Annotated in this window: 53 protein-coding genes (1 of these 53 only partly in view); 21 read left to right on the top strand and 32 right to left on the bottom strand. The window is 56.7% G+C overall.

Features of this window, described 5'->3' with window-relative positions; genetic code table 11:
• Nucleotides 1-71: 71 nt before the first annotated feature.
• The 9 genes from C7H10_RS10515 to C7H10_RS10475 form a co-directional block, all read right to left on the bottom strand.
• Nucleotides 72-566 carry a gamma-glutamylcyclotransferase family protein gene (locus C7H10_RS10515; RefSeq protein WP_106694826.1) on the bottom strand — a complete coding sequence of 165 codons (495 nt, stop codon included), beginning with the start codon at nucleotides 564-566 and terminating at the stop codon, nucleotides 72-74.
• A gap of 135 nt (nucleotides 567-701) precedes the next feature.
• Nucleotides 702-1070, bottom strand: coding sequence for a hypothetical protein (locus tag C7H10_RS10510; protein WP_106694825.1), 369 nt, complete (start codon nucleotides 1068-1070; stop codon nucleotides 702-704).
• Between the two features lie 389 nt (nucleotides 1071-1459).
• On the bottom strand, nucleotides 1460-2056 hold the full coding sequence (locus C7H10_RS10505; RefSeq protein WP_208622826.1) for a transposase: 597 nt from the start codon (nucleotides 2054-2056) through the stop codon (nucleotides 1460-1462).
• Nucleotides 2057-2316: 260 nt separating this feature from the next.
• Entirely contained in the window at nucleotides 2317-2967 is a 651-nt protein-coding gene (locus tag C7H10_RS10500) for an HhH-GDP family DNA glycosylase (protein WP_106694824.1), read from the bottom strand.
• On the bottom strand, nucleotides 2964-3584 hold the full coding sequence (locus tag C7H10_RS10495) for a 7-cyano-7-deazaguanine synthase (protein ID WP_106694823.1): 621 nt from the start codon (nucleotides 3582-3584) through the stop codon (nucleotides 2964-2966). Before C7H10_RS10495 ends, C7H10_RS10500 begins: the two co-directional genes overlap by 4 nt.
• Nucleotides 3581-4912, bottom strand: a complete 1332-nt coding sequence (locus C7H10_RS10490) for a nucleoside 2-deoxyribosyltransferase (protein ID WP_106694822.1) — start codon at nucleotides 4910-4912, stop codon at nucleotides 3581-3583. Before C7H10_RS10490 ends, C7H10_RS10495 begins: the two co-directional genes overlap by 4 nt.
• Entirely contained in the window at nucleotides 4909-5301 is a 393-nt protein-coding gene (locus C7H10_RS10485) for a hypothetical protein (RefSeq protein WP_208622825.1), read from the bottom strand. Before C7H10_RS10485 ends, C7H10_RS10490 begins: the two co-directional genes overlap by 4 nt.
• Nucleotides 5302-5598: 297 nt before the next feature.
• Nucleotides 5599-7122, bottom strand: coding sequence for a dGTPase (gene dgt, locus C7H10_RS10480; protein ID WP_208622824.1), 1524 nt, complete (start codon nucleotides 7120-7122; stop codon nucleotides 5599-5601).
• Between the two features lie 49 nt (nucleotides 7123-7171).
• The gene (locus C7H10_RS10475; protein ID WP_106694820.1) at nucleotides 7172-7957 is read right to left on the bottom strand and encodes a hypothetical protein; all 786 of its coding nucleotides are present in this window, start codon (nucleotides 7955-7957) and stop codon (nucleotides 7172-7174) included.
• Nucleotides 7958-8176: 219 nt separating this feature from the next.
• On the opposite strand from C7H10_RS10475, the gene C7H10_RS10470 reads away from it, so the two are divergent.
• From C7H10_RS10470 to C7H10_RS10450, 4 genes are all read left to right on the top strand, one after another.
• Complete coding sequence (locus tag C7H10_RS10470) at nucleotides 8177-9517, top strand: hypothetical protein (RefSeq protein WP_244178256.1); 1341 nt, start codon at nucleotides 8177-8179, stop codon at nucleotides 9515-9517.
• A gap of 165 nt (nucleotides 9518-9682) precedes the next feature.
• Nucleotides 9683-10927, top strand: a complete 1245-nt coding sequence (locus C7H10_RS19340) for a type VI secretion system PAAR protein (RefSeq protein WP_244178255.1) — start codon at nucleotides 9683-9685, stop codon at nucleotides 10925-10927.
• Nucleotides 10928-10937: 10 nt separating this feature from the next.
• A complete protein-coding gene (locus tag C7H10_RS10455) occupies nucleotides 10938-11390 on the top strand; it encodes a hypothetical protein (RefSeq protein WP_106694819.1) in 453 nt (150 codons plus the stop codon).
• A gap of 120 nt (nucleotides 11391-11510) precedes the next feature.
• Nucleotides 11511-12332: a hypothetical protein gene (locus C7H10_RS10450; protein WP_106694818.1), complete on the top strand. Its 822-nt coding sequence runs from the start codon at nucleotides 11511-11513 to the stop codon at nucleotides 12330-12332.
• A gap of 179 nt (nucleotides 12333-12511) precedes the next feature.
• On the opposite strand, the gene C7H10_RS10445 is transcribed toward C7H10_RS10450, so the two are convergent.
• The 8 genes from C7H10_RS10445 to urtA form a co-directional block, all read right to left on the bottom strand.
• Entirely contained in the window at nucleotides 12512-12721 is a 210-nt protein-coding gene (locus tag C7H10_RS10445; protein WP_106694817.1) for a KTSC domain-containing protein, read from the bottom strand.
• Nucleotides 12722-12736: 15 nt separating this feature from the next.
• Nucleotides 12737-14512 (bottom strand): ATP-binding protein, encoded by a 1776-nt coding sequence (locus tag C7H10_RS10440; RefSeq protein ID WP_106694816.1) that lies wholly within the window; start codon nucleotides 14510-14512, stop codon nucleotides 12737-12739.
• Nucleotides 14505-15692: an SIR2 family NAD-dependent protein deacylase gene (locus C7H10_RS10435; RefSeq protein ID WP_106695164.1), complete on the bottom strand. Its 1188-nt coding sequence runs from the start codon at nucleotides 15690-15692 to the stop codon at nucleotides 14505-14507. The genes C7H10_RS10440 and C7H10_RS10435 overlap by 8 nt, the downstream gene beginning before the upstream one ends.
• Nucleotides 15693-16218: 526 nt before the next feature.
• The gene (gene urtE, locus C7H10_RS10430; protein WP_106694815.1) at nucleotides 16219-16917 is read right to left on the bottom strand and encodes an urea ABC transporter ATP-binding subunit UrtE; all 699 of its coding nucleotides are present in this window, start codon (nucleotides 16915-16917) and stop codon (nucleotides 16219-16221) included.
• Nucleotides 16917-17741 (bottom strand): urea ABC transporter ATP-binding protein UrtD, encoded by an 825-nt coding sequence (urtD, locus tag C7H10_RS10425; protein WP_106694814.1) that lies wholly within the window; start codon nucleotides 17739-17741, stop codon nucleotides 16917-16919. The genes urtE and urtD overlap by 1 nt, the downstream gene beginning before the upstream one ends.
• Nucleotides 17738-18874, bottom strand: coding sequence for an urea ABC transporter permease subunit UrtC (gene urtC / locus C7H10_RS10420; protein WP_106694813.1), 1137 nt, complete (start codon nucleotides 18872-18874; stop codon nucleotides 17738-17740). Before urtC ends, urtD begins: the two co-directional genes overlap by 4 nt.
• A gap of 3 nt (nucleotides 18875-18877) precedes the next feature.
• Complete coding sequence (gene urtB, locus C7H10_RS10415; RefSeq protein WP_106694812.1) at nucleotides 18878-20482, bottom strand: urea ABC transporter permease subunit UrtB; 1605 nt, start codon at nucleotides 20480-20482, stop codon at nucleotides 18878-18880.
• Nucleotides 20483-20555: 73 nt separating this feature from the next.
• Entirely contained in the window at nucleotides 20556-21854 is a 1299-nt protein-coding gene (urtA, locus tag C7H10_RS10410) for an urea ABC transporter substrate-binding protein (protein WP_106694811.1), read from the bottom strand.
• 341 nt (nucleotides 21855-22195) lie between these two features.
• On the opposite strand from urtA, the gene atzF reads away from it, so the two are divergent.
• The 5 genes from atzF (at nucleotide 22196) to C7H10_RS10385 (ending at nucleotide 30629) form a co-directional block, all read left to right on the top strand.
• Nucleotides 22196-24037: an allophanate hydrolase gene (atzF, locus tag C7H10_RS10405; protein WP_106694810.1), complete on the top strand. Its 1842-nt coding sequence runs from the start codon at nucleotides 22196-22198 to the stop codon at nucleotides 24035-24037.
• A 58-nt stretch (nucleotides 24038-24095) separates the two neighbouring features.
• A complete protein-coding gene (gene uca, locus C7H10_RS10400) occupies nucleotides 24096-27728 on the top strand; it encodes an urea carboxylase (protein ID WP_106694809.1) in 3633 nt (1210 codons plus the stop codon).
• A 471-nt stretch (nucleotides 27729-28199) separates the two neighbouring features.
• Nucleotides 28200-28883 carry a GntR family transcriptional regulator gene (locus C7H10_RS10395; RefSeq protein ID WP_244178254.1) on the top strand — a complete coding sequence of 228 codons (684 nt, stop codon included), beginning with the start codon at nucleotides 28200-28202 and terminating at the stop codon, nucleotides 28881-28883.
• 419 nt (nucleotides 28884-29302) lie between these two features.
• Nucleotides 29303-29575, top strand: a complete 273-nt coding sequence (locus C7H10_RS10390; protein ID WP_106694807.1) for a ComEA family DNA-binding protein — start codon at nucleotides 29303-29305, stop codon at nucleotides 29573-29575.
• 109 nt (nucleotides 29576-29684) lie between these two features.
• The gene (locus tag C7H10_RS10385; RefSeq protein ID WP_106695163.1) at nucleotides 29685-30629 is read left to right on the top strand and encodes a DMT family transporter; all 945 of its coding nucleotides are present in this window, start codon (nucleotides 29685-29687) and stop codon (nucleotides 30627-30629) included.
• 24 nt (nucleotides 30630-30653) lie between these two features.
• On the opposite strand, the gene gloA is transcribed toward C7H10_RS10385, so the two are convergent.
• Together gloA and C7H10_RS10375 are read right to left on the bottom strand one after the other, a co-directional pair.
• Complete coding sequence (gene gloA, locus C7H10_RS10380; protein WP_106694806.1) at nucleotides 30654-31196, bottom strand: lactoylglutathione lyase; 543 nt, start codon at nucleotides 31194-31196, stop codon at nucleotides 30654-30656.
• A 200-nt stretch (nucleotides 31197-31396) separates the two neighbouring features.
• Nucleotides 31397-32536, bottom strand: a complete 1140-nt coding sequence (locus C7H10_RS10375; protein WP_106694805.1) for an alkane 1-monooxygenase — start codon at nucleotides 32534-32536, stop codon at nucleotides 31397-31399.
• Nucleotides 32537-32793: 257 nt separating this feature from the next.
• Here C7H10_RS10375 and C7H10_RS10370 point away from each other — a divergent pair, with 257 nt between their 5' ends.
• The 3 genes from C7H10_RS10370 to C7H10_RS10360 all read left to right on the top strand — a co-directional run bounded on the left by C7H10_RS10370 (nucleotide 32794) and on the right by C7H10_RS10360 (nucleotide 35718).
• On the top strand, nucleotides 32794-33450 hold the full coding sequence (locus C7H10_RS10370; RefSeq protein WP_072676502.1) for a GntR family transcriptional regulator: 657 nt from the start codon (nucleotides 32794-32796) through the stop codon (nucleotides 33448-33450).
• A gap of 193 nt (nucleotides 33451-33643) precedes the next feature.
• Nucleotides 33644-34663 (top strand): DUF6160 family protein, encoded by a 1020-nt coding sequence (locus C7H10_RS10365; protein WP_244178253.1) that lies wholly within the window; start codon nucleotides 33644-33646, stop codon nucleotides 34661-34663.
• 107 nt (nucleotides 34664-34770) lie between these two features.
• Nucleotides 34771-35718: a YbgA family protein gene (locus C7H10_RS10360; protein ID WP_106694804.1), complete on the top strand. Its 948-nt coding sequence runs from the start codon at nucleotides 34771-34773 to the stop codon at nucleotides 35716-35718.
• Nucleotides 35719-35788: 70 nt separating this feature from the next.
• On the opposite strand, the gene C7H10_RS10355 is transcribed toward C7H10_RS10360, so the two are convergent.
• The 3 genes from C7H10_RS10355 to C7H10_RS10345 form a co-directional block, all read right to left on the bottom strand.
• Entirely contained in the window at nucleotides 35789-36520 is a 732-nt protein-coding gene (locus C7H10_RS10355; protein ID WP_106694803.1) for a DUF481 domain-containing protein, read from the bottom strand.
• 25 nt (nucleotides 36521-36545) lie between these two features.
• Nucleotides 36546-37565: an oxygen-dependent tRNA uridine(34) hydroxylase TrhO gene (trhO, locus tag C7H10_RS10350; protein ID WP_106694802.1), complete on the bottom strand. Its 1020-nt coding sequence runs from the start codon at nucleotides 37563-37565 to the stop codon at nucleotides 36546-36548.
• A gap of 298 nt (nucleotides 37566-37863) precedes the next feature.
• Nucleotides 37864-38595 carry a DsbA family protein gene (locus tag C7H10_RS10345; RefSeq protein WP_106694801.1) on the bottom strand — a complete coding sequence of 244 codons (732 nt, stop codon included), beginning with the start codon at nucleotides 38593-38595 and terminating at the stop codon, nucleotides 37864-37866.
• Between the two features lie 115 nt (nucleotides 38596-38710).
• Between C7H10_RS10345 and C7H10_RS10340 the strand changes: the two genes are divergently transcribed.
• The gene (locus C7H10_RS10340) at nucleotides 38711-39673 is read left to right on the top strand and encodes an NAD(P)H-dependent flavin oxidoreductase (RefSeq protein WP_106694800.1); all 963 of its coding nucleotides are present in this window, start codon (nucleotides 38711-38713) and stop codon (nucleotides 39671-39673) included.
• Here C7H10_RS10340 and C7H10_RS10335 read toward each other — a convergent pair.
• From C7H10_RS10335 to C7H10_RS10315, 5 genes are all read right to left on the bottom strand, one after another.
• A complete protein-coding gene (locus C7H10_RS10335) occupies nucleotides 39659-40255 on the bottom strand; it encodes an acyl carrier protein phosphodiesterase (protein ID WP_106694799.1) in 597 nt (198 codons plus the stop codon). The genes C7H10_RS10340 and C7H10_RS10335 overlap by 15 nt on opposite strands.
• 9 nt (nucleotides 40256-40264) lie before the next feature.
• Nucleotides 40265-41773, bottom strand: a complete 1509-nt coding sequence (locus C7H10_RS10330) for a DUF5666 domain-containing protein (protein WP_106694798.1) — start codon at nucleotides 41771-41773, stop codon at nucleotides 40265-40267.
• 38 nt (nucleotides 41774-41811) lie between these two features.
• Nucleotides 41812-42207, bottom strand: coding sequence for a DUF6502 family protein (locus C7H10_RS10325; protein ID WP_106694797.1), 396 nt, complete (start codon nucleotides 42205-42207; stop codon nucleotides 41812-41814).
• A complete protein-coding gene (locus C7H10_RS10320) occupies nucleotides 42204-43067 on the bottom strand; it encodes a DUF6502 family protein (RefSeq protein WP_106694796.1) in 864 nt (287 codons plus the stop codon). The genes C7H10_RS10325 and C7H10_RS10320 overlap by 4 nt, the downstream gene beginning before the upstream one ends.
• Before the next feature lie 77 nt (nucleotides 43068-43144).
• Nucleotides 43145-44569, bottom strand: coding sequence for a DUF5666 domain-containing protein (locus C7H10_RS10315; RefSeq protein ID WP_106694795.1), 1425 nt, complete (start codon nucleotides 44567-44569; stop codon nucleotides 43145-43147).
• Nucleotides 44570-44764: 195 nt separating this feature from the next.
• Between C7H10_RS10315 and C7H10_RS10310 the strand changes: the two genes are divergently transcribed.
• Nucleotides 44765-44941 (top strand): DUF6435 family protein, encoded by a 177-nt coding sequence (locus C7H10_RS10310; RefSeq protein WP_106694794.1) that lies wholly within the window; start codon nucleotides 44765-44767, stop codon nucleotides 44939-44941.
• Between the two features lie 36 nt (nucleotides 44942-44977).
• On the opposite strand, the gene C7H10_RS10305 is transcribed toward C7H10_RS10310, so the two are convergent.
• Both C7H10_RS10305 and C7H10_RS10300 read right to left on the bottom strand, forming a co-directional pair.
• Nucleotides 44978-45322, bottom strand: coding sequence for a chaperone modulator CbpM (locus C7H10_RS10305; protein WP_106695161.1), 345 nt, complete (start codon nucleotides 45320-45322; stop codon nucleotides 44978-44980).
• Nucleotides 45323-45333: 11 nt separating this feature from the next.
• Complete coding sequence (locus tag C7H10_RS10300; protein WP_106694793.1) at nucleotides 45334-46305, bottom strand: DnaJ C-terminal domain-containing protein; 972 nt, start codon at nucleotides 46303-46305, stop codon at nucleotides 45334-45336.
• Between the two features lie 280 nt (nucleotides 46306-46585).
• On the opposite strand from C7H10_RS10300, the gene C7H10_RS10295 reads away from it, so the two are divergent.
• The 7 genes from C7H10_RS10295 (at nucleotide 46586) to C7H10_RS10270 (ending at nucleotide 52312) form a co-directional block, all read left to right on the top strand.
• Nucleotides 46586-47365 (top strand): SGNH/GDSL hydrolase family protein, encoded by a 780-nt coding sequence (locus tag C7H10_RS10295; protein ID WP_244178252.1) that lies wholly within the window; start codon nucleotides 46586-46588, stop codon nucleotides 47363-47365.
• A 57-nt stretch (nucleotides 47366-47422) separates the two neighbouring features.
• Nucleotides 47423-48448, top strand: coding sequence for a hypothetical protein (locus C7H10_RS10290; RefSeq protein WP_106694792.1), 1026 nt, complete (start codon nucleotides 47423-47425; stop codon nucleotides 48446-48448).
• A 102-nt stretch (nucleotides 48449-48550) separates the two neighbouring features.
• The gene (locus C7H10_RS10285) at nucleotides 48551-49240 is read left to right on the top strand and encodes a DUF3348 family protein (RefSeq protein WP_106694791.1); all 690 of its coding nucleotides are present in this window, start codon (nucleotides 48551-48553) and stop codon (nucleotides 49238-49240) included.
• Nucleotides 49237-50181, top strand: a complete 945-nt coding sequence (locus tag C7H10_RS19335) for a DNA recombination RmuC family protein (protein ID WP_244178251.1) — start codon at nucleotides 49237-49239, stop codon at nucleotides 50179-50181. The genes C7H10_RS10285 and C7H10_RS19335 overlap by 4 nt, the downstream gene beginning before the upstream one ends.
• Nucleotides 50182-50295: 114 nt before the next feature.
• Nucleotides 50296-51036 carry a hypothetical protein gene (locus C7H10_RS19330; RefSeq protein WP_244178250.1) on the top strand — a complete coding sequence of 247 codons (741 nt, stop codon included), beginning with the start codon at nucleotides 50296-50298 and terminating at the stop codon, nucleotides 51034-51036.
• On the top strand, nucleotides 51036-51692 hold the full coding sequence (locus C7H10_RS10275; RefSeq protein WP_106694790.1) for an OmpA family protein: 657 nt from the start codon (nucleotides 51036-51038) through the stop codon (nucleotides 51690-51692). The genes C7H10_RS19330 and C7H10_RS10275 overlap by 1 nt, the downstream gene beginning before the upstream one ends.
• Complete coding sequence (locus C7H10_RS10270; protein ID WP_244178249.1) at nucleotides 51689-52312, top strand: DUF2894 domain-containing protein; 624 nt, start codon at nucleotides 51689-51691, stop codon at nucleotides 52310-52312. Before C7H10_RS10275 ends, C7H10_RS10270 begins: the two co-directional genes overlap by 4 nt.
• A 36-nt stretch (nucleotides 52313-52348) precedes the next feature.
• On the opposite strand, the gene C7H10_RS10265 is transcribed toward C7H10_RS10270, so the two are convergent.
• From C7H10_RS10265 to C7H10_RS10255, 3 genes are all read right to left on the bottom strand, one after another.
• Nucleotides 52349-53302, bottom strand: coding sequence for a transglutaminase family protein (locus tag C7H10_RS10265; RefSeq protein WP_106694788.1), 954 nt, complete (start codon nucleotides 53300-53302; stop codon nucleotides 52349-52351).
• A 10-nt stretch (nucleotides 53303-53312) separates the two neighbouring features.
• On the bottom strand, nucleotides 53313-55817 hold the full coding sequence (locus tag C7H10_RS10260; protein WP_106694787.1) for a circularly permuted type 2 ATP-grasp protein: 2505 nt from the start codon (nucleotides 55815-55817) through the stop codon (nucleotides 53313-53315).
• Nucleotides 55818-55906: 89 nt separating this feature from the next.
• Nucleotides 55907-57479: the 3' portion of a transglutaminase family protein gene (locus C7H10_RS10255; protein WP_106694786.1), read on the bottom strand. It continues 1745 nt past the right edge of the window; only the last 1573 of its 3318 coding nucleotides appear in the window; its start codon lies off the right edge, out of view; it ends in the stop codon at nucleotides 55907-55909.

The following is a 57479-nucleotide window of genomic DNA, read 5'->3' as shown; positions in this document are numbered from 1 at the left end:
GCGGGCGACTGCCTGGTTCTGTGCAGTCAAAGCAACGGGCGATCCTATTATTAAGCCATAGCGAACCGCTTTTAATCGTAGATGGCCCGTTCTCTCGCATCCCGTTTTCGATCAGGGTCTTCCTGGCTTGGCGTGGCTGAAATAGCAGCGAGGTAGTCAGCGGGAACGCCGGTTTCTTTCGCACCAACGATAACGTGATTCAAATACCACGAATAAGGCAGCAAAGATGGATCCGTTGACGTTGCGCAGTAGGTGAAAGCGTCAACGGCATTCCCAAGAGCATCCGTAACCGTGACCTGCTTTTCATCGTAACCGAAGCCCAAACCCTCAGCCCTGTCCAGCGGGCCTTTCTCGCTGCGCGGTATCTCAAACAGTGCGCCGATGACGACGTCCTTCGGATTGCCAGTAAACAGTGCGTCGCATTTGGCGGATTGGTCTTTCCTGCTCCACTTATGAAACCGAAGGGAATGCTCAACGAGTGTGAACCTACCGATTCGCTCCGCGCTTGGAACCCTCGCTCTTAATCTGAGGAGTGACATGTTCGAGCCGTAAGCGAAATACTTCATGCTGCCTCTGTGTCTGCGCTATTTACTCAGGAGCCTGGAATCATGATCTTAGCAAAACCGGGACGGGTCTATTTTGCCAAGTTCATCCTTGAACTTGTTACCGCCGGACAGAAAAATAAATCTGTCACCGTTTTCTTAGTCGAGATTATTGAAAAGAATTACCAGAACCAAAGGCACTATTACCCATAGTAAAATATGGAAAAGGGGGCTCCATGCTTGGTCTTGTGCGTCGGCTATCCGTGCAGCCTTCGAATAAGCATCAGTATCTATCTTGCGACCAAAATCAGACTCGTGACTCAATTCTGATTCGTCTTTAAGTGATCGTACTCGGAACTGTATGTAAAGTGCTTTCGTTTTTTCTGGGTTCCCGCCAGATTTTTCTATCGCTTTTGCATATAGGCCATGGCGGACGACGCCATTCTCGTACTCTTCGATCACTTTTGCGTAGAATCGCTCTTCCTCAATTCTCGCCTGAGCAGATCGCTTTTTAAGTGAATCGAACATTCCTATTCCTCCCACCACACCCGCCCGCAGCGTTTTGGTTCATCAACACCATTTGAATATACTAGCTCTTCGAACCGCCAATAGTATGACCCTAAGAATAGTTGATCGAGCCACTCCATGGCCAACTATGCCCTTAGACCGCTAGATATTTGAGATCGGGTATCAATATTATTAATTCGATACTGAGAAGACGATGCCCAAGAGCCTGTCATAGCTCGTTGGCGAACCACCAAATCTGCATCCACCTGCGCACGAACTAGCACCGATGGTTTCTGGGGCTTCGGCTAAAGCCACCTCAACGAGCACCATGAACGGACTTATTTCTGATGGGTGTCCCGGCCTTCTCTGCTCGACTTCTGCTAACATCACTCGCGAAAACCGGGACAGATCTATTTTTTAGATGCAGGCCTTCCGCGCTTACGAGTTTCAACTCTGATACCGATACGGTTTTCAATTTCATCCACGAGCTTGTTGCCGCCGGTCAGTTTATTGCTATTGATTGCAGTACAAATCAATTCATCTGACGACGAAGCATCTTCCTGCTCAACAAACTTCCGATAGGCTTCAATTTTCATCTGGTGACTGCCTGCCAGTGCCCGAAAGGTGTCGGGTTCATCCAGCCATTGGCAATGTGACACCCCGACCCGTGCACAATAGCTCGACCACTCATACAACTCAGGTTTATCCACCATCCCTGCTTTAACAGGGTTGAGCTCCACATAGCGACAACAAGCCAACAGGTAGGCATCAGTATCAATCGGGCTAATCTTGTAGCGACCTTCCCTGAGAGAACCACTGCGTTTTTCGAGGGAATTTACAAAGCGCGTTTGACGCCTAGCCAGACGCCTCATCAGTTGAGGGATTGCGGTCGGATTGTCGTTTGCCTGAACGACTAGATGAACATGGTTCGTCATCAGGCAATAGCTGAACACCTCCAGCTCATAGACCTGCTTCCATTCCTGAATGGTTTGCGAGGTAGTACTCAAAGTCGCGGCGCTCTACGAACACAGGTTGGCGGTTATGACCGCGTTGGACAATATGGTGGGGAAAACCGGGCACAATCACCCTGGCCTGCCTTGGCATACGCACCTCCTTGCTTTTAAACCACAGAATCCGTTCTGCGGGCCGGCAACCAGTATTAACCGAAGTGTGGAGAGGGTTGATAGTGACTCAGATTAGCTCTGAACCTTCAAAGAAGCCGTGAAAATAAATCTGTTCCGGTTTTCCGCAGGTTTTCCGAATGGCTCTAGACTACTAGAGCCAACTGCGTCCGAGTCGGCTCTGCGGCCCGACGCCAGAGCCAGGCGTCAAACTCCCGGCGTGGAAGTGATAGGAGATCAGCAGCACAGCAAAATGACGCACGCAGAAAGTGGTAGTCATCATTCTCAACACCAACAGTTTTTGCGAAAGTACGAACGTGGCGGTCAACTGCAACGGAGTCAACGCCGACAAGGCACGCCATATAATCTACGGTCTTAGGGCCGATACCTCTGACGGTTTGAACAGCATTGCAGAACTCTTCGGATGCCAAACACGCACACAAATCGTGCACATCCTCGACTCCCCATTTCTGTAAAAATGTTACTAGTTCCTCGAAACGCCTCACCTTCTGGTGATGACGCCAATTCAAGAATGCACCGGCCTGACCGCTCTGAATCAACGAGACCAATGAGGAAATAGTGTGGCGATCCGGGTGCCCCCTAAGAATGGCTAGTACCCGTGGGCGCACAACCGTCGTGTAATTAAGCCCTGCCTGTAGCACCGAATCCGCAAGAACGGCTCCCATATGCTCACAGGTAGCACGTGGGTGTTTCTCCTCAAAGAGCACGCCTTCATCCTTCGCGCGGTTGGCGATGCGACGTGCTACGAGCAACACCTCGATGGCGGAACTAGTCATACCAACTTAGCCTCTTTCAATGCATTCAGGCGTTCAACGCAGTTCGGGCAAGCACCACACGGAAATTTCGCGGAGGCTTGGCACGAGTATGTTCGTCCTATTGGTACGCCAAGCTCAACAGCCGCCCTAGCCACATCGGCTTTGGAAGAATAGCGGAACGGCGAGTGAAATCGCACGGGACCGATACTCGAAGTAAGCCCGTCAAGGCTGTCCATAAACGCGGCGGTACAGTCAATTTCTTTGGCGTGGTTACTGTTGATGAACCCAGTGTAGACATCCAGAACACCAACAGTCTGCGCTCGCGCCGCAGCGGCGGCGAAGAATAGCATTGTTCTGTACGGGATGTACAAATCGTCATCCTTAACCTCTTCGGTCCAGAGATCAGCTTCGCGAATTAGCCGCGACTGCGAACCTTGGAAGATGTCCGAAATATTGAAACGCTCAGGTCGATGCATATCGGAGGGTAGAACTTCGTTTACACGATCCCACTCTATGTCTACGCAATGTTGTCCATAGTCAAAAAAGATCGGTACAACCTCAACGCCTGCGTCCGCGAGCTGATATGCAACAGTTGTCGAGTCCAGGCCGCCAGAGGCCAAAAGGAGCGCGTTCTTCATCGCGATTCAGCCCTCAACTTAGCGATAACTTTGAACGTGCCATTGAGGCAGACATCAAGGTTAGACGAGTATACTGAACTTCCGGAAACCACCATCGTATTCTCATTTTCACGCCGAGGATCGTAGGTGATGACAGGCTTGCCCATTTCGATTGCCATGCCTAGTTCAACGAGCGTGCCAGCATCGCGGTCGAGAGGAATCGCGAAGACAACGTCGCATTCCCGTAACAATTGACAGTCCATCTGATATGTTAGACGAAGGTCTCCCTCGCTAGCGGGCCGCTTTAACTCTCCATTCTCCAAGAGGGGACGCCGAACCCGGAAATTGTGATATATGAGGCTATCCACAGCATGATCAAGCTCTTGCTTTTCGACATATGAGAAGTCCGGACCAGCAAGGTAGATTGAATAGCTTTGGCGGTCATGCCATGGGAGCATTGTGCCACCCAGAGCTTGCAGCACCTCCAACGAGAGTCGGGACGCGCGCTGCACATCCCGCTTGATATCGTCGGGAAACGTTGATTGGGAGTACACAGTAGCGGCTTGGCATCCGCGCCACGCTGCTTCAGTCCATCCCTTCTGAGAGAGGGCCACCATTACGCCAGAATAGACATCCCCAACGCCGACTGAATTGACCGTATGACTCAGCGTTGCCGGTATCTCTTCGACGCTGTTATTTCGCACGTCAAAGAGGCGACTGCCTCCACGATTCTCTTTGAGCAGAAATACGTCTGGCGAAAGCCTCTTTATCGTCTCGAGCAGATCGTCGACACTGTCCTTTCCAAGCCTCAGAAACAAGGAGGATGATGTCGAGATAATCACTGCCTCCACGCGACCTCTGAACGCATCGAGCGATGAGAGGTCCTCTAGATCGTACGCGATGTCGAATGAGAATCGTGCCTCCTCAGAAAACATGCTGGCGAGTGTGTTCATATCGAACCCGCCCGGGAAGACAACGATCTTCTCATATGTGTCGAGTTGCGGTAACGGGGCATGAAATGTCACTACCTTGGTATCGCGCATCAAGTCCTCGTAACCTTGGTGTGAAACCTCGGTCACGTCACCGATTAGGATAACGTTCGGCGCGCCGACTACGTCACCAAGCCAGATGAACTCTTGGCACCCAAGCTCCGCAAGGTAGCGCTTTGCCTCGTCAACTAGGTATTGCGGGCAAAAAGCTGCCACCGAATATTCAAGTTCAGCCGCCCATAATCCCCTTGCCGCATGACTGACGCCCCCTAAACGAAGTTTGGACATCACGCCACGCTGATTCAGCGTATAGTCCACGACTAGCTCGCCAACAATTAGGACAACATCCGTCTGGGTCATGCCTCTTGGGCCACGAAGTCGGCAGCGACAGTGGGGACGGGCGAGGCTGCGGAGGAGCTTACCAAACCAACATAAGTCACCCCGTCTTCGAGGCACGCTACTAGATAATTGAATGATGTTGGAAGCGCTCCAACCTTAACTCCATTCATATCGACTGCAAAGACACGTTTCGTGTCAAAAATAATGGCCAGTTGAGCGCCAACCGCTGGAACATTATTAAACTGCGAATAGAAGTCACTATTACCAACATCATCGAGCAAAACATGAAATGCCTGCTTGCATTTGTCGACGCCGCTGGCACCGCCTGCCATGCCTGTTCCATCTCCAGTGACTACTTTTGCTTTCGTACCTGGATAGTCTGAAAAATGACCCGAGCCCGAGCTTCCCATAGCAAATCCCTCCTACTTGGTTATTGACTTATTTACCCTCTAGCGTTGGTCGATGCGTTTCAAGGTTATCGTGTATTTCACATCCGCTTCTGATCGACAACAACTACTTCATAGTCCTTGCGAGCTCGTTCATTATTGCCCCTCGCGATTGAAGTATAAAACATATAAGTAATCGTTATTCCCGTATAGGACAGCCGCCAATCTTAGGCAGACTAATTTAGTGTTTTGAAAGAAGCCGCATTCACAACACTGTAAAAATTCGATTTTATCGAATGAAAAGCGCGCTCGGTGCTCAAGTCACTTCCCATCCAGAACGGATAGGGTACGAAATTCATCCAAAGCAAATTGGTCTGTCATGCCACTAACCATGTCTTGGATCAGGCGGCATCTGCAATAAAACTCCCACAATGGTTCACAGATATCAGCAGGAGCTTCATTCCTCATGGTCCTGTAAGCCTTCACGTGCTTAGCAGGCAACCGCTGAAACAACCGGCTCTCCACGAGAAAATTCCCGCTTTTCCCCTCAGTAAGTGAGTCAAACTGACTTTTACCCAGAGCCAACAACGGGCGATAGAATTCAAGCAGCCCGGAGATAATCCGATAGCCCTGCAGCTCCAGAGTCTGAACCTCAGGAAAAGAAAAGACCTCGTCAAAGGCAACCGTTTTGAAAGCCTTGATAACACTGTGGCATGGCGACTTGTCTTCCAGAAGGGCACGATTCAGACAACCGCGAAACACTTCATCAATGTTATCGATGAACGCTTCCGCCGCATGATTAACAAGGGGATGAATCAGCTTTACCCGTAACCAGACAAAAAATTCATGCTCAGGATTGATGTCTTCTCGTTCGGCCCTTTCAAGCACCTCATCCACTAGTTGATCGAATGAGTTTCTCTGCCCAAAATTAGCGAAATGCTCCTTCTGATAGTCCAACGGCCTGACCTGAGCAAATGCTGACTTAAGCTTGGCCGCTAGAGTCTCATAGTCGATGATTCCCTTATCGACGGCGTCTTCCAGGTCGGCAAGGCAATAGGAGATATCATCTGCAGCTTCCATGACATATGCCAACGGGTGGCGACACCCGGACTCCATTCCCAAAGACGCTTGCATTCGCTCAACAAACGACGACTCAGAGAAGTAATATCCAGGCTTCTTCTTCAGGTACGCCAATGGTTCATCGCTTTCTGGCTTGCCCTCCGTTGCCCTGCGCGTGTACTTGAAAACGGACGCGACCTGAACATAGGTCAAATTCAGCTTTTGTAGCCGACTGATTAGACGAATGGCCTGAGCGTTGCCTTCAAATGAACACAATTCCGACGCGAGCTCTTGTTTGAAGGCTTCGGTTTCATTGATCTCTTTAAACGGTGTGAGTTCGTTTAGATTAGAAGCAAACCAGCGAGAAATTGCAGCTTCACCGAAATGGCCAAAGGGTGGATTGCCGATGTCGTGCATCAAGCAAGACATCTCAACCAAGGTTTCAAACGCTCTATTCAGCCCTTGTAGCCCAAATTCCTCAGCCCTTCGACCGAGTTTTTCGTAGATCTTCCGCGTAATGAAGCGGCCGGTTTGTTGTACTTCCAGAGAATGCGTTAAACGACTTCGGACAGCAGCATTACGCTCCAACGGAAATACCTGTGTCTTTTGTTGTAAGCGGCGAACGGCGGCAGAGTTAATGATCCTCCCGCGATCACTTTCCAGCTGATTCTCGATTTTTTCAATACCACAGGCAGTCAGTTTGAACTGAGCGGGATCAGCGGTGCCTGCCCCACGGTTGTATTGACGTTCAATTGAAAAGCGATCTCTAAAATCAATCTCTTGCACTTACAACGCTCCATCGAGTTATCAAAATACCGTACTTCCTATTCCAGCTCTAAAAGAGCCGCCTCTGACTATTCTGGGTCTCAGCCTTTTCAATGAAGGTGAAGTCGTAACTTGCTGAGCCTACCTTTACGTTGAACTTGTAGAAGGACTCTGGCCGCTGATCAAACACCGTCATTTCTGACTGAAATCGCCCCACCAAACTTTGGCCAGGAAAAACGGTAGTCTTCTGAAGATATCCTGCGAGAGAACTAAGGTTTTGATCCAGGTCAGATTTAATATTCGCGATACCGGATTGGGCACTACTCTGAATTCGAGCCTGGGCCGCAGCACTAGCTGCAGGGTCATGTGAATAGGTAGTGGAAGTTCCGTAGTAATTCACCGTGCCACCGGCCCCGTATGCGGTACCGGAGCCATAGGAAGACGACGTGGCAGGCTGAGATGCACTTAGGCTCTGGGCCATTGCACCGAGAGCTAGAGCCGTGCGGCGAGATTGCGCCTGGCCAATGTACTGCTGTTCCAGTTCTTCGTAGGATCTTAGGGATACCTGGCGCTCGTCCTGATAGAAAACTATATCGTTGATGCCGACGGTTACTGGATCATCCGACCTATTCTCGACGTACAAAACTGCATTTACGTTCTCCCAAGGTTGTTTGCCCTCGCGCACGGCAAGCTCAACCACGTAGTCACTATCGCGATGGCTTTGGACGATCCACCCACTGGCGTAATACGTCTGAACACCGACCTTATCAGCCGCAATAAATTCAGTGCGGATGCTCTGGCTCGCGCAACCAGAAAAAACAACGCCAAGAAGGCACACCCCCCAGTTCGTTCTCATAACCACCCTCACGATCACCAATATTGATCAGAGTAGAACACGTATTTCTAAAGTGCATATTCAGTTGTTGGGTAATAGGTCAACAGCGCTCTAACAAAAGGCAAACGGGCAGTTAATTTTTCAAGGTTTTACAAAGAAATCCGGGGATACCCGGCGGCCCACGGAATTACTGCTAATATTCAGTAGGAAACTAAAACCAATAAAAGCATGGAGCTACCCATGGCAGTCCGTCCCGAATTCCTTATCGGCGGAGAACCCGCCCGCCTGATCCCTATCACTGCCGACAGCGCCAGGGAACAAAAGTCCGTCTCCATTATCCTCGCAGGCCTACGCTCCGTGCTTGAACTGCGACAGTCACTGTTGAAGTCCCTAAACGTACGAGTCGGAACCAGCGCAACCCTGGAGGCTTGGATAGAGCCGGTATTCCAGAACGAAGACAAGAAAGCCATCAAGAACAAAGATCGCCCAGACGGTCTCCTGATACTTCGCACCGGCAAACGTGAATGGCGGGCGCTGATAGAGGCCAAGGTGAACAACGACACCATCGGCGAGGAACAGGTGTCGCGCTACCTGCAGCAAGCCAAGACTCACAAACTCGATGCCGTGATCACCATCACCAACCAGTTCGCCGCGCTGCCAACTCACCACCCGGTAAAGCTTCCGAAGACCGCCACCAAATCTGTCGCGCTTTTCCACTGGTCTTGGGCCTTCATCCGCACCCAGTGCCAGCTACTGCTCAAGAACGACGGCGTTGAAGATGAGGACCAGGTATTCATCCTTAGCGAAATACTGCGCTACCTGGAAAGCGACCGCTCCGGCATCAGCCATTTCGACCAGATGAACGCTGAGTGGAAAGACGTCGTCAACAAAGTTAAGAGCAACGCAACGCTGGCGAAAACCAGTGATGAGGTACAGAACACCATCGCCGCCTGGCATCAGGAACAACGGGACCTTTGCCTGATTATGTCCCGAATGACCGGCAGCGACGTTTCCCTTAAATTGAAAAACGACCACCGCCTGGACCCCGCCAAACGCCTGAAAGATGATGCCGACGCATTTTGTAAAACACCAGCCCTGCACTGCGCACTCAACATCATCAACGCAGCGGCAGACCTGGAAGTAACCGCAGACCTCCAGCGGCGAATGATTTACTGCTCCATGCGCCTGGCCGCACCGAAGGACAAACAGAGCACCAAAGCCAGGGTGAACTGGCTCCTGCGACAACTGAAGAAAACAGAACCCGCCGGATTTTTTATCCGTGCCACCAGACCCGGCAAAGCAGAAACAACCTACAAGCCACTGAAAGACCCTCGGGATTCGCCGGAGTTGCTGGAATCGGAAACCTCCAATACGGCCGCCACAACGCTAGAAGTCGTTTACGAGGTGGATCTGGCCGGGAAGTTCAGTGGGCGGAAGGTGTTTGTTGAGGAATTGGAGAAGGCTGTGCCTCATTTTTATCAGGAGGCTGGGCAGTTGTTGAAGGCTTGGGCGCCACCGCCTCCGAAGATTTCGAAAACTGAGAGTAATCCGGCACCTCAGGATGAGGACACTAACTCATAAATACAGGTCTGTTTCAGGTTTACTAATCATCAGTCAAATTGACAGCCCGCCGCGTCTTGATAGACTTCCACCGGTTGCGATGGAACGGCGTGACTGAAAGGAAAGCTCGCAGTGCTATACCAATCCCCAGCACTGCAGTCATCAAGGAAGATAAAGGAAACAAGCATGAGCGGAAAAAAAGTCGTCTTGCTCGGCGACATGGGCACGGACCACAACGGATTTCCACCAACCCCGGTGATTGCCGGCTCGTCTGATGTGCTGATTGATGGCAAGCCAGTTGCCCGCGTTGGAGATCCACTCGCCCCTCACTCCAAGCCCAAGCACCCACCGCACCCTCGTGCTATCGCATCAGGTTCTTCAACCGTGTTGATCAACGGCATCCCGGCAGCCGTTACCGGAAGCACCGTCAGTTGCGGTGGCGTGACGATTGGTAGTGGTAGTGTTGTGATTGGTGATACATATTCGCCTGCCTCTTTTTCCGGGATTTCTCCTGCGCCAGTACGCTCAAGCCCTACCGACAAGCAAACATACTCCCGTGCCAATCAAGCAAGTTCATTACAGGCCGATAGCACTTCAGCCTCTGCTCCCGGCCCAATCGCAACAGCGGGCTCTGATCAAGAAGGCCATACCGCCAACCCCGCTGCGAGTGAACGGCCGGGCAGTCAGGCCACACCAGCGGCCAGCCACACCACTCCAGAAGCCGCTAGTTCAACGGAAGAGAGTTCTGACCGGGAAATTTTTGAACGTGCAATCCGTGCTCTGGAAGCTGAAATAGCAAATATCGGAACCCACGCCACCATTGACGGACAGGCTCGGCAGGCATACGCACAGCAAATACGGCGCATGGCAGACGAGCTGCGCACTGAAGCAATGTCAGGACGCATTACCTGGAGACAAGCTGCAGGGCAGGCAGAAGAAGCACGCAACCTCATCATGGATATGATACGTGGGAGGAGTACGCCAGTCGGGCGGGCATTGGCACAGCAGATCAAAAGTGAAGGCAAGACACTCAATGAGCTGATCGGGCGCAAGACACAACAGCTGTTCGGCCGTGGTACCAATTTCCAGGCGCTGACGAACTCTCAGCAACAAGCCGTTTACGGAGCCATCGTCGAGTCTGCCGGCAAATCCAACCCTAAAGTATCGGCGACGATGCGCAGGCTTTCTAACGCTGGAAAGGGCCTGATCGTACTTTCTCTCGGGCTGTCGATCTACCGCATTTCAAATGCTGAAGACAAGGTTGAGGCCGCCACCCAGGAAGCAGCGATTACGGGGGCTGGAATTGGGGGCGGGATGGCCGGTGGTGCTATCGCGGGGCTGGCCTGCGGACCGGGTGCGCCCGTGTGCGTTGGCGTCGGAGCGTTCGTAGGTGGAGCATTGGCCGCCTTCGGCGTCAGCTTTTTCTGGTAAGGTTTATTACATGCAACAATGCATCCGGGAAGACGCCAGTCTGGCACTGGCAAGGGAAGGCAACGATCAAGAACTCGCAACGAGCTTCGCAACCATTGCGGGGCGTACGTGTGAGGAACCACTCGAGGGTACCGTTCTCGAGGCCTGTATACAGCATGACAATCGATACCTTCTATTTCTGACCGACGACATCCCCTTCGAAGACTCGCTCCACATCCACTTGTTGGATGAAGACCTCAACAGAATCGATACAGTGACACTCGGCGCCCCCTACACCACCGGGCACTTTCGCAACCTGAAATGCGAGGATTCCAGTGGGATCACTTTTGAGTTTTTCGGGGATTGTGTGTGGGAGATCGTGGTGTTGCCGAAAAAACGGCTGCGGCTTCCTTTTATTTCCGGCCCGAGAGGTGTTTCCTGGCGGAAGGGGTGGTTTCACGCCTTGGAACTGAGAGCCAGATAATAGATCTGTCGCGGTTTCCTAGGTACCTGAAGGCCCTTTCAAAAACTCGTGCTGAGGTACCGAACGGATTAAGGTGGGAGTGTAAGGTGACGGGTGTTGGTTACCACAAAGGAAAAAGCGATGAAACGATCACCTGACAACTCGGTACTTGAGCAGTGCGAAGACATTCTCAGGGGCGAGCTTTCCTACAACCTAGACTGCAAAATACTCGCCAGTGAGAACACCATTATCAATCGACTCCTAATGCGATCCCAGGAACTTCATAGGGCTTATGCCGAACTGGAAGACAAGCTGGGTAACGACAATCGCGCATTAACCACGTTCTTGAGGACTTTGCTGTGTTCAGCGGCGTTCTGGTGTCCGGAGAAGAATGCTGAGGCACGGAAAGAGCGGAAGCAGTTGGAAAATGTGAACAAAGAGATAACATCGCTAGCCTCGCGGCTGGCGGATCTACTCAATGAACGATCAGAACTCCACAATCATACAGGGTTCTCGTGTGGCGAAGTCTACGATTTATGTTCCGCCACAGAGGCTGCAACCAAAGATCACTATATGTTTCAGTCGTATCCAAGGACGGAATACCGGAGACTGTTTGCCCAGTACGACGGCAAGTACTGGCCCTCATTATCTCAGGTTGTACGAGCATTGGGGCAGGACGCGGCGTCTACCGAGATTTATGCGACTGACCCGTTAACTGAGGCCGGCACCACTGGGCCAAGGGCCTCTCAGGCAGATTTTTTCCGAGCATGGTTTGCCTCGATCGAAGAGAACAGCATGAGTTATTCGGGTTTTCTTCCACAGGGCTTTCGCTTAAGCGATGAGTCGATGGCTATTCTGGCAGATTGTGCGCTGGACAATGATCCGGACAAGCCTACAGGGGCGGAGTACATCAAAAGGTTACGTCAGAGGGCCCGGCAGGCTAAGAGGGGGCTTGAGAGCTGACGGGAGTATAGCTCTCCTGAAAATCACCTGGCGATTATGACCGCGTTGCGCAATATCGCGAAAATAAATCTGTCCCGGTTTTCCCCGAGCAACCTGGTTTCAAAAGCCGACAATGTTAGGGAAGACCGGGGCTAGATCAATCCGTCCCGGTTTTTCCACAACTTCACTAATTACAACCTTCAAACTTGGGAATACGAAAAAACTCCCTTGACATGGGAATGTAAAAAACCTCCAATTGACTCCGAAGATAGTAGATCCGAATATATGTACTCAGGGACATTATAATATTGATATATCGCTCCTTTAAGAAACTCTACTTCGAGAATCATATTTTCCGAATCATAACCGACAGATAAGACATTACTAGAATTTACAGATGATCGATCCATACTATACTCACTCAGTTACTTATTATTTAATATTTGTGTAACCCAAGAATCTACAAGCACTGAAAAATCCACTTCTTTATAATCTCTCGCCCAGCTTTTCGAGACCTCGGGATCCTTACTATCTGGATATCTGCCATCCTTCGGAACTTTAAACCTGCAACGCATAGGAAGAGTAACAGCCTCACCGGTTAAGATCGCTTCACCTGTCCTCAAAACTGGGAGGCTGTCTACTATCCCAGACAAACCGTCTGACATAGCCGACTTAACTCGATTTCGATCAGCCGCATTATTGATTCTCAGAGCCATCAAGGTACCGCACTGAGAGAGGATTGTTTCATCGATTTCTGAAGGTCTCTGGCTGACCAGCATTGCGCCAACTCCAAATTTTCTACCTTCTTTGGCGATCCTCCTAACCATGTCCTTTGAAACACCATTGCTTTCATTGCCCAAGTACCGGTGCGCTTCTTCCATTACCAGTAAAAGAGGTAAATCTTTCATGCCACCTGAGAACCTTCTCCCCCAGACAGCTGCCTCAAATAAGATATCCAACATCGACCCTAGGAGCAAATCAAGTCGGGCTTCGGGCATCCCCGACAAATCCAAAATCGTAATCGGAGATTTATCGCCTATCCAATCAGAGATTAAATCCGCCAAACCTCTCTCAACTTGGTTTTCTCTATCAGGAGTCCAAGGTCCCGGGGAAAGACAGAAGGAGAACTGAGCATCTAATAGGCGTGAACGCATAAGCTCAAGCTGTTTCTTCCAAACTTGAGGCCCTCCCTTTACAGACAAAGATTCATTGGAGGTGTTAGGTGGCCTGAATGTCGGGGCCTCGAGTGTTTCGAAATCACCCTCGCTCAAATATGCCGGGGTAAGCTTCTGCTTTTCGTTCCAATTAACGTTGTCTTCATGGTAAAGATCGTACCAAATTTTCTTGATTCTATATGGAACTGGCGTGTACGGCGTAACCTTGTGGGGATCCATTTTAATATTATTAGAAACAATAAATTCTTGCTTCTCAACTACTACTAAGTCTAAGAACTTATTTTTCACCCCCTCGTGACCGCCACATAAAAAATCTACCAGCTTATCTGGAGAAATACACCAATAAGGGATTACCAGATCTTTCTCGTCGCCAGAAGGGTTAATAGAGAAAACAGATGAAACGTCACGTAGTGCAGACGAATATTCACCATGAATATCGAAAAGGACAATACGAGCTGAGGGCTTTATTATTACATCTTGATCATTCGACACTATAGACCGAAGCAAGCTCGATACACTTGTCGACTTACCGGAGCCGGTCGATCCCAATATTGCTGAATGACGGTTAACTAAACTGTCAAGATTCACTCCAACGCTTATACTATCTGCACTAGAAAGCTTCCCAACTAATACCTGCCCGTCTTCATTATTTCCATATATTCTTCTCAAATCGGTTTCTGTTACGAGGTGAGCCTCATCCCTAATACTTGGAAATTGACTTATCCCTCTTTCAAACTCATCCCCTATCCCTTCACCGACCAACTCTACTTTTACAACACGTCGATCCCAATTATCATTGCCACTATTATTCGAACCTTCAGACTCGCCAGTTTCCGATATAACGCCGTAAAGATCGTTATAACCTTGAGGTATTCTAATAAAACTTCCAACCTGGCCAATTCGATGTGCCCTACCCTCGATCATCAATAAGCCTGATTTAACTTGTGGAGTTAATCGGACAGTAACCGAAGCTCCAGACACAGAAACGACTTCCCCCAAGTAGGTAGGGTTAACGCGATTACTCATCTTCGCCAACCTTGTCTAAGGAATCGACACCATCAAGAAATGGTGATGCTGTCTTTCCACCACTCGATTGAGCTAAAAACTTGGTGAACGCCTTAAAGTCGCCCAAAATAAATTTACTATTTTCCCAATACTCATCACGTATTACTTCCCAGTTTCTAGCTGGCAAGTCTCCAAGTTTCCAAGGAGCTTTCACTCCATTTATTATCGCTCCATCCGAACAGTAAACGCTAATGTTTGGTCGACGCATTGCGATCTTTGTTGCCGGCTCTTCTTGATCAATAGTTTTAAATTGAAAGGCTAGGATAGAGGCGGATGCATTCTCAGCCAAACACTCATCTAATTTTGCAGTAATGTGAGCATCCGCGAATGAAAATCCCGAGGTTAGGAGAAGACTATCGGGCTCTAATAGAAAGCTTTTTAGTCTTTCAAAAAGAGATGAAAATGGAGCTGACTGTGTTTGATCATATTTTACATGAGATGGGTAAACCATCGTTCCTTCGTCACTTCCGACCCCTCGTACAACCTCACCAACCAAGTTCTTTGACCAGTTTATTGAGCCATGAATTTTCCATAAGCGAACCCACCTGGGAGGTAGGTCATTGCTGGATATGCTTGAAGGATCAAAAAAGGCCACTCTTGATCCGGAAAACCCATCAAAATACGGTGTACGAGCTCTCTCCATAGCCTCTTCTAGCAGAAGGTCATAATTTGTCGTGAAAATTTCTACTGCATGACTTCTGTTTATACCATTAATCCAAGAGACCATTAGTGAGTATGGATTCTCATCTTCTGGCAAATTAACTCCGACTACATCCTTTATTTTATTACATATCTTCTCTGATAGCGCGGTGTAACCTGATGAATCGAGACCTCCAACCTCATAATTTCCGATCACCTCAGCCAAAGACCGGACACGAGAAAGCACCAGTTCTATATTGCTTCCAGGTATTGAATTTTCTATTTTTTCAAATACTTCAAAATCTGTTCCTTCTAAACTGCTTTTTACGACCTTAGTCAGGCCGGCGACATCCGGAATTAGAGGCCTCCATGAACCCTCTCCTACATCAATGCTAACAGGTGCGCCGGCACCAATTAGCAAGCCAATTCTCTTTCGACCGCTACTAATGATATGCTTGAAGTCATACATGTATTGATCGGGATTGTGAACTGTCTCGGCCATAAAAATTTTCCCTCGGGCATCCATTCTCACGAATTTCTTAAAACTCTCCTCTATCAACTCAATCTGCCAGAAGTGAGGAACGCCCACTTTTAGTTAAAAATGAGCGGAATTTCAACCATATTGTTAAGATTTTAGCTCGAGCATGAGCGAAGATTTTTTATGGATGGCGCCGGATCAAGAAATCCGGGGATGGATTTTGGACGAGATTAGCAACCCTTTCTTCAAATAAAATCGATACTTTCAGAGTGCAGGTGATCTTTTGGTTCGTCGTGATCTAAACCTGACCTACATTGCAGCTCAGGTCTGATGAGACAGAGTTCAGCGCCCCCCATCCAAAATAAGTCTGAGAATTTAGTAGACGCTGATCAAATTATATATCCAGTCAATCTGAAATTCAGACAAAGCATTCGTTCTCACTACAAATTGCGTGCGCCCCTGACTTTGGTCAGTAGGTTTCGCTGTATGCTCATGCCCGCAGTCGGTGCCGATCTCGCACATTGTTTTATAGGGCGAGCATGCCGCCTAGTCAAACAGTCAGGTGCTGTTTGATGAGTTCATCCGTCAACCCAGCAATCTCATCCTCAGCAACCCGCCGCCCCCGATCCAGAATCGCAAACCGATCCGCATACTTCCGCGCAAACGGCAACTTCTGCTCCACCAGCAACACCGTCAGCCCATCCTCTTCGATGAGTCGGCGAATAACCTCCCCAATCTGCGCCACAATATTCGGCTGAATCCCCTCCCCCGGCTCATCCAGAATCAGCAGCCTGGGCTCAATCACCAACGCCCGCCCTATGGCCAGTTGCTGTTGCTGCCCACCAGACAGGTCACCACCCCTGCGATGTTTCATTTCCTTCAACACCGGAAACAGCTCATACACCCGCTCCGGTATCTTCTTGCTGCCGTCCTTGCGCACGGCCAGGCCGGTGCGGAGGTTTTCTTCCACGGTCAGCAGCGGGAATATCTGCCTGCCCTGGGGCACGTAACCAATGCCGAGGCGTGAGCGGTCTTCGATTTTCTTTTTGGTGAGTTCCACATCCTGGGCGAATTCAATGCTGCCACTTTTGGTGGTTTCCTCGCCCATGATGCATTTCATCAGGGTGGTTTTGCCCACGCCGTTGCGGCCCATTACGCAGGTGCACTGGCCCTGGGGGATGTCCAGGTCCAGGTCCCAGAGGGTGTGGCTTTCGCCGTAGTATTGGTTGAGCTTCTGGATCTTGAGCATTACGCCTCCTCCCCCAGGTAAACCTTGATCACTTCCGGGTCGTTGGAGACCTGGTCCATGGTGCCTTCGGCCAGCACGCTGCCCTGGTGCAGTACGGTCACCTGGCGGGCGATGGAACGCACGAAGCCCATGTCGTGCTCTACCACCACTACAGACTGTTTGCCGGCCAGGCTGGTGAGCAGTTCGGCGGTGCGTTCCATTTCCTGTTCGGTCATGCCCGCTACCGGTTCGTCCACCAGCAGCAGCCGGGGTTTCTGCATCAGCAGCATGCCGATTTCCAGCCATTGTTTCTGGCCGTGGGAGAGGATGCCGGCGGGTTTGTCCCGCAGGGTTTTCAGGTTGATCATCTCCAGCACTTCGTCGATCTGGTCCCGGTATTCGGCTTTCATGATGGCGGTCAGGGTGGGCAGTATGCGTTTGTCAGCGGCCATGGCCAGTTCCAGGTTTTCGAACACGGTGAGGGCTTCAAACACCGTGGGTTTCTGGAATTTGCGGCCGATACCCAGGCTGGCGATGTCCGGCTCGCTCAGGGTCAGCAGGTTGTGGCGGCTGCCGAACCACACGGAGCCGGTATCGGGCCGGGTTTTACCGGTGATGATGTCCATCATGGTGGTTTTGCCCGCGCCGTTGGGGCCGATGATGCAGCGCAGCTCGCCGTCGTCGATGGTGAGGTTGAGGTTGTTAATGGCCTTGAAGCCGTCAAAGCTCACGTTCACGTCTTCCAGGTACAGGATGGGGCCGTGGCGCACATCCACCGGGGAGGCGGCGGGGGCCAGGAATTCAAATACCCGGTCGCGGTTGGCCAGTTGTTCGAACATGCTCATGCGGTGGCCTCCTGCCCGGTGGCGGTGTCGTCGTCTTTGGCTTTTCTGCGCTTTTGCAGCAGGCCGGCAATGCCCTTGGGCAGGAACACGGTCACCAGCACAAACAGCGCACCCAGGGCGAACAACCAGGCATCCGGCATTACGCCGGTGAACACGGTTTTGGCGTAGTTCACCAGGATGGCGCCAATCACGGCACCGTACAGCGTTGCGCGGCCACCGAGGGCCACCCACACCACGATCTCGATGGAGAACAGCGGCGAGAATTCGCTGGGGTTGATAATGCCCACTTGCGGCACGTACAGGGCCCCGGCCACGCCCGCCAGCATGGCGGACACCACAAATACGAACAGCTGCACCCGCTCTACCCGGTAACCCAGGAAGCGGGTGCGGGCTTCAGCGTCCCGGCAGGCCACGCTTACCCGGCCCAGTTTGCTGGTGACAATGCCCCGGCAGATCACATAGCCAATGGCCAGGGCGATGCCGGTGGCGATGAACAGCCCCAGGCGGGTGGCGTCGCTGCGCAGGTTAAAGCCGAGGATGTCGCGGAAGTCGGTCAGGCCGTTGTTGCCGCCAAAGCCCATTTCGTTGCGGAAGAAGGCCAGCATCAGCGCAAAGGTGAGCGCCTGGGTGATGATGGACAGGTACACCCCGGTTACCCGGGAGCGGAACGCCAGAAAGCCGAACACCAGCGCCAGCAGGCCCGGGGCCAGCAGCACCATGATGAAGGCAAACCAGGCCATGTCGAAGCCCTGCCAGTACCAGGGCAGTGTGTCCCAGTTCAGGAACACCATGAAGTCTGGCAGTACCGGGTCGCCGTACACGCCCCGGTCGCCGATCTGGCGCATCAGGTACATGCCCATGGCGTAGCCGCCCAGGGCAAAGAAGGCGCCGTGGCCCAGGCTGAGAATGCCCAGGTAACCCCACACCAGGTCTACCGCCACCGCCAGCAAGGCGTAACACAGGTATTTACCCAGCAGGGTGACCGTGTAGGCACTTACGTGCAGGGCGCTGTCCTGTGGCATGAACAGGTGCAGAAAAGTGACTACTATCAAAGCGCCGAACAGCACGCCCAGAAAGAGTTGGGTGGAACGCTCCTGCAGGGGCCGGAGCAGCCAGGTTTGTGATGAAGCCATAACTTACCCCTCTGCTGCGCGGCCCTTTTGCGGGAAGAGTCCCCGCGGCCGTTTTTGAATGAACAGGATGATCAGTACCAGCACCATGATCTTGGCCAGTACCGCGCCAGCCCAGGGTTCCAGAATCTGGTTGATGGTGCCCAGGGTCAGCCCGGCTACCAGGGTGCCCCAGAGGTTACCCACGCCGCCGAACACCACCACCATGAAGGAATCGATGATGTAGTTCTGGCCCAGGTTTGGCCCCACGTTGGTGATCTGGGACAACGCCACACCCGCCAACCCGGCCACGCCGGAGCCCAGGGCGAAGGTCATGATGTCCACTTTGGTGGCCTTGATGCCCATGGAGCGGGCCATGGCGCGGTTTTGGGTAACGGCGCGCACTTCCAGGCCAAGGCGGGTTCTACGCATGATCAGCATCAGCCCGGCGAACACCACCAGGGCAAAGCCGATCACGTACAGGCGGTTGAGGGTGAGGGACAATGCCTCGTTGATCATGATGGAGCCGCTCATCCACTCGGGGGTAACCACGGTGCGGTTGAGCGGGGAAATCACTGTGCGCACCAGTTGCTGCAGAATCAGGCTGATGCCAAAGGTGGCCAGCAGGGTTTCCAGCGGGCGGCCTTTGAGGTGCTGGATCACGCTGCGCTCGATGATGATGCCCGCCAGCGCGGCCACCATGAACCCGGCGGGGATGGACAGAATCAGCGCCAGGCCCGGTTGGCCGGGAAACAGTTGCTGCATGCCCCAGGTGGTGTAGGCACCCAGCATGATCAATTCACCGTGGGCCATGTTGATTACGCCCATTACGCCGAAGGTGATGGCCAGGCCAATGGCGGCCAGTACCAGTACGGAACCAAGGGAGAGGCCGAAGTACAGGGTCTCAGCGGCTTTGTTCAGTTTCAGTTTCTGCTCGATGCTCGCCAGGGCTTTTTCGGCGGCCGCGGCGATGGCCGGGTCGTCACTGCTGGCCGCGTTGTTCAAAGCAGCCCGCACGCGGGAGTTCAGGCTGCCAGAGAGTTGTTCGATGGCGTTGATTTCGCCTTGTTCCAGTTGGTGGATGGCCAGGGCGTTAGCCAACAAATCGCGCACCCGGTCGTTTTCTTCCACCTCAAGTCGTTCTTCAATCAACGGCGCGGTTACCGCATCCACCCGGCCCAGCAAATGGCGGGCGGCGGCGCGGCGGGTGCGGTGGTCGGCTACCGTCAGGTCTACCACCGAGAGAATGCCTTCCACCTGGCTGCGCAGGGCGTTGTTCACCCGAATGCTGTCCAGATCCCGGCGAGACATCTCACCCATGCTGTCACCGGTCACGGCGCTGGCCACTTGCCAGTTGCGCCCGGTGTTGTTGGTGACCAGCACCACGTAGCCGGAGGATTTTACGGTGGCGAGCTTGCCGCCGGCGAAGGCTTCCAGCCAGCTGCGGGCCCGTTCGTCGCCGCTTTCTGCAATCTGTTTCAGTACCTTGCTTTTCTCGGCGTTGTTGGCTTCTGCGAGCCGTTGCAACAGCGTTTGGGCGGTGTCGTCCTGCACCTGGGCAGTGGCCACCGCCGGCCCCAGGGCCAGGCACCAGGCCAAAGCGAGCCCGGCGAGCAGTCGGAAGATGCTCATGGTTCATTCCTGTTGGCGTTGAAATGAGGGTGGAAAAGCCGGGCAGGCAGGCTCACCTGCCCGGTTGGTTCGCTTAGTTGGAAGCCACTTCCGCAGAGCCACCACACTTGCCGGTGACCACGTTGAAGTTGCCGCAACGCAGCGGGGCGCGCCAGTCACTGATCAGGTCTTTGGAACCCGGCAGGAAGTCAGACCAGGCATCGCCAGCCACGGTAGACGCCGTTTCCCAGACCACGGAGAACTGGCCGTTGTCCTGGATCTCGCCAATCAGCACCGGCTTGGTGATGTGGTGGTTGGGCATCATGGTGGCAATGCCGCCGGTGAGGTTGGGCACGGCTACGCCGATGATCGCGTCTTTGATGGCGTCGACATCGGTGGTGCCGGCTTTCTTCACTGCCTCAACGTACATGTTGAAGCCAATGTAGTGGGCTTCCATGGGGTCGTTGGTGACGGCTTTTTCGTCGCCCTTGAACTCTACCCAGGCATCGATGAAGTCGTAGTTGGCGTCGTTATCCACGCTCATGAAGTAGTTCCAGGCGGCCAGGTGACCCACCAGCGGCGCGGTGTCGATGCCGGAAAGCTCCTGCTCACCCACGGAGAAGGCCACCACCGGAATGTCAGAGGCGGAAACACCCTGGTTACCCAGTTCCCGGTAGAAAGGCACGTTGGCATCACCGTTGATGGTGGAGACCACGGCGGTTTTCTTGCCGGCGCTGCCGAAGCTCTTGATGTCGGAAACGATGGACTGCCAGTCGGAATGCCCAAACGGGGTGTAGTTGATCATGATGTCCGCATCGGCCACACCCTGGTCTTTCAGGTAGGTCTCCAGGATGCGGTTGGTGGTGCGCGGGTAAACGTAGTCAGTACCCGCCAGAACCCAGCGTTCAACGCCCAGTTCGTTCTTCAGGTAATCCACCGCCGGAATGGCCTGCTGGTTGGGCGCAGCGCCGGTGTAGAAGACGTTTTCAGAAGATTCCTCACCCTCGTACTGCACCGGGTAGAACAGCAGGCCGTTCAGTTCTTCCACCACCGGCAGCACGGATTTACGGGACACCGACGTCCAGTTTCCGAAAATCACGTCTACTTTTTCTTTTTCCAGCAGTTCCCGTGCCCGCTCAGCGAACAGCGGCCAGTTAGAGGCGGGGTCTACCACTACCGGCTCCAGCTTGCGGCCCAGTACACCGCCTTCGGCGTTCTGCTTTTCGATCAGCATCAGCATGGTGTCTTTCAGTGCGGTTTCACTGATCGCCATGGTGCCGGAGAGGGAATGCAGAATGCCCACTTTGATGGGGTCTTCCGCCGCCATGGCGTGGAAGGAGACAGACAGTGCCAGTGCAGACAGGCCCATTTTCACGTGTTTTTTGATGCTCATGTTGTGCGTCCTTTTCGTTGGGTTATAAGTCGTCAAACGCAACGGGGTGATTGCATCTGCCGTTCCAACTCCTACAAAAAGCACCAAAAACCAACAAGTTATCTAGTATACAAGCTAACCAGAAGCCGCTATGGCCGGTAATTTACCCGGATTAAGGCCTGATTTTGGTGCCTTCTGGTGCAATTCTGCGCCTTACTGGTGCACGCCGGTTTTTCCCAATCATCACACAGAAACCATTAACTAACTGTTTTTATTGAAATAGTGACGTTTATCCGGTGTCTGGCACGCAGCTTGCCATTGCTCATGTATACAAGTTTGACCACACATGAGGACAACATCCCATGCCAACCACCCTTGGATGGACGATCGCAGACTGGCAACAGGCCTATAGAGAAGGCGCCGAGCCGGAAGCCCTGATCAGCAAACTGCTGGATGACCTGAAAGGTGACGACAACGCCTGGATCTCCCGGCTGGGCGCAGGCGGCTTCCACCAGGCCATGGCCGAACTGGCGGACCAGCTGGAAACCGTTGACGGTGATCTGGAGCAGTTACCGCTTTATGGCATTCCTTTCGCGGTGAAAGACAACATTGATGCCGCCGGCTTTGAAACCACCGCCGGTTGCCCGGCCTTTGCCTACACCCCCGAGCAAGACGCCACCGTGGTGCACAAACTGAAAGCCGCCGGCGCCGTGGTGATTGGCAAAACCAATCTGGACCAGTTCGCCACCGGGCTGGTAGGCACCCGGTCGCCCTATGGTGCGGTACCCAACAGCGTTAACCCGAAGGTGATCAGCGGCGGCTCCAGCTCTGGTTCTGCCTCTGTAGTGGCCCGGGGCCTGGTGCCCTTTGCCCTGGGCACAGACACCGCCGGCTCCGGCCGCGTGCCCGCAGGCCTGAATAACCTGGTGGGGCTGAAACCCACCAAAGGCCTGTTCAGCATTAACGGTGTGGTGCCGGCCTGCCGGTCGCTGGATTGCGTTTCGGTGTTCGGGCTGACCATTGCCGATGCCGCATTGGTGGCTGAGGTGATGGCAGGCTTTGATAAAGCCGATGCGTTTTCCCGGAAAGCACCCAGCGCCCTGCCCCTGGATGCCCCTGCGCTTCGCCGCCCCGGCCCGGTGCAGCGCCTGGCCATTCCTGAACACCCCGAGTTCTTTGGTGACCAGCAGGCGGAAGCGGCCTGGAATACCGCGCTGGGCCAGTGGCGCCAGTTGGATACCGCCGGTGTTGAACTGGTGCCGCTGGATTTCAGCCCGCTGCTGGAGTTGGCCGCCCTGCTTTATGAAGGCCCCTGGGTAGCCGAGCGCCACGCGGCCGTTAAAGGGTTTATGGCAGGCCACGCCGGCGATATGAACGAGACGGTGCGCTCCATTATCAGCAAAGCCGAACACTTCACCGCCACCGACACCTTCAACGCCCAGTACCGCAAGGAAGAGCTGCTGCGGCAGATCGACAGCCTCCTGGCAGAAGTAGACGGCCTGCTGGTGCCCACCGCGCCCATCGCCCCGACCATTGAAGCGGTGAATGCCGACCCGGTAGCACTGAACAGCCAGCTGGGCACTTACACCAACTTCGTGAACCTGGCGGATATGTGCGCCCTGGCGGTGCCCGCTGGCTTCCGGGACGACGGCCTGCCCTTTGGCGTGACCTTGATAAGCGGCGCCTGGAAAGACCGGGAACTGCAATCCCTCGCCAGCCAGTGGCTGAATGCCCACCCAACACCCCTGGGCGCCACAGACAAAGCCCGCCCGGAGGAAGTGGTTACTTACCAACCGGCCGTTCCGACCATTCAGGTGGCGGTGGTGGGCGCCCATTTGTCTGGCATGCCCCTGAACACCCAGCTCACCGAACGCAAGGCCCGGCTGCTGGAGCAAACCACCACCACCCCCAACTACCGCCTGTACGCCCTGCCCAACACCACCCCGCCCAAACCGGGCCTGAAGCGGGTGGAAGACGGCGGCGCCGAAATTGTGCTGGAAGTCTGGGAAATGGCCGCCTCGGAATTCGGCTCCTTCGTCGACTTGATACCCGCGCCCCTCGGCATCGGCAACGTCGAGCTGGCCGATGGCCGCTGGGTAAACGGCTTTATCTGCGAAGGCTACGGCTTCACCGGCGCCAGAGACGTCACCGAATTCGGCGGCTGGCGCGCCTTTATCAAATCCGGGGCCGCCGCCCCCCAATGATGCGCATCGGGGTCAGACCCTGCGGGTCTGACCCCACCTACTCCGGAGATTAAATAACATGTTCAAAAAAGTCCTCATCGCCAACCGAGGCGAAATCGCCGTTCGCACCATTCGCACCCTGAAAGCCATGGGCATCGGCAGCGTTGCCGTTCACTCCCATGAAGACCGCCACAGCCTGCACGTCACCACCGCCGATGAAGCCGTGGCGCTGGTGGGCAAAGGTGCCAGCGAAACCTACCTGGACAAGGCCCAGATTCTGGCAGCGGCCAAGCAAACCGGCGCGGAAGCCATCATTCCCGGTTACGGCTTTTTGTCCGAGAACGCCGACTTCGCCGAAACCTGCGAGGCCGAAGGCATTGTGTTCATCGGCCCCACCCCGGAACAGATGCGCGAATTCGGCCTGAAACACCGGGCCCGGGAACTGGCGGAAGCCGCCGGCGTGCCCCTGGCCCCGGGCAGCGGCCTGCTGGAAACCCTGGACGAAGCCCTGCAAACCGCCGAGCGCCTGGGCTACCCGGTAATGTTGAAAAGCACCGCCGGCGGTGGCGGCATCGGCCTGACACGCTGCAATAGCGAGAACGAACTGCGGGATGCCTTCGAAACCGTTCGCCGCCAGGGCCAGAGCTTCTTTAACGACAGCGGTGTGTTCCTGGAGCGCTTCATTGCCCGGGCCCGCCATGTGGAAGTGCAGATGTTCGGCGATGGCCAGGGCAATGTGGTGGCCCTGGGCGAACGGGACTGCTCCCTGCAGCGGCGCAACCAGAAGGTGGTGGAGGAAACCCCGGCCCCCAATCTGCCGGCCGCCACGCGCCAGGCCATGCTGAATGCCGCCGTCTCCCTCGGGCAGTCGGTGAATTACCGCTCTGCCGGTACCGTGGAATACATTTACGACGCCGACCGGGACGAGTTCTATTTCCTGGAAGTGAACACCCGCTTACAGGTTGAGCACCCGGTGACCGAGTCTGTCACCGGCCTGGACCTGATCGAGTGGATGCTGAAAATCGCCGCCGGCGAAAGCCCGGACCTGGCCAGCTTCCAGCCGGAACTGAACGGCGCGTCCATGGAAGTGCGCATTTACGCGGAAGATCCGCTGAAAGATTTTCAGCCCTCCCCCGGTGAACTGACCGATGTGTACTGGCCGGAACACGGCGTGCGGGTGGATACCTGGGTGGAAAACGGCAGTGAAGTGTCCGCCCACTACGACCCGATGATCGCCAAGCTGATTGTGCACGGCACCAACCGGGCCGACGCGCTGGCCAAACTGCGCCAGGCGCTTGCGGAAACCCGGCTGATGGGCATCGCCACCAATCTGGATTACCTGCGCCAGGTGGTGGCCCAGAAAAGTTTTGAGGATGGCATTGTCTCCACCCGCGCGTTGGAGAGCTTCGAGTTCAAGCCGTCAGTGGCGGAAGTGCTGAAACCCGGCACCTACACCACCGTGCAGGATTACCCCGGCCGTGTGGGCTACTGGAACATCGGTGTACCGCCCAGTGGCCCGATGGACGACTACGCCTTCCGCATTGCCAACCGGATTGTCGGCAACCACAACGACGCCGCCGGCCTGGAATCCACACTGATTGGCCCCAGCCTGAAGTTCCACAAGGACTCCGTGGTGGCGCTGACCGGTGCGCTGACTGATGCCACCCTGGACGGCAAGGCGGTGGAATTCTGGAAACCCATTAGCGTCAAAGCCGGCCAGGTGCTGGCCGTGGGCAAGGCCATCAAAGGTTGCCGTACCTATCTGGCGGTACGCGGCGGTTTTGACGTGCCGGTGTACCTGGGCAGCCGGTCTACCTTCGCCCTGGGCCAGTTTGGCGGCCACGGCGGCCGTCCGTTGCGCCCCGGCGACATGCTCGGCATCAGCCAGCTGGAACTGCCCGCCTGCACCACCCCGGGGCCAACCCACGACCCCGCCCCGGCAGACCCGGACCTGATTCCGGATTACCCCAACCACTGGGAAATCGGCGTACTCTATGGCCCCCACGGCGCCCCGGATTTCTTCTCGGAAAAATCCATTGAGAAGTTCTTCGAGCAGGACTGGGAAGTACACTACAACTCCAACCGCCTGGGCATTCGCCTGAACGGCCCGAAACCGGAATTCACCCGTGAAGACGGCGGCGAGGCGGGCCTGCACCCGTCCAACATCCACGACACCGAATACGCCATCGGCTCCATCAACTTTACCGGCGACATGCCCGTTATCCTCACCAAGGATGGCCCCAGCCTGGGCGGCTTTGTGTGCCCCGTGACCATCGCCAAAGCCGAGTTGTGGAAAGTCGGCCAGGTAAAACCCGGCGACACCATCCGGTTTGTGGCCATTGATAACGACACGGCGGTGCAACTGGCCGAACGCCAGGAACTGGCCATCAAGAGCCTGATGGCCCCGCCGGAGGTCACCCTGGTGGCGCCTGATCTGGCGCCATTGAATGGTTTGTCTGCCACCATCCTGGCGCACCTGGACGAAACCGACGGCCGCCCGGAAGTCACCTACCGACAGGCCGGTGACCAGTACATCCTGCTGGAATACGGCGCCAACGTGCTGGATTTGGGCGCGCGCATGCGCATCCACGCCCTGATGGAAGCCATCGCCGATGTACAACCCAACGGCCTGCTGGAACTGTCCCCCGGTGTGCGCTCCCTGCAGCTGAGGTACGACGCCCGCCTGCTGTCCCAGGAAGCGCTGATGACCTACCTGCTGGACCTGGAAGCCACCCTGCCGCCCACCGACGAACTGAAAGTGCGCAGCCGGGTTATCCACCTGCCCATGGCCTTCGAAGACAGCGCCACCCTGGAAGCCGTGGAGAAATACCGCCAGTCCGTCCGCGACACCGCGCCCTGGCTACCCAACAACGTCGACTTCATGCAACGCATCAACGGCCTGCCCAGCCGGGACGACGTCAAAGACGTGCTCTTCTCCGCCCGCTACCTGGTACTGGGCCTGGGCGACGTCTACCTCGGCGCCCCCTGCGCCGTGCCCCTGGACCCACGCCACCGGTTGCTCACCTCCAAATACAACCCGGCCCGAACCTACACCGCCGAAGGCACCGTAGGCATCGGCGGCATCTACATGTGCATCTACGGCATGGATTCCCCCGGCGGCTACCAGCTGGTGGGCCGAACCCTGCCGATCTGGAACAAATACCTGAAAAACAAACAATTCGCCGAAGACGCCCCCTGGCTGTTACGGTTCTTTGATCAGGTATGCTACTACCCGGTCACCGAAGACGAACTGACCGAGATGCGCGACCAGTTCCGCGCCGGCAAGCTGGAAATCAAGATCGAAGAAGAAACCTTCGATCTGAAATCCCACCAGGCCTTCCTGGACGCCAACGAAAGCTCCATCACCGAGTTCCGCAAACTGCAGCAGGCGGCTTATGCTAAAGAGGTGGCTTTGTGGAAGGAGAGCGAAGCCGAAGAACTCGACCGCCTGGCCAAGGCCCCGCCAAAACCGGATACCTCAGACTTGGAGCGGTTTGGGGAGTTGGTGAGCGCGGAGATTGCCGGGAATATCTGGAAGTGCCTGGTGAAGCCGGGGGATACGGTGGCGGAGGGTGATCCGTTGGTGATCGTAGAGGCTATGAAGATGGAGTTCGAGGTAAATGCGACGCTGTCTGGCACCATCAGTGCCATGCACGTGGAGCCTGGTAAGTCTGTTACTCCCGGGGAGCCCCTGCTAAGCATAGAGGTCTAACTTGGGAGATCGGCGCTTTTGGTGCTGGCCTGTTGCCTGGGAGGTTGCGCCGCTGTGCGGGACACCCTCCACAGACACGCCGTGAACCCATCCATGGGGGCTTGAGCGCAGCATCCCTGCTGCGCACAGTCTGTGGAGGGTGTCCCGCACAGCGGCTTGGTTGGCTCCAGTGATTGCGGCTTAGAACAAGTGATTACGATTGACTGAAGCTGGATGTGACATGACCTGTCTGCTCCACTTTATCGGCAGACGCCTCTAACAGGCCTGGGGAGTCGGGACGGATGTTGGGGTGGGCCTTTCAAAAGTGTGCGCAGCATGGATGCTGCGCTCAAGCCCCCATGGATGGGTTCACGGCGTCTTTTGAAAGGCCCACCCCAACAGCCGGCCCAGCGCCAAACTCCAAAACAAGAGGACACCCCCAAAAGAGGGCAAACTCCGAAAATGAAAACGACCACCAAAAGAAAGGCCTCCATGGCAGACAGGGTTTATGAAGCCCTGAAGGACGATATTTTTGAGTTCCGCCTGATTCCCGGGGACAAGTTCAGCGAGGGCGACGTGGGTGCCCGCCTGAACGCGAGCCGGACACCGGTGCGCGAGGCCCTGTACCGGTTGCAGCGGGAAGGCTACGTCGACGTCCTGTTTCGCAGTGGCTGGCAGGTTAAGCCCTTTGACTTTCAGCAGGTGGAAGAACTCTACGATTTGCGGATTACCCTCGAACGGGCCGCCATGCACAAAATCTGCGCCCTGCCCGAGGAGCCACAAACCCTGCGCACCCTGATTGCCATCTGGAACCCGGACCACCCCTCCGAACGGGCCGTGGGCAGCACCGTGCGGGCACTGGACGAGAGCTTTCACTGTGATCTGGTGGCCGCCGCCGGCAATCGGGAGATGACCCGCATTCACCGGGAAATTACCGACCGCCTGCGGATTATCCGCCGGCTGGATTTCACCCGGGATGACCGGGTGGATGCCACCTATATAGAACACGCCCAGATTCTGGAAGCACTTCGCACCGGCCACGCTACCGATGCCGCCGACCGGCTGACCCGGCACATCCGGTCCAGCCAGAAAGCGGTGCGGGAAATCACCATGGAGAAGATAAAAGAGGCCGCTGAAGCCCATCGTGGCGGGCAAGAAATTGCCCAAAAAGTGTAGCGAAACAATGAACTTAGGTTCACCAGCAGGCTCACAGCGCTGTAGGAAATATCGCACACACCGACAGGCAGATGTCCGATTCTTAATGAACCGGCCAAGCGTAGAATGAGCATTGTCAGGGATGACAAGCCAGCACGGACGTTGGCTCAGGGATGGAAACTCCACGGAACCGGAGTTGCCCGATGGAACAGGGCTTACAGGGACGAACGCAAGGACGAAGTGCTCAGGATGATGCGCGCCTGATGGATCAGGCAGGGGTCAGCCACGGAATTTGGGGACTACACGGACTGTGGTCCCGTTCCGTGCACTTACACAGCCTACCGTTTTACCGATTCTCTCATCGCTCCAACCCATTGCCCACACCCACGGTTTGTTACTCCTGACGTCTCATAACAACGTCTTTAAAAAGGAGTTCTCCGATGAAACACACAGGCATTCTGGCTACCCTCGTTCTGCTGTTCTCCCTGGTCACAGGCTTCGCCCACGCTGAACAGCCGGCTACCATTAACATCAACCAGGCGGACGTTGCCACGCTGGCCACCCTGAACGGCATTGGCGAAAGCAAGGCCGAGGCCATTGTGGCTTACCGCACTGAAAATGGCCCCTTCCAGTCTGTGGAAGACCTGGCCAATGTGAAAGGCATTGGTGCACGCACCGTTGAGCGCAATGCCGACAGGCTGTCTGCCGAGTAAGCGTTAAAGCCTTCCGGGCAGCCCTGGCTGCCCGTTCTTTCCCCTATAGCGCCAAGTGCCAGCCACTGTTACCCTTTTTGGCTTTACATTCATTGCGTTGGCCACTTTCATGATTCATGGCGCTTTACTCATCGCGTTTGCCGCCCTGCTGTGGGGCACCACCGGCATTGTTGCCAAGTTCCTGTTTACCGGCACCGAGCTGGCCGGCCTTACGCTTGCGCTATTGCGCCTGGCGGTTGCGTTGCCGTTTTTCTACCTGTTGATGCGGCGGGAACAGCAGCAATTGGCATTGCAGCACCCCGGCCAGAAAGTACCGGGCAGCTCCCTGAGGGGGCTCGGCGTCAAGGCGTTACTGCCTTTGGCCGCAATGGGGTTGTTCCAGGCGTTTTATCAGGGCAGTTATCTGGTGGCGGTGGACTTGACCGGTGCGGGCATTGCCACGCTGATCGCCCTGTGCCTGCCGCCAGTCCTGGTGGCGATTCTGGCGGCACCCATGTTGGGCGAAAAACCCGGCCCGCTGACACTGGCGGCGGCGTTTGCGGCCATCCTCGGCACCGGCATGCTGGTGGCCAGTGATATGGACACCGCCGGCACCCTGCGGCTTGCCGGCATTCTGATGGCGTTGCTGGCAGCTGCCGTGTACACCGGCTTTACCCTCACCAGCCGCTACAATTCCGCTGGCACACCGGTGTTCACCACCGCCTTTATCTGCTTTCTGACCGCCGCCCTTCTGTTGCTGCCAGTGGTGGCCTTTACCGGTGGCTTTGCCGGGCTGGCCAGCCTGGGACTTTCCCACTGGTTGATGGTGCTGTACATCGGCGTGGTGCCGACCTGTATTGGCTACCTGTGTTTCTTCGCGGGTATGAAGACCACTCCGGCCACGCTTTCCAGCATCATCGTCACGCTGGAACCGTTGTTTGTGGCACTTCTGGCCTGGTTGATTCTGGGGGAGGTGCTGGGGCCCATCGGCATTACCGGGGCTTTGATACTGACCATTGCGGTTATTGTGGCTTCCCGTTACGGCAACGCTCCCGGCAACAGTCGCTCAGACTGACGCCGGGGCTTTGCCAAGCCAACCTTACTTGCGCTGTTTCTCCAGCATGTCCGGCTGCAGGATTTCAATCCAGTAGCCGTCCGGGTCTTTGATAAAGGCCAGGCCTTTCATCTTGCCGTCGTCCGGCTTTTTCACGAACTCCACGCCCAGCTTTTCGAAACGTTCGCAGGCCGCGTACACATCTGGCACGGCCACACCAATGTGACCAAAGCCCTGGGGCTGGTCATTGCCGTTGTGGTAGGCAAAGTCTGCGTCATCTTCTGTGCCCCAGTTGTGGGTCAGCTCCAGCATGGCTTCCCGGCCAAAGGTGAAGGTGGTGCGGTGGGCGTCGTCGTGTGGCACAAAGTTCGCCTGTTTATCATCCAGGTAGCCCAGGAAATACAGGGTGAACTTCATCTCCGGGAAGTCCAGTTTGCGCACCAGGCGCATGCCCATCACGCGGGTGTAGAAGTCCATGGAGCGCTCGGGCTCTTTGATGCGCATCATGGTCTGGTTGAATACGTAACCTTCGGTCTCGGGAATCGGGGCGTCGTAAAGCCCCGGCGCCTGTTCGAAATGCTTGGGCATGTCGAGTGTCCTTATCGGATTGAGGGTTCAACCAATATACCTGTGTGCCCCCTTCCCGGATTTCAAGGGTAAAAAAAGACCCCGTGAACCAGAGACGCATTCACGGGGCTTTAAGGCCGGGTGTTACCCCGGCATTCTCCAGAGACACTCTGAAGGCGGTATCGCCCCGGCCGAGCCGGCCGGAGCTAATGAGAGGACCGTCAGGAAGTAAGCTGGTGTTCTTCGCCCTGGTAATAGGCTTCTACCCGAGGGTTCATCACCTTGCGCCAGAGCGGCGGGATGCAGGCCAGCACCACCATGGTGGCGTAACCGGCTGGCAACTGCGGCGCGATGTCGTGATGGCGCAGCACCTGGTAACGGCGCTTGGCGAAAGCATGGTGATCACTGTGGCGCTGCAGTTGGAACAGGAACACGTTGGTCAGGAAGTAATTGCTGTTCCAGCTGTGCTCGGGCGTGGTTCGCTCATAGCGGCCGTTGTCCAGCTTGCGGCGGTGCAGGCCGTAGTGTTCCAGATAGTTGACGATCTCCAGCAGGGTAAAGGCAATAAAGCTCTGGCCCAGGAAGAAGGCGGCGCCGAGCCAGCCGAACGCAACCGTGAAGGCCACCAGAGCCAGCAGGCTGATGCCGTACCACCAGATCAGCTCGTTGCGCCAGCTCACCGGTGCCTGCCCCTTGCGCTTCAGGCGCTCGGCTTCCAGTTTCCAGGCGTTCATGAAGTTACGCACGTAGGCCTGGGGCAGGAAGTTGTACAGGGACTGGTTGTAGCGAGAGGATGAAGCATCCTCCGGCGTGGACACGTGCACGTGATGGCCCCGCAGATGCTCCACCTTGAAGCCCGCATAGCACACCAGCGACAACAAGAAGCCGCCCGCCCAGGGTTCCAGCTTGCCATCTTTGTGAATCAACTCATGGGCAACGTTGATGCCCAAGCCACCCACAATACCGATGGACACCACCCAACCTACGGCGCCGGCAACGCTGAACACGCCGGATGCCTTGCTGATCATGCTCCAGATCAGCAAGGCGGCGTAGGCAGCCACCCAGCCCAGCGTAATCACCTTATAGAACTTTTCCTGATTCAGTCGGGGCACGTCGTCCTGCTCATCCGGGTTCAGGGCGTCTTTGCCGAGCATCATGTCCAGCAACGGAATGATGCCAAACACCACCACCGGCACACCCCAGGCAAACAGGTTGATCAGGCCGGTGCTTTCCCCGGCCGCCAGCAGCAACGGCGGCAGCACCAGGGGAATCATGGCAATCAGGTAGCTGTATTTTTTCAGGGTAATCAGAACCCGACGGCGGCCAGCCTCGGTATTCCAGGTAATCAGACGTGAGCTCATGGTAGCCCCCTTTTGTTGTCGAACCTTGTATCGGGATGGAAATAATGGCCTTACTTTTTCTGCATTATTGTCCTACAATATATCAGTCGTCAAGCATTGTTCTGGTTATTTTTTGACAATTGTCACGAAACACCCGCCCAGCGCGGGCCTGAATCCATCCATCAAGAGGCTGTGATAAACTCATGCGCGTTCAACCATCTGCCGGCGTACTGCCCTCTTTGGCCAGCCGGATTGTTCAACCTGTTCAGAGAGCCCTTATGGATTTTCAGGTGCCCAACACCCTGGCGGAGCAGATAGCCAACTACCTGGCGGAACGCATCATGACCGGGCAGATCCGCCCCGGTGAACGTATTCAGGAAGCCACCCTGGCGAACGAACTCAAGGTCAGCCGGGCGTCAGTGAAAGAGGCGTTGTATACACTCGAACGCTGGCACCTGGTGGAAATCACCCCTCGCAAAGGTGCCTCTGCCACCAAACTGAACGCCGATTACGCTTCAGAGCTGTATGACGTGTACATGCACCTGCTGATGATGCTGGCTGCCCGCCTGTGTGAGCGCTGGCAGGAATCGGACAAGCCAATGATGCTGGACGCGGTGGCCCAGGTGGTGGACCAGGTAAAGCAACCAGCCGCCGACATTACCGCGGTGGTGGAGGCCAGTTTCGGAGTGATGGAGGCCTGCTGTAAGGTGGTGGACAACCCGTACCTGACGGAAGCCCTTTCCAACTTCAAACCCGCGGTCAGCCGCGCCTACTATCTCAGCGCGGAGCGGTATCGCCAGGGGCTGGCCCAAACCAGTCAGTTTTTCTCGGAACTTCCCCAGGCAGTCCTGGCCAGAGACGCCGACAAGGCCCAGGCGCTGATTCGCGGCTTTGCCGAACACCAGAAACAGCTGATTCGACAGGCCCTGAGCTGAGGCACTACTTGTCTGCTGTTCAGGGTGTGATCAGTCTCACAGATCCTTCCAGGGCACCGGCATAAAGTAACAGTGTGTAACTATTAACCACCGCAGCCTTGGTCCTGCTGTCCCTGCGGCCCGTCAGAGTGCCCGTAGCCAAGCCTTCAGGCCTCTGAATAACAACAAGAATGTCTGAACGGAATCCGGGGCCATGATGTCTTTTCACAGGGTTTTTCGTCATCCATCACGCCTGGCAGGTGCCTGCCTGTCTGCTACTTTCCTGTCGCTTCCGGCACTGGCGGATTTCCGCCCGCTGGATGATGCCTCCATGGCCGCCGTTACCGGCCAGGCTGGCGTGTCCATCGAGCTGGAAACCAAACTGAGCATCGACCGGCTGACCTGGACCGACGAAGGCTCGCTCAGTGTTAACGGCCTGCGGCTGTCCGGCCACAACGACACGGTACTCGACAACCTGAAGCTGACCATCGACATCGCCGGTGAGGGCGAGGTGCTGGAACACGGCTTTTCGGAGATTGCCCGCCGGGCCAATGCGGGCCTGCTGGACACCAGTAATCCGGATGTAGCAGATGCCCTGGCGAAGTATTCCGTAGCCGGCAGTTTTGGCAAGCAGTTCAATAGTGGTGATTTGGTGATTCACCTGGGCGCCACCGATTACGGCGACCCGACCAGCCTGGACGACTACGTGAAAGCGGTGGATTTTGAGCTGGCCATCGACAGCATCACCACCTCCGGCACGGATGGCAGCACCAACCTGTTCTCAGACATCAGTCTCCAGGGCTACATCGGCCCCACGGATCTGGTTATCCGTAACGGCGGCAGCTCCACCCGCACCCTGGCCAATGGCAATACCGTCTCCGGCTCGGAACTGCAGCTCGACACCCATTTTGAGGTGACCGACGGCAGCCTGAACTGGGACGCCGCAGACGTCATCCTGCTTTTCAACTTCGCTGCTGTGGGCATTGAGGGCCTGCAAATACACAACCGCAGGGGTAACGATACCCTCGGTCATTTCGGCATGGCCCACGCCACCGCCAAATTGTCTCGCGGTACCGGGGCCACTTCTGGCAAAGAAGGCTTGTCGATCCATGAGGTGGAATTCCGGGCCGATATCGATATGCCGGTGTTCAAGGTGGGGGGCACCAGCATTGGCTCGGTTCAGTTCACGGATTTTGTCATCAGTGATACCACCATGATGGTGTACGGCCACTGACGGCTCCGCAATTACCCGGATGAACACTCTGCCTTGGCTTGATCGGGCTATACTCACAGCACGTATAGTGGTGTAGTACCCGATCATCCAACGGCTGGAGAGTTTTAGTGACCGGTATTCCTGTTGGCATTAGCACTTGCCTGCTTGGTAAGGAAGTCCGCCACGACGGTGGCCACAAGCATTCCCGATACTGCACCCAGGTGTTGGCGAAGCATTTTGAGTTCCGCTCTATCTGCCCGGAGCTGGAAGCCGGCCTGGGTGTTCCCCGCCCGGCCATTCACCTGCGCGAGCACGAAGACGGTCTTCACCTGGTTGAAAGTAAAGGCACGAAAGATCACACCGAAGGCATGCAGAACTTCATTGCCGAGGTGATGCCCTCGCTCGCCAACCTGCGTGGCTACATCCTGATGGCGAAATCCCCCAGCTGCGGCATGGAGCGCATCAAGATACACAACGCGGAAGGTAATTTCATGCACCGGGATGGCCGTGGCATGTTTGCCGAGGCGCTGATGAAGGCCTACCCGTTAATGCCGGTGGAGGAAGAAGGCCGCCTGCACGATGACATGTTGCGGGAGAACTTCATTGAGCGCGTGTTCTCCTACGACGACTGGATGCAGAACGTGGCCGGCGACAAGCTGACCAAGCAATCCTTGCTGGAGTTCCATCAGCGCCACAAGTTCACGTTGTTGGCCCACTCTGAAAAAATCTACCGGCAGCTTGGCCCAATGCTCGCCGATCTGAAAGCCGAGCCGCTGGCCCGGATTGCGGAGCGCTATATTCACGGCTTTATGGAAGCCATGACCCAGCGCGTGAGCCGGGGTTCTCACGTCAATGCCATGCAGCATCTGCTGGGCTACCTGAAAGACGGGATGTCAGCGGAAGAAAAAGCGGTGCTGCTGGAGCAGATTGAAGCCTACCGGCGCGGCGAGATTCCGCTGGTGGTGCCGATGACGCTGCTGCGACTGGCCCAGCGTAAGGAGCCGGTGGATTATCTACACACCCAGAAGTACCTGACCCCTTACCCGGATGAGTTGGGGCTTCGGAATAACGTCTGAGATTTCATGATATGAAAAAGGGGCAGATGACCAACCATCTGCCCCTTTTTTTGGCTCCGGGAATCCGGAATCAGAAACCGTACAGCAGCGAGAGCGAGGTCTCGGTGTCGGTTTTCTCTGAACCGGCGGGCGCATCAGAGACGTGCTTCACACGAAACGCCGCCTTCATGGACAAGCTGCCCACGATGGTGGTCTGCAATGCAGTCTCAGACTGGGTGATGGCATTGTTGTCATCCAGTCCAATTTCGGTGCTCAGCTTCTGGCGAAACAGGGCGGTGTCAGAGAAGGCATAATCGAACTGACCAGCCAGGCGGGCAATGGCCTCTTCTTCCACATCGCGGCCATCGGCATTGTCTTCCTTGAGTTTGTTATAGCGATAACCGCCACCCACTGAGAGATCCAGAAAGGAACGCTCCCCTGACTGCCAGACCCGATTGCCATAACCGGTGGTCAGGGTGGATTCGAAGTCGTACCCGGAGAACCGGTCGTCCTCATAGGAGCCGCGCACAAACCAGTACTGCTGGTCGTCAAACTTGTAGTCTGCTTCCAGAGCCGCCTTGTATTCCTCAGCGGTGGTCTGGTCTTCGGCTTCTGTGTAGCGGGAGCTGAACTCACCGGTGTTGCGCCAGGTCTGGGTTTCATGCTGCAGGCCCAGACGGCTGTTCACTTTGGTTTCTTCGGTGTTGCCTGAGGTTATCAGCAGGCCAAGCTCGGCCTCACCTTTCCAGTTGCCACTGTCCTGAGCCTGTGCCATCGGGGCCAGGGCCATGCATGCAATCACCAGTGGTTTTCTGATACCCATGTTATCTCCTTGGTTGGGTTAGTCTTCAGTTGTTAACAACCTTACGAACTTTCTCCCCCTCCAGACTTTTGCGGGCCTGTTCTTCGCGCTCGGCCTTCTTGCGGGCCTTCCGCTCAGCAATAACGCGGGCGGCTTCACCACCCACGTGCGCTTCCCCGCGTTCCCGGGCCAGTTGCATCTGGCGCTCACGTTCCTTGAACCGGGCTTTTTGTTCTTCTGTCAGTGATTCAATGCACTGGTGGCAGCTAACGCCCTGTTCGTATTCCGGGCGTTGCTTGTCTTCTTCGGTGATTGGCCGGCGGCAGGCGTGGCACTGGTCGTAATCGCCGCGTTCGAGGCTGTGGTTGACGGTTACCCGGTCGTCAAACACAAAGCACTCGCCCTGCCACAGGCTCTGTTCCTGGGGCACCTCTTCCAGATATTTCAGGATGCCGCCTTTGAGGTGGTATACCTCATCGAAACCTTGTTCTTTCAGGTACGCCGTGGATTTTTCACAGCGGATGCCGCCGGTGCAGAACATGGCGACTTTCTTGTGTTTGCTGGGGTCCAGATTCTGTTTCACATACTCTGGAAATTCCCGGAAGGTGTCAGTGGCCGGATTGACGGCGTTTTTGAAGGTGCCAATCTCGACTTCGTACTGGTTTCGGGTGTCTACCAGCAGTACTTCGGGGTCTGAGATGAGGTCGTTCCATTCTTTGGGATCGACGTAGGTGCCAACCACTCGCTTGGGGTCGATGCCTTCAACGCCCATGGTGACGATTTCTTTTTTGAGTTTGACCTTGGTGCGCTTGAAGGGCTGGATGTCTACGAAGGATTCTTTGTAGTCCACGCCGTCGAAGCGCTCGTCGCTGGCGATCCAGTCTTTGATGGCGTCGATGCCCTGGCGGCTGCCGGCGATGGTGCCGTTGATTCCTTCCCGTGCCAGCAGCAGGGTGCCGTGGACGTCTTTTTCCAGCATGAGGTTCAGCAGGGGTTGGCGTAGGTCTTTGTAATCATTCAATACTGCGAACTTGTAGAGTGCGCAGACGACTATTTCGTTGCTCATGGTTTCTCCTGCGGGCCGGATCGTAAATCCGGAGCATGGTTTGATGTTTGTTACGGGGGTGGCCGTTAGGGGGCAAAGTTTAACCAACTGGGGGTTGGGTGCAAGTCGGGGTTTACGTAGTTTGGGTGCCTTTGTTCCCGCGTTCCCGCCACTGGGTGGGGAGAGCTGTACAAAAGACGCTGTGAATACGTCCCTGTACGCTCCGCTCCGCCATCCATGGCTCCGCAGGCTTTTGTACAGCTCTCCCCACCCACTGGCTAACTTTTCGGTTTGCCGTCGGACTTATTGTGGCGTGTGCTTAGTTATTCGCCTTTTCCAGTTCGCGCTCAACTATTGCGGAGAGCTGTCCCCAACCCGGTCGGGTGAGTTGGATGTTGTCTACCATCACTGTTGGGGTGCTCATTACGCGCATCTGGGTGGCCACTTGCAGGCTTTGTTCTACCGCTTCTTTGTGGAGTTCGGTGGTCAGGCAGCGGCGGAAGCGGCGTTCTTCGAGGCCCAGGCCGTTGGCGTAGCGGGTGAAGGTGGCTACCGGGTCGTTGGAGCCGCTCCATTCGCTTTGGGCGTCGTAGAGTTTGTCGTGCATTGGCCAGTATTGGCCCTGGTCTCCGGCGCAGCGGGCGGCCTGGGCGGCGGGGACGGCGTTTTGGTGTTGGCGTAGGGGCAGGTCGAAGTAGACGAAGCGGACTTTGCCGGTGTCTACGTATTCCTGTTTCAGGCGTTTGCTGGCTGAGGCGAAGCTGGCGCAGGCGGGGCATTGGTAGTCGGCGAATTCGCGTACGACAACGGGGGCGTCTGCCGGGCCAATGGAGATGCCGTATTGGTCGAGGGAGGCCGGGAAGTCTGATGCGTTGGGGGCGGCTACCGGTAGTGCCTCGGAGGTTGGTTTGGGCGGCAGGGTGAGGAAGTACACGGCTACCGCTACGGCAATGACAACCGCTACCGAGATGCCGATGATGGCCGGTTTCTTGTTTCTGTGCTTACGCGGTGCGGGGGCGCCGGTTTGTTTGCGTCTTTTTGCTTCACCCATGGTGGGCTCCTTTTGTTTTGTCCTGTCACCCGTTGGAACGATTGTCCACTGCTCGTCGGGCAGGCTAAGATCCCCTATATCCTGAGAAAGTTCCAATAAAAATCAAGGACCAATCATGCCAATGCCCGTTCAGCTCAAAGATTCTCTGTCATTACCCCTGATTGCTGCACCGATGTTTCTGATTTCTTCACCCCGGCTGGCGCTGGCCTGCTGTAAGGCGGGTGTGGTGGGAAGTTTCCCGGCGCTGAATCAGCGCAGCAGTGAGGGGTTTGAGGAATGGCTGGTTCAGATGAACACAGAGCTCGCGCAATGGAAACAGGCCCATCCAGAGGAGATTACCGCGCCCTACGCAGTGAATCTGGTGGTGCATCGCACCAATCCTCGCTGGCAGGCGGATCTGGAGCTGTGTGTGAAGCACAAAGTGCCGATGGTGATTACGTCACTGGGCGCAGCGAGCCAGGTGGTGGAGGCGGTACACAGTTATGGTGGGCTGGTATTCCATGATGTGACCAATCAGAAGCATGCCCGTAAGGCGGCGGAAGCCGGGGTGGATGGCATTATCGCGGTGAGTGCCGGGGCCGGCGGCCATGCCGGCACGGTGAATCCGTTTGTGCTGGTACACGAGATTCGTGAGGTGTTTGACGGTACGATTTTGTTGGCGGGTGGGCTGTCTCATGGGGAAGACCTCCTGGCGGCGCAGGCCCTGGGGGCGGATCTGGCCTATATGGGTACTCGGTTTATCAATACCGAGGAATCCGAGGCGGAGGATGCCTACCGGAACATGATTATTGAGGCGGTCTCTGCCGACATTATTCACACCCCGGCGGTTTCCGGGGTTCCCGCCAGTTTCATGCGCCAGAGCCTGGAGGCGGCCGGTTTTGATATGGCGAAGCTGAATCAGGCCGGCGATGTGAATTACGGCGAGAAGCTCAAGCCCATGGACGACGAAGCCAAGGCCTGGAAAACGGTCTGGTCCGCCGGCCAGGGGGTGAGCCTGATTCACGACGTTCCGAGTGTTCAGGCGCTGGTGGACCGGCTGAAAGAGGAATACCAGCAGGCGCGTTCAAGATTGGGCTGACAGGCTGGCGGCTTCCGCTTCGGCGAATTTAAGAAGTTCCGGGAAGAACTGGAGAAAACGGGCTTCGAGCTGTTCATCGTTAGCCCGGATTTCTTCGATGATACCGGCGAACTGGTTGGCGAAGCGGATTCGGCTGGCCACGCGATCAAGGGCATAGCCGATGTTCTCGAAGTCTTCGTAGGCACCAAACCAGTCATACTGAACCATCCGGCGGGTCACTTTGACCATAGAGGCGGGCATGATGTCTTCGTGGCTTGCCAGTTCTCGGTATACTCCGCGGACAAACCGGTGGTGGTCGGTATGGCTGAATCGGTGCCAGTGCCGCAGCAGGTAGTGATCATAGAGAAGATCCAGCGCCACACCGGCAAAGCGCCGGCGCTGGCTGGAGAACAGCTGTTTGCTGGCCAGCACGTCCGGATGTTGGTCGGTGAAGGCATCCACCGCCCGGTGGTGGCGCACGCCCAGCAATACCGGCTCCGGTAACTCCGCCAGCCTCACACCGCGGCAGAAGTCACCCAGGATACTGCCCACACGGGCCTCCGGGGAGTCCGGGGCGAGGAAGGTGTGGGCCAGGTGGTTCATTGCACTGCCTTAGTCGTCTTCGAGTTCAATTTCTTCGGCCCAGAAGGTGCCGTCGTTTCGTTTTATGTACTCTACTTCCAATAACGGGCGCAGCCCCCTGTCGCGGAAGTCACTCTCCAGCTGGGAACAGTTCACATCGTCAAACTCGGTGGCGCTGGTTATGTCCATTCTAACCCCGAGTACGGTGATCGAAACGGAGCAGTTGATCTCCCCGAGCCGGCCGGTCATCTGATACTCGTTATCAGTATCATCGTCATCACGCTCGATCTTGACCGCTTCGAGGAAAACACTGCCATCGAGGCGTGACCGTTCGATGCCCTCGACTTCCAACTCATAGCGCCCGTTCAGATCATTCAATGTGAGCCGTTGATCGTCATCGTCGTCAGTAATAATGGTTTGCGGCGTCACCTGCACCAGCACGCCCCCCAACCGGAAAGTGCGGGCACTGAAGTCGATAACTCCGGGTTCAATCGCGCCTTCCACTTCTGAGTCTGCCTCCCGAAGCTCGATCTCCTCTGCCACTACCACGCCATCGGACCGGAAGGCCCCCTCAACCTGGACCAACAGGCCCGAAACAAGATCACCGCTGGTCAGGCCGTCCTCGAATACGTCGTCATTGGGCACCAACACCGTCAGGCCGTTAATCGTGAAGGTCCGATCGGTGTTGTTAAAGGCGGACGAAACCGGGCCGGTGAATTCGATATCGTCGGCATCACCACGCCGATAGCGGCGGGTATCGTCCCTTCCTATGGTGTGCGCCTGAATGGCTGGGCGGCCACTGATCTCAACAAGCTCACCCTCCACCTCCACGCTCAATCCAGCGGTTTGCAAGTCGTTCTCAACCACGCCATCCCGGAATTCCGTATTGTCATCGTCGTACTCGATGAGGAAACCGTTGATCTCAAAACGGTTCAGCCCGAGATCCGTGGAGCTGTCGGTTATCCGGCCTTCAATTTCCACGTCCGTTTCGTCTGCAGTTATCACGCCGATATAACTGGCCCGGTAGCTGCCATTTTCAAGCTGCCAGGCACTGACACGCACGAAATCCCCGTTCGCCAGCGTTTCAAGCGAGCGGCCTTTGAGAACCGTGAGCTTGTCGGCGCTGATTTCCTGGCCATAGATCCGGAAACTTACCCTAACGATCCGCCCCTGGGCGTCCGTGGTCTTCTGAACACTCGAGACACGCCCACGGAAGGTGTCGTCATACTCAATCGCATTGGCCGTGCCTTGCCCGTTTGTCCGCCACTCGCCATCTACCCTAAGGATCATGCCCTTGTCGAGCTGTGCCTCAGAACCAATGCCATCGTTGCTGATCACGTCGCCGTCAGTCTCAAATCGCACCCCATTCACAAACACACTGCCAAACCCGGAAACCGGCCCGACGCTCGAGCCTGTGCCCCTGATACCACCCTCTGCGATATCTACACCACCTCCGCCGCCACCGCAGGCGCTGAGCACGCCGAAAGCAACAGGAGCGAACAGGAGGGACAACCGTTTGGGAGTAACTTGAGGCGTCATGGCAATCTCCAGCCGGCCTTCCGGGCCGGCGAATGGTGTCAGATATCGTTAAAACGACGGCGAGGAGAGTAAGCCGCCAGGCAATCGTCAGACGCGACCGTGGACTGCTGGGCGGCCTCTGTGGCGGGCGCATAGGCGCTTCGTCTGAGCAGTACGTGCCCGCTTTCAAGGGTCTCAACAATGCCTTTTCTGAGTAATTCGTTGAGCACGACCGCCGGTGCCAGGTTCGAGTTGGCGGTACGAACCAGATCCCCGAAGGTGCCGGGGTCATTGATCATGGCGAGCAGCATTCGAGGGTGCTGTTGCTCATCCAGAAACCCGAAAGGCCCAAGCCAGCACCGAATGACTTGTCTGGCTCCGGGAGACAGCAGTGTGGTTACCAGGCCCGTTGGCTGCCACTTTTGAGGGTGGCTTTGCGAGTGGTTGGGGCTCATGGTTGGTCATCTCCGTTTTTGCCTTGCTGAATCGGCTCTTCAAAATAGAAAATACTGACACCGGTTCGCACTGCATCTTTCGCGCTATCGTTACCCTGGCTTCCGGTGACATCCCGGTCGTAGGGGCCCAGCCAACTGTCGAGGTCTTCCAACAATGCCTGTGACCGCCCTGCCGCGTGTTTGCGCCAGCGCTCGATAACGTCCGACGGTATGTTGTCGTAGGTCAGCGTGCGCTGAAACAGCGGCTGCCTGCCCTGTTCGCTGCTGACCAGGTTGTGATCAACGGTTGCTATAAGATCTGATACGTCTTCGCCAAAGATCTGGAGCATATCGTCACTGTCACCTGCAGGAACGTAAGCCCTTTTGCGGAGGTGCAGACTGCCGGTACCTTCCTCCACCACCACAACACCCACCCGAAGGAGCTCATCCAGCACTGCTCTTGGCGGCATGTCACCACTGTACTTGCGGACCAGACCGGCAAAACTGGGTTCACCCTCGAAGGCCAGAACAGCAGGCTGACCGTCGGCTGACTGAAAGGTTGCATCGTGCACCCAGCCAGAGACCACCCGGGACGCCCGGTTGGCATTAGACGTGGTCTCCCGTGCCCGATTTCCGCCTGACAGTATTTCCCGCTGGCGTTTTACTTCCTTTCGGGTCAGGCCTGTCATAACGGCCGCCCGTGAGTCTGTGGGTTTGCGCCGACCATCGGCAAAGTCCTCCAGAGCCGATTCCACATAGGCCCGCTTCACCAGTTCTGAGAACTCGCCATAGGGCACACCGTTGCGCAACAACAATCTGGCCAAAGGACGCAGAATGCGAAACAGCGCTTTGTGAAGGGGAGTGATGTTGGAATCAGTCATATTTGGGATTGTATTCCCATAGCAACCGTGAAGCCAGCGCCGGGGGCCCTGAGGCACCCCAAGCGCTGCCCGGTCGGTTAATCGTCGATATCGTCGGTCAGTACATACTGACCACCGCTGGTGCGACGATATTCCACTTCAACTTCGTCACCCACGCGGGCGCCGTCGGTGCTGTACCCGTTCAGCAGGATTTCCAGGTTCATAAAAGTAACCGACGTGCTGCTGAGTGCATCGATCCGCGCTTCCAGCTCGTAGTCATCATCATCGTCGTCATCTTCCCGTTCAATGGTGAAGGCTTCCAGGTAACCGCCATTCTCACTGCGCTGGCGGCCCTCGATCTCCAGATAATCGCCAACACGGAAACCGTTGATGTCCTCTACGCGGCTTCGACGGTCGTCGTCATCGTCGTCATCGATTAAGGTTCCCGGCGTCAGCTGAACCCGGATGCCGCTGACGATCAGCACTTCGTTGCTGGGATCGATCTGCTCCAGCCGGCCATCGAGTTCAACATCGCCATCGCGGCCTTCGATTTCTTCCGCGATCAATACGCCATTGCGGAAGTCGCCTTCGACTTTCACAAACAGGCCGTTCTGCAAACTGCTTTCGCGGACGTCGTCGAACTCGGTGCCACGGTTGTACTGAACTTGTACGCCGTTGATCCTGAAGCTTCGGCCGGAGGCATCGAAGTCGTAGATTTCACCCGAAATTTCTACGTCATCGTCGTCATCAAACAGATCGTCTTCATCCTCGATCTCCCTGGCGATCAGAATGCCGTCTTCCAGGTAGCCTTCCACTTCCACCGCCAACCCATTGCGGAGATCGTCCAGATCAAAATCATCATCCCCGGTTGCCGAGTTATAATCGATCTGCAACCCGTTGATCTCAAAGGTTCTGGCACTGGTATCCAGATTGGCCACAAGGCCCTCAATTTCAACGTCGTTGAAGTCGTCGAAGCGCGAGCCTGCGCTGCGGGCGCCTACGTAGCTCGCGCGAAAATCACCGTTCTCCATACGCCATCCGCTGATGCGCACGTTGTATGCCCCGGGATTGCCCGCCAGTTCCAACGGTGTCGCGCCGCGGAAGACAGTTTGACGATCCAACCGCACGGTCTGGTTCAGCAACTGCAGCTGGCCAGTTTTCTCTATGTCATCCCAGTTCATGCTGGTCAGTGGGCCACGCAGGGTGTCATCGTAGGAGACGTCATCAGCCCGGCCTGCTCCGCGGCCGTCCCAGCTGCCTTTGACCTTCAAAATCATACCTTTGTGGAGTTGATCCTCCCTTTCGATCCCGTCGTCACTACTCACGCTGCCACTGGTCTGAAAGCGCGTGCCATTCACGTACACACTGCCAAACCCGGTAACCGCACCAACGCTGGTGCCCTGGCTGCTGGCGTTCACGGCGCTGCCGTCACCGGAGCCTCCTCCGCCACATGCTGCCAAAGTTCCGGCCAGAGCGCCGGCAATCACCATTCTCACTGCTGTAGTCAGCCCATTGCGTTTCATGATTCTTCTCCAGGCATGTCATCAATCCGTTGCTGGCCAATTCCGGCCACCTAAATTGGGATATTTTTCCCAATTATTAATTGGGAATTTAATCCCATATTTTAGTTTTGTCCAGAAGCGTTGATGAAATATTTGTGAACTCTGTAAGAATGGGACCGTATACCCAAAGACAAACAGGGCAACCGGAAAAACCTTATGTTGGGATTTTTGAAAGGCGATCCAAAGAAGAAACTACAAAAGGCGTATGAGGACAAACTGGCCAAGGCGCTGCACGCTCAACGCAACGGCGATTTGCGCAGCCACGGCACGTTGATGGAGGAGGCAGAGAAGCTGTACGCCGAAATACAACGCCTGGAGCAAGGCAAGCAGTGAAGGGCGGGCAGCGCCCAAACTGAGCTGCCCCCGGAGTCAATCTCCCAGCAACTGCCTGATCTGCTGATTGAGGCGAGCCACTTCCCTGCGCATGTCGTTGACCTCATCAATCAGATCAAGTGAGACTGCCAGGCCGGGCAGGTTGAGTTTCAGGTCTCGTTGCAGCCTTAAGGCTTTCTGCAAACGGGCCAGGGCCTCCATATCAAACTGCCACTCGCGAGCCTCGGTAATGTCCTCTACCGGGCTTATGATGCCGTAGTTGACCAGTTTGATGACAAACTCAGCGTGGCAGTCTCCCCGTTCACATACTTCACGCAGGGTGAAGGTATTGCCGTTGTCGTCGGCCACTTCTACAGTCAGGATCTGGTCTTTGCGTGTCATACCCACCCCGCTCACACGTGCAACTTGCTGCGTGGATTAAAGTTCTTTTCCAGTTCGGCCAGTTTCTCATAAAGCGCTTCGGCCTCCTGTGTATGCTTTTCAGGCATGACCACCTGCAAGACCACAATCTGGTCACCCGGATGCTTGCCCGGAAAGCCTTTGCCTTTCAGCCGTAACTTACGGCCACTGGTGGAACCCTTCGGCACCTTCACCTTCACCTTGCCGCCGACCGTGGGCGCGGTGACCGTGGCGCCCAACGCGGCTTCCCAGGGCGACACCGGCAGTGTTACCAGTATATCCGCGCCTTCCACAACAAAGTGGGGATGCGGGGCAAGCTCCACTTCAATAAACAGGTCTCCGTTCGCGCCCCCACCCAGGCCCGGTGCCCCCTGCCCTTTCAGGCGGATATGCTGACCCTCGCGCATGCCGGCCGGTATTTTGACGTTAAGGGTCTTCCTGCGTGCGATGAGCCGGCCGTGGTCATCCGGCTCATGTACCGTGAACGACACCTGTTTTTCACAGCCATTAAACGCTTCCTCAAGGAACAGCGCCAGGCGGGCATGCACATCTTCACCACGCATGGAACGGGCCTGGCGGAAACCACCGCTGTAACCTGCACCGGAAAACCCGCCAGCACGGCCACCGCCAAAGATCTCTTCAAAAAAATCACTGAACTGCCGGGCGTCGGCTTCGGTATAGCCGCCACCACCAAAGCCTGAAGAACTCTGCCAGCCTGGAGGCGGTTGGAACGAGCCGTCAGCACGGGCGCCGTACTTGCGCAGTTGATCGTACTCGGCGCGTTTTTCAGGGTCTTTCAGAACTTCGTAGGCTTCCCCGACTTCCTTGAATTTGTCGCTGGCATTCTCTTCCTTGCTGACATCCGGGTGGTACTTTCGCGCCAGCTTGCGATAGGCCTTTTTGATGTCCTCGGGTGAGGCAGACTCACTCACCCCCAGGGCGGCGTAATAGTCTTTGAAGTCCATGGAACTCCTCACGTCTGATCAAAGGTAATGCTCTGATACTTAATAGTTGACGCTGGCGCGGAAAATACAAGGCGGGCGTGTTCAGGAATTGCGTTGGGTCAAAGCCAATATTGTCGCGCTCCGCCCAGCTTTCGTGACACCGCTCACAACTACCGGACACTGGCCGATTAGGACAATTTTTAACCAGCCACAGCATTTCAAAACCCCAGGCTTTCAGACCACTATTCATGCTGCAGTCCCAGTATTTGGAGTATCTATCCCTTACAAACGGAGTTGCACTATGAACAACAATCACAAAAAACCGATGTACCTGCCGGCTGCTGTTAACGCCAGCCTGACCAAAGCCCTGGCCGCCCTGTTAATGGCAGCCCTGTTCACCGGATGTAGCGAACTGGGTTACCTGTTGAGTAACGACAAGGTGACCGATGCCGACAACAATCAGGTTGTCTTTGTTGGTGATTCCATCTTTGCGTTGTCTGGCGAGATCCAGAACCAACTGGAAGCCAAGGCCGGTGAGACCTTCCGGCGCTACACCGTGTCTGGCGCCCAGTTGTCCGGCGAGCTGATCGCCCCGTCTATCCCCAATCAGTTCCGGCAAGCCGTAGCCGACAACCCGGACATCAAGACGATGGTGGGCGATGCTGGTGGTAACGATATCCTGATTCCGGCCATCGCGCTGAATTCCAATAACTGCAAAACCCCATGGTGGCGTTTTGGCCGACTGAGCAAGCAATGCCGGGACTTTATCGATGACATCTACGTGGAAGGCGTGGATTTTCTGAATGAAGTGGCCCAAGCCGGAGTACAAAATGGCGTTCTTCTGGGTTACTACTACACCAAGAACGGGCTGTTTCGCCTTAAAGATATGAAGGAGGCGGTCGACTACGGCAACGCCACTCTGGCACGAGCCTGCCGAAACTCGGTGCTTGACTGCACCTTTGTTGATCCGCGAAGCGTGATTAACGACAGCGACATCATCTTTGATGGTATTCACCCAGCCGACAGCGGCTCGAAGAAAATCGCCGATCTGATCTGGCCGAAACTGCAGCCGCTACTCTAAGCCCCGCAACCACTGGGCGGCCTCTTACCGGGGCCGCCCGACAACCTGAGGAACACCATGAGAGCTCAAAGCTGGATTGTACTCGCGGCGTTTACAGGGCTGACCATGGCCGGCGGGATGTATATTACCCAGGAAGCGGGCAAGTCCGACGCCCAAAAGCGCGCCAGCGCCCTCGAGGCTAAGCAAACACAGGCCGTATCCGCGCCCGGCGAAACCAGCCGACAGGCTCCGGATCAGGTATTGGAACTGGCGGTGAAGTACCTGGAAATCTATGGCGAAAGCATCCATCAGCCGGCAACACAGGCCCGGCTATATAACGAGCGGCGGGGGTTGATTGAAGCCGACACCCGCCATGGCGCTGCGCTATTCCGCGATGCCGTTGAGACAGCTTTTCCCGATACCGCCGCTCAGATTCTGACGCTGATGGCAAACCTGGACCGTTATCACGAATGGCTGGATGACAACGAGCTTCGGTTACAGGCATTGCAGCCGCTGCAGCGCGACACTGAACTCTGGCAGCAACGCGAAGCATTGTTTGGTGCGCTGGCGAGCCAGATCTGGGGAGAAGAAGCCTCGTTTCTGGAAGAAAAATCCCAGCGGTTCCAGCAGGCAGTCTCCAATCTGGAGGAATCCGGGGAACTCCAGTTAACCGAACTTGCCCACCAACTGCACACCCGTGCCGAGGAAATCTACGGTAGCGACATGACCCGACAATTCGCCGGCTCCGGTGCGCTGGGCCATGCATTGTTCAGTCTGGACAGCGTGCAAAGCCATTTACACCAGTTACCACCGGATCAGCGGCAGCAAACCATTACCGATCTGCGCCGGCAATTCGGCTATCCAGAGGCCGCGTTGGAGCGAATGGCAAAACAGGACCAGCTTCGGGACGAAAAATGGCAGAACGGAAACGCCTACATGGCGAAACGGCAGACGCTTTCCCAACGTCTGGCCGGTGAAGAACTGGAATCGGCACTCAACCACCTGCGGGAAGAACATTTTGGCATTGCAGCGCCCACCATTGCGCGGGAAGAGGAGGAGGGCTTCTATCGGTTTGAGCGGCCCCGGCGTTATGGCCTGAACTGAGTTTTTCTCACCACACAGTCATTATCATTCACTCCCCTTAGCCAGTAGAATAACGCGCTTTGACGTTAGTCCGATCTGATCACGGAGTGAGACACCGAACGGATGCCGAATCAGCCTCAGGCGCAAACAGGCCACCCATCCAAACTGCTCGCACAGCTGGCCCATCTGGGCGCACCTGCGACTACTGACGCCCTGCCCTGTTTTGCAGAGCGCCTGAGCCGGCTGTTTGGCCTGGGCGACACCATGACCCTGGACGCCGCCACGGCCTACCGCGCCCGGCAGCCGGGCGCGGCGCAAGGTGCAGTGGTGGATAAGCTGACCGACGAGCTGGCTGCTACCCGCAGGGCACTGGTCCGCCGCGTTCACACCTGGGCCGATGAACTTGAATTTGAAGGCGAGCCGGAATGTGAGCCGGTGTTAAATGCCTGGCTGGCATTACAGCGCAAGATCGCGGCCAATAGCCGCCAGCTCAGGGATAAAGTGCGCAAATCCATGAAAGATCAGGGCCAGACCCTGGCCCGCCTGGCTGAGCTGGACGCGGTGTTCGATCACACCATGGCCGGCTACACCGGCCAGTGTTTTTCCACGGCATCTCAGGTACTGGAGCAACGATTCCGGGCCTTACAGGCGTCCGATGAACAACCCCAAACATCAGGCCAGGCACCCCACGACTGGTTCCACCGTTACTGCGAGGAAGCGCAGGCCTTGTTACTCGCTGAACTGGACGTTCGGCTGGAACCGGTGCTGGGCTTGCTTGAAGCCTGCCACAATGAGGTTAATAACACCCCATGAGTAAACTGTTCTTTACCCTGGCGTTCGCCATCGGCATTGCTGTCGTGAGCTGGATTGGCGCAGGCTTTATTGGTTCTGACCTGCTGGCCCTGGCGTTCACCGGTCTGATTGGCGCGGTGTATTGCCTGGGTTTTGGCGAGCTGGTGAATTTTCGCCGGCAAACCCGGCAGTTGGCCGCGCAAGTCGGCCAGTTGCCGGAAAGCCAGGACCAGGTTCCCCGTTGGTTGAACACTTTGCCCCAGCCGCTTCAATACCCTGCTCAACGTCGCATCGAAGGCCACGCCGCTACCCTGCCCGGGCCGCAGATCACCCCCTACCTGACCGGCCTGCTGGTAATGCTGGGCCTGCTGGGCACTTTTGCCGGCATGATCGTGACCCTGGGCGGTGCCGCCTCGGCCCTGGATAACAGCACCGAGCTCAGCGCCATCCGCAGTGCGCTGGCCGCCCCCATCGCCGGGTTGAGCCTGGCCTTTGGCACCTCCATTGCCGGTGTGGCCGCCTCCGCCATGCTGGGATTGGCGTCGACACTGAGCCGCCGGGACCGGGCACAGGCATCCCGCACGCTGGATACTGCTCTGCGGGAGAAACTGCACCACCTGTCTGCCGATCATCAACGCCAGCAGGCGTTCCAGGCTCTGGAAACCCAGGCACAAGCCTTACCGCAGATGGCCTCGGCCATGGAACGTATGACCACGCGCATGGAACAGCTGGGCCAACAACTGGAACAGTCCCTGACCCGCAACCAGCAGGAATTCCACAGTACCGTTGGCAGCCACTACCAGACCCTGGCCGATTCCGTCGCCCAATCCCTGAAAACGGCGCTGGATGACAGCGCAAAGCAGGCAGCAGAGCGGGTTGAGCCTATTGTCATCAGTGCCATGGAGCAGCTTCAGAGCAATGCCCGGTCCCTGCAAAAGAGCTGGGCGGATGATGCCCGCTAGCAACTGGCTGAACTGACCGCCGGTTTTCAAAAAACCACCAGTGAGGCTGGCGATCGCTGGCAGCAAAATCTGGCGGAATACCAGCAACATTTCAGTCGTAACACCGCAGAGCTGGTGACAAACCAGAAAGCCGGCCTTGAGCAACTGGTCACCACCATTGGCCAGCAGCTATCCGAACTCAGGGAGCAGGAGGCCGGGCGCGCCGACGCCTCTGCGGCACGCATGGAGAGCCTTGAAGCGACGGTGACCAAACACCTGGCAGAGCTGGGCACCGCGCTGGAAGCCCCCATGACCCGCCTGATCGAAACCGCCTCCGAAACCCCAAAGGCAGCCGCAGAGGTGATCCGCCAGCTGCAGTCGGAAATCGCCCGCAACAGCGAGCGGGAAAACGAGCTGCTGGAAGAACGTCAGCGGCTGGTCCAACAACTGGACAGCCTGCTGGAAAACCAGCGCAGCACCGCCGACAGCCAACGGGACGCGGTGGCGTCGCTGATCAGTGGCGCCGGCGAGACCCTGACCGGCATCAGCGAGCGATTCAACACTCTGATTCAGGAACAAAGCCAGCAGTTGGGCAAACTGGGCGACGACATTACCGGCAGCAGCCAGGAAGTTGGCGCCCTGAGCGATGCGTTCGCGCAGGCCATTGAGCTGTTCAGCCAGTCCAACCAGCAGGTTGTCGCCAGCCTGGCGGATATCCAGAAAGCGCTGGATAACGCCGGCACCCGCCACGATGAGCAACTGGCCTACTACGTGGCCCAGGCACGGGAAGTGATTGACCTGAGCGTCAGCACCCAGAAAGATGTGATGGATGCCGCCGCAGCACTGCGCCGGGCCGAACCCAGCGAGGCGGGCTGATGGAACAGCTGGAAGGCGGCGAACAGCAATCGGCACCGGTCTGGGCCATTTTCTCAGACCTGATGGCGGCGCTGGTGGGCATTCTGGCGCTGATCCTGGTGTGGGTAATCGGCATTCAACTGGAACTCAGCCAGTCGTTGGCCCAGGAAATCGAGAAGCGGGAAGCGGAAGAGCAGCGTCGAATTGCCCTGGAACAGGCCCTGGAAGACCCGCTCACCAAGGGCCTGGTCACTTTCCGGGATGGTCGCATCGGCATCAGCGGCAACGTGCTGTTTGAGCTGAACTCGGACCAGTTGCAGGCCGAAGGTGAGGAGATTCTGGAATCACTGATTCGCCCTCTGCAAACCTACCTGGAGCAGCACGACGAACTGCTGATGGTGAGCGGTTTTACCGACGACCTGCCCATGCACCCCGGCAACCGTTACCAGGATAACTGGGGCCTGTCAGCCCAGCGGGCGCTCACCGTCACCCGCTCGTTAACAGAACTGGGCCTGCCCAACGACCGCGTCTTCGCCGCCGCCTTCGGCCCGCACCACCCGGCCGTACCCAACACGGATGCCGAATCAAGAGCTCAGAACCGGCGGGTGGAAATCAGTACCGTGCCCCGGGCACCTTCGGCGGCCACGGATCCCGAAACCGGGTCAGGCAACGGATGATGAACCAAGCCACCAGCCCTTCATTGCTTGATAACCTGAGGCAGCAAGGCGCAGACCGCTTTGACCCTGTCCGCTTTCGTTATCTGGAGTCCTTCGAACAGCGCCTGCGCGCGAACGGACTCCAGCAGGGCGGTCACTGGCGGAAGCTAGAGCAGGCCATTTCCGATTATCAGGCCAGGTTAGAGGGTGCCGAGCAGCCCAGGCAGGCACCCGCTGCCCCTGAGCCATCCCCCATTTCATCCCTGCTGGACAGACTGAACCAAACTACAGAGACACCGGCCGAAGCCCCGAGATCAACGTTGGAACAAAGGGTGTTTGGAGAGACTTCAGAGCTGGAGCAAACGCGCACGGCATCAAGCTCCAACAGCCCAAAACCGCTCAAGGCGATGATCAGAGCAAGAGCGGATCAGGGCACTCAGGCCCTTCAGGAGCGCATCCGCCATGCGATTGAGAGCACCCCGAAAGAGGCGGGGCCGATGAACGCACACCGGCTGGTTAGCCGGGCGCTTGCGGAAATGCAGACGTTGTCGCCGGAGTATCTGGAGCGGTTTGCCCGTTATACCGATACGTTGCTGGCGTTGGAGCGACTGGCCAAAAGAGGGTTGGAGAAGAACCTCTGACGTAACGAGCCTCACGCCGGAACAAGGCCTCCCCGCTCAGGGGGAGATTTCTTCCAGGTAGGTTTCGCCATCCGAGTATAGCGATGCAAATTCCTCTTCCGGGACAACGGTCACGGCAATCTCCGGCTCATGATCACCACCGCCCAGCAGCACGCCGCGCATCGGTGTGGTATCAGAGAAGTCCCGGCCCCAACCGAGGGTGATGTGTTCCAGATCCGGCCGCAAAGCATTAGTTGGGTCCAGCTCCAACCAGCCGAAATCCGGCACGAATACGGCCACCCAGGCATGGGTGGCATCCGCGCCAACCAGCCGCTCCTTGCCCTCCGGCGGATGCGTCAGGATATAACCGCTCATGTAACGGGCGGCCAGGCCAATCGAGCGCAGGCAGGCAATCATGATGTGGGAGAAATCCTGGCAGACCCCGCGACGGGCCTTGAACGCCTGTTCCACCGGGGTGAAGGTTTCCGTCGCCGTCGCATCAAACTTGAAGTCGCGATGAATCATCCGCATCAGGGCATCCGCCGCCTCCACCAGAGGTCGTCCCGGTAGGAAGGCCTCTCGGGCATAGGCAGCGTATTGCGAATCTATCGGCACATTGGTGGAGACAAACCGGAAGGCGGTGGCCTGCAGGTGGTCCGGCGGGAACTTTCTATCTGCCCGGTATCGCAGGTTGTCACGCGCGATCTCCCACGGCATTTTTGCAGCGGATGCCGAGGGTTGGGGCCGGTCGCGCAGCTCCACCCAGAATTCGCTGATGATCTCCAGGTACTCATGATCGGCGTTGAAATGAATCTTGGTAATCCGGTTGCCAAAGCAATCAAGGAAAGAACGCCTTGCCGACGGCTCTGGAGAGATCGCCAGATGATGCTCAAGGTTCTTTTGCCATGGCAGAGCCCGCGGCGTAAGCCTCAGCAAATGGTGGGACTCCCCCACCAGCTGATCGTACTGGTACAGGGTCTCATGACGCACATGGTAACGGACAAATGTCATGACGAACGCCTCAATCCGGTTTCACACGCTGGTCGGAATACCGGGTGTGAATGAAATACTGCCGCTGGATCTCATCCGATACACGATAGGCCTCAGACCGGATGTCACACAATAGCTCTGCCAGGCTATCGCACGCTTTGTCCGGGCGCTTGCGCTCGAAAGGGTGTAAATCCAACGCCTGAACCCGCTGCAGCGATTCGTTCAGATCTGGAGGAAACAGTTGCCCGGTTTTCCGCCCCATCTCCGGCAGATCCTTCTGCAACTGGCGAAGCTGGAACATGATGGAATGGGGGTTACTCCCGTCGATCACGAGGGTATGAAGCACGCCCAGGAGCTCCGGTGTCCGTCGATACCGGGTCCGATAGGTCACTTCCGAGTTAGCCACTTCCAGCAGCCAATCGAGCATTGCGTTGCGGCTGAACCGGTCGCTGAACAACGGCACGCAGATGAGCGTACAGAGGTTGGCCAGCCGCTCCAGGCGCCGGCCAATCACCAGGAACACCCAGCTGCAATCGCGGGTGATGTCGTCCATGGCAAAGCCGGCCAGGGAGATGCAGTCCAGCAACACCAGATTCAACGCCCGGATCGACTGGTCCGGGGTGGTTGGCGCAGGGCTCAATGGCTTGCCTACCCGATTGAGCGTGTGCCAGTTGTCCGAAGACAGCCTGTCCCGCACCTGGCTGGCGTTGAACAACAGTGCCTGATGAATAGACGCAATGGAACCCGGAGACTTGGCATCACTGACCGCTCTGAGCAACAGGTCGGGCAGCGGCTCCGGCACCGCGTCCTCCTCGGGTTCCGGCAGCGTCCCGAACTGCTCGGCCGCCTGCTGCAGCCCGAGCAGTGCTTCCTCACTGGCCTGGTCGTGGCCCGACAGCCTGTTGAACGCCGCCCGCAATAACCGGGCGGTACCCTCTGCCCGCTCCGAATGGCGGCCCATCCAGAACAGGTTTTCACCAACCCGCGAGGGCGTGTCCCGCTCGCCGTCCAGCAGGTCAGACACCTGCAACCGTTTTTTGATCAGTGATTTGGAGGGCCCCGTGAAGCGTGCTTCCACCCAGGTATCCTTAGACAGCCCCCCCCTTTGCATGGAGATGACTTCCACACCCTCGTCCATGGCCACCCGGGTCAGCCCACCGGGCATGACCCGCCAGCCGGAGGGCGTGGCGGCGGCAAATAACCTGAGACCAATAGAGCGGGTGGCGAGCGGCTGGTCCTGGTCGCCCTTCCAGACCGGCGCCTGTGAAAGGTGGACCAGCTCCTGCCCCACAAAGGCATGGGGATGGGCATGCATCTTCTTGATCAGTGCATCCCGCTCCGCGCCCTTCACCTGATAGCCGAACACCGGCTCCATTCGCATACTTGCAAAAGCGGGCTTGATCACCAGTTCGTCCAGGTGTTCGATCACATAATCCAGGGCAGGTTTCTCACCACACCACCAAGACGCCACCGATGGCATCTCCAACGACGCACCCAGCAGTTTCTTCGAGATCTCCGGCAGGAAACCAAACAGCGCGGCACTTTCCAACACACCGGAGCCCAACGCATTCGCCATCAACACCTTGCCTGCCCGCACCGCTCCCAGCAGCCCTGGAATACCGAGCACCGAATCGGCGCGAAGCTCCAGTGGGTCACAGAAGCCATCGTCCAGCCGGCGGTAAATGGCATGCACCCGCCGCAGACCCTGAAGGGTCTTGAGGTACACCGTGTCATCACGCACGGTCAGGTCCTGGCCTTCAACCAGGGGCAAGCCCAGGTAACGGGCCAGAAACACATGCTCGAAATAGGTTTCGTTGAAACGGCCAGGGGTCAACAGGACGCATAGCGGCGTCTCGGTTCCGGCTGGCGACATACCCACCAGGCTGTTCTGGAAACCCTGGAAGAATTCCGAAAGGTTGGTCACCGGTAGGTTGTGGAAGGGCGCCGGGAAAGCGCGGGAAATCACCAGGCGGTTCTGCAGGGCGTAGCCCGCACCCGAGGGCGCCTGGGTTCGGTCCGCCATCACCCACCAACCGCCGTCCGGCGCCCGGGCCAGATCCACGGCGTATAAATGCAGGAAACGACCTCCGGCGGGTTGAATGCCCTGACAGGGCCACTGGAAACCGGCCTGACCATAGACCAGGGCCGGCGGCAAGAGGCCTTCCTTCAGCAGCGATTGCTCGCCGTAAAGGTCGGCCAGAACGCTGTCCAGGAGCTCCGCACGCTGGGCCACAGCTTTCGACAGCCATTGCCACTCATCGGCGCCCAGGACCAGTGGCAGCAGATCCACTTCCCAGGGCCTGGTATCGCCACGGGGATCTTCGTAGACGTTATAGGTTACGCCATCTTCGGCAATGGCATTGGAAACCGCCTGAGCCCGGATGTTGAGACTGTCGACTGACTCCAGGTTCAGCTGCTGTAACAATGGCCGCCAATGAGCCTGCGGCCCGGAACCCATGGAACCAAGTTCATCAAACCGATCCGGTACCGGATGGTACTGGCGGAGGATGTCCGTTACTGCGCGCTGTTTCGCCACCTTGAATTCAGGCTCCGTTTGTCAGTGAGCTGGAAGCATAGCCGCTTTATACGCTCCGGAGCCAGCCTCATACTACGCGTCCAGGCATCTTATTGGTGATATCGCAGATCCAGGGTAAATGGGAATTCCCGGTGCTCCGGAACCGGCCGCAGGGGTTGCTTGCCGGAGCTGTGCCCCATTCGGAAGAAGCGCGCCATACGGCGACCTTCAGCCTCGAACGAATTCACCGGCAGAGTCTCGAAATTGCGGCCACCAGGGTGGGTCACGTGGTATTCACACCCACCCAGACTTCGTTCGTTCCAGGTGTCTACGATGTCGAACACCAGCGGCCCGTCCACACCAATGGTCGGGTGCATGCACAACGACGGCTGCCAGGCCCTGTAGCGCACCCCGGCAACGGATTCACCCACCATACCGGTTGGCTGAAGCGGCAGCGGCACCTCATTGCAGGTTATCTGGTAACGATCCGGGGCCGCACCACGTACTTTTACCTGCAAACGCTCCAAGGAAGAGTCCACGTAGCGGGCCGTGCCGCCAATTGCCCCGTGCTCACCGGTCACGTGCCAGGGCTCCAAGGCCGAGCGCAGCTCAAGGGTGATCCCTTTGACCTTGTAGTCGCCGATCCGGGGGAACCGGAACTCGAAATGGGGCGCGAACCAGTCACTCTCCAGCGGGTACCCCTGCGCCTTCATGTCGTCGATGACATCTTCGAAATCCTGCCAGACATAGTGCGGCAACAGGAACCGGTCGTGGAGCTCGGTGCCCCAGCGCACCAGCCCATTTGGTTTATAGGGTTGCTCCCAGAATCGGGCCACCAGCGCCCGCAACAGCAGCTGCTGGGTCAGGCTCATGCGGGCGTGGGGTGGCATCTCGAAGGCCCGCAGTTCCAGAAGGCCATGGCGCCCGCCAGGGCCATCCGGCGAATACAGCTTGTCGATACAGAACTCGGCCCGATGGGTATTGCCGGTCACATCCGTGAGCAGGTCGCGGAGCAGGCGGTCTACCACCCACGGAGCGACCTTTTTGCCGACCGGACACAGTCGCTCCATCTCCCTGAAAGCCAGCTCCATCTCGAACACATGGTCGTTACGGGCCTCGTCAATCCTGGGGGCCTGGGAACTGGGGCCTATAAAGAGGCCGGAGAACAGGTAAGACAGACTGGGATGGTTATGCCAGTAGCTGATCAGGCTGCGCAGCAGATCCGGACGCCGCAGGAACGGGGAATCCTCGGCCTTCTGCGACCCCAACACAAAATGGTTGCCGCCACCGGTGCCGGTATGACGGCCGTCCATCATGAATTTCTCGGAAGTCAGACGGCACTCGTAGGCGTCTGCGTAAAGCGTCTCGGACTGCTCGACCAGTTCATCCCAAGTGGTCACCGGCTGCACATTGACCTCGATTACACCAGGGTCCGGGGTAATCCGGAAGTGGTTCAGTCGTGGGTCCGAGGGCGGCTCGTAGCCTTCCAGCAACACCGGCTGCTCCAGCCCGGCGGCGGTTTTCTCGATGGCCGCCACCAGCGCCAGGTAGGGCTCGAGCTCAGCCAGCGGCGGCATGAAAACCCGCAGTATGCCCTCCCGGGGCTCCACGCACAGGGCAGTGCGGACCACCTCCGGGGAGGACTTCCCTTGCTCAGGCGTCTTCTGTTCAATGGCCTCCTGC

This window comes from Marinobacter shengliensis (assembly GCF_003007715.1).
Taxonomy (GTDB): Bacteria; Pseudomonadota; Gammaproteobacteria; order Pseudomonadales; family Oleiphilaceae; genus Marinobacter; species Marinobacter shengliensis.
Note: the sequence above shows the minus strand (reverse complement) of the source record. Positions and strands in the feature narration are given on the sequence as shown.

Bases quoted from the DNA above. Each gene is read 5' to 3' on its own strand.
- C7H10_RS10330 (WP_106694798.1), bottom strand. From the start codon at position 41,773: ATGACGCCTCAAGTTACTCCCAAACGGTTGTCCCTCCTGTTCGCTCCT.
- C7H10_RS10335 (WP_106694799.1), bottom strand. From the start codon at position 40,255: ATGAACCACCTGGCCCACACCTTCCTCGCCCCGGACTCCCCGGAGGCC.
- C7H10_RS10495 (WP_106694823.1), bottom strand. From the start codon at position 3,584: ATGAAGAACGCGCTCCTTTTGGCCTCTGGCGGCCTGGACTCGACAACT.
- C7H10_RS10305 (WP_106695161.1), bottom strand. From the start codon at position 45,322: ATGACACGCAAAGACCAGATCCTGACTGTAGAAGTGGCCGACGACAAC.
- C7H10_RS10355 (WP_106694803.1), bottom strand. From the start codon at position 36,520: ATGGGTATCAGAAAACCACTGGTGATTGCATGCATGGCCCTGGCCCCG.
- C7H10_RS10285 (WP_106694791.1), top strand. From the start codon at position 48,551: ATGCCGAATCAGCCTCAGGCGCAAACAGGCCACCCATCCAAACTGCTC.
- C7H10_RS10450 (WP_106694818.1), top strand. From the start codon at position 11,511: ATGAAACGATCACCTGACAACTCGGTACTTGAGCAGTGCGAAGACATT.
- gloA (WP_106694806.1), bottom strand. From the start codon at position 31,196: ATGCCCAAGCATTTCGAACAGGCGCCGGGGCTTTACGACGCCCCGATT.
- C7H10_RS10365 (WP_244178253.1), top strand. From the start codon at position 33,644: ATGATGTCTTTTCACAGGGTTTTTCGTCATCCATCACGCCTGGCAGGT.
- C7H10_RS10275 (WP_106694790.1), top strand. From the start codon at position 51,036: ATGGAACAGCTGGAAGGCGGCGAACAGCAATCGGCACCGGTCTGGGCC.
- C7H10_RS10315 (WP_106694795.1), bottom strand. From the start codon at position 44,569: ATGAAACGCAATGGGCTGACTACAGCAGTGAGAATGGTGATTGCCGGC.
- C7H10_RS10385 (WP_106695163.1), top strand. From the start codon at position 29,685: ATGATTCATGGCGCTTTACTCATCGCGTTTGCCGCCCTGCTGTGGGGC.
- C7H10_RS10265 (WP_106694788.1), bottom strand. From the start codon at position 53,302: ATGACATTTGTCCGTTACCATGTGCGTCATGAGACCCTGTACCAGTAC.
- C7H10_RS10470 (WP_244178256.1), top strand. From the start codon at position 8,177: ATGGCAGTCCGTCCCGAATTCCTTATCGGCGGAGAACCCGCCCGCCTG.
- C7H10_RS19335 (WP_244178251.1), top strand. From the start codon at position 49,237: ATGAGTAAACTGTTCTTTACCCTGGCGTTCGCCATCGGCATTGCTGTC.
- C7H10_RS10475 (WP_106694820.1), bottom strand. From the start codon at position 7,957: ATGAGAACGAACTGGGGGGTGTGCCTTCTTGGCGTTGTTTTTTCTGGT.
- urtD (WP_106694814.1), bottom strand. From the start codon at position 17,741: ATGAGCATGTTCGAACAACTGGCCAACCGCGACCGGGTATTTGAATTC.
- C7H10_RS10270 (WP_244178249.1), top strand. From the start codon at position 51,689: ATGATGAACCAAGCCACCAGCCCTTCATTGCTTGATAACCTGAGGCAG.
- C7H10_RS10395 (WP_244178254.1), top strand. From the start codon at position 28,200: ATGGCAGACAGGGTTTATGAAGCCCTGAAGGACGATATTTTTGAGTTC.
- C7H10_RS10445 (WP_106694817.1), bottom strand. From the start codon at position 12,721: ATGGATCGATCATCTGTAAATTCTAGTAATGTCTTATCTGTCGGTTAT.
- C7H10_RS10390 (WP_106694807.1), top strand. From the start codon at position 29,303: ATGAAACACACAGGCATTCTGGCTACCCTCGTTCTGCTGTTCTCCCTG.
- C7H10_RS10440 (WP_106694816.1), bottom strand. From the start codon at position 14,512: ATGAGTAATCGCGTTAACCCTACCTACTTGGGGGAAGTCGTTTCTGTG.
- C7H10_RS10500 (WP_106694824.1), bottom strand. From the start codon at position 2,967: ATGACTAGTTCCGCCATCGAGGTGTTGCTCGTAGCACGTCGCATCGCC.
- urtB (WP_106694812.1), bottom strand. From the start codon at position 20,482: ATGAGCATCTTCCGACTGCTCGCCGGGCTCGCTTTGGCCTGGTGCCTG.
- urtE (WP_106694815.1), bottom strand. From the start codon at position 16,917: ATGCTCAAGATCCAGAAGCTCAACCAATACTACGGCGAAAGCCACACC.
- urtA (WP_106694811.1), bottom strand. From the start codon at position 21,854: ATGAGCATCAAAAAACACGTGAAAATGGGCCTGTCTGCACTGGCACTG.
- C7H10_RS10510 (WP_106694825.1), bottom strand. From the start codon at position 1,070: ATGTTCGATTCACTTAAAAAGCGATCTGCTCAGGCGAGAATTGAGGAA.
- atzF (WP_106694810.1), top strand. From the start codon at position 22,196: ATGCCAACCACCCTTGGATGGACGATCGCAGACTGGCAACAGGCCTAT.
- C7H10_RS10455 (WP_106694819.1), top strand. From the start codon at position 10,938: ATGCAACAATGCATCCGGGAAGACGCCAGTCTGGCACTGGCAAGGGAA.
- trhO (WP_106694802.1), bottom strand. From the start codon at position 37,565: ATGAGCAACGAAATAGTCGTCTGCGCACTCTACAAGTTCGCAGTATTG.
- C7H10_RS10340 (WP_106694800.1), top strand. From the start codon at position 38,711: ATGCCAATGCCCGTTCAGCTCAAAGATTCTCTGTCATTACCCCTGATT.
- C7H10_RS19340 (WP_244178255.1), top strand. From the start codon at position 9,683: ATGAGCGGAAAAAAAGTCGTCTTGCTCGGCGACATGGGCACGGACCAC.
- C7H10_RS10290 (WP_106694792.1), top strand. From the start codon at position 47,423: ATGAGAGCTCAAAGCTGGATTGTACTCGCGGCGTTTACAGGGCTGACC.
- C7H10_RS10320 (WP_106694796.1), bottom strand. From the start codon at position 43,067: ATGACTGATTCCAACATCACTCCCCTTCACAAAGCGCTGTTTCGCATT.
- uca (WP_106694809.1), top strand. From the start codon at position 24,096: ATGTTCAAAAAAGTCCTCATCGCCAACCGAGGCGAAATCGCCGTTCGC.
- C7H10_RS10370 (WP_072676502.1), top strand. From the start codon at position 32,794: ATGGATTTTCAGGTGCCCAACACCCTGGCGGAGCAGATAGCCAACTAC.
- C7H10_RS10490 (WP_106694822.1), bottom strand. From the start codon at position 4,912: ATGACCCAGACGGATGTTGTCCTAATTGTTGGCGAGCTAGTCGTGGAC.
- urtC (WP_106694813.1), bottom strand. From the start codon at position 18,874: ATGGCTTCATCACAAACCTGGCTGCTCCGGCCCCTGCAGGAGCGTTCC.
- C7H10_RS10325 (WP_106694797.1), bottom strand. From the start codon at position 42,207: ATGAGCCCCAACCACTCGCAAAGCCACCCTCAAAAGTGGCAGCCAACG.
- C7H10_RS10295 (WP_244178252.1), top strand. From the start codon at position 46,586: ATGAACAACAATCACAAAAAACCGATGTACCTGCCGGCTGCTGTTAAC.
- C7H10_RS10485 (WP_208622825.1), bottom strand. From the start codon at position 5,301: ATGGGAAGCTCGGGCTCGGGTCATTTTTCAGACTATCCAGGTACGAAA.
- C7H10_RS10435 (WP_106695164.1), bottom strand. From the start codon at position 15,692: ATGGCCGAGACAGTTCACAATCCCGATCAATACATGTATGACTTCAAG.
- C7H10_RS10345 (WP_106694801.1), bottom strand. From the start codon at position 38,595: ATGGGTGAAGCAAAAAGACGCAAACAAACCGGCGCCCCCGCACCGCGT.
- C7H10_RS10310 (WP_106694794.1), top strand. From the start codon at position 44,765: ATGTTGGGATTTTTGAAAGGCGATCCAAAGAAGAAACTACAAAAGGCG.
- C7H10_RS10375 (WP_106694805.1), bottom strand. From the start codon at position 32,536: ATGAGCTCACGTCTGATTACCTGGAATACCGAGGCTGGCCGCCGTCGG.
- C7H10_RS10515 (WP_106694826.1), bottom strand. From the start codon at position 566: ATGAAGTATTTCGCTTACGGCTCGAACATGTCACTCCTCAGATTAAGA.
- C7H10_RS10300 (WP_106694793.1), bottom strand. From the start codon at position 46,305: ATGGACTTCAAAGACTATTACGCCGCCCTGGGGGTGAGTGAGTCTGCC.